This window comes from bacterium (assembly GCA_021372535.1).
GTDB lineage: Bacteria > Latescibacterota > Latescibacteria > Latescibacterales > Latescibacteraceae > JAFGMP01.
In genome coordinates, this window is sequence record JAJFUH010000107.1 from 1 (window position 1) to 57671 (window position 57671).

Annotated in this window: 39 protein-coding genes, 2 tRNA genes and 1 pseudogene (1 of these 42 running past the window's edge); 31 read left to right on the plus strand and 11 right to left on the minus strand. The window is 46.0% G+C overall.

From position 1 onward, the window contains the following. The 5 genes and pseudogenes from LLG96_09700 to LLG96_09720 all read left to right on the plus strand — a co-directional run. The coding region (locus tag LLG96_09700) for a type II toxin-antitoxin system HicB family antitoxin (protein MCE5250479.1) at window positions 1–177 on the plus strand (177 nt) is incomplete at its 5' end. Continuing rightward, window positions 174–346: pseudogene (locus tag LLG96_09705) on the plus strand (addiction module toxin, HicA family). The gene LLG96_09700 and the pseudogene LLG96_09705, both read left to right, overlap by 4 nt. 65 nt (window positions 347–411) lie before the next feature. Then, a complete protein-coding gene (locus LLG96_09710; protein ID MCE5250480.1) occupies window positions 412–714 on the plus strand; it encodes a HigA family addiction module antitoxin in 303 nt (100 codons plus the stop codon). 247 nt (window positions 715–961) lie between these two features. Then, window positions 962–1177 carry a hypothetical protein gene (locus LLG96_09715; GenBank protein ID MCE5250481.1) on the plus strand — a complete coding sequence of 72 codons (216 nt, stop codon included), beginning with the start codon at window positions 962–964 and terminating at the stop codon, window positions 1175–1177. Window positions 1178–1260: 83 nt separating this feature from the next. After that, entirely contained in the window at window positions 1261–2571 is a 1311-nt protein-coding gene (locus LLG96_09720) for a CHASE2 domain-containing protein (GenBank protein ID MCE5250482.1), read from the plus strand. A 196-nt stretch (window positions 2572–2767) separates the two neighbouring features. Here the strand turns inward: LLG96_09720 and LLG96_09725 are convergent, their stop codons facing one another. From LLG96_09725 to ilvE, 4 genes are all read right to left on the minus strand, one after another. Beyond that, the gene (locus LLG96_09725; protein ID MCE5250483.1) at window positions 2768–3793 is read right to left on the minus strand and encodes an AI-2E family transporter; all 1026 of its coding nucleotides are present in this window, start codon (window positions 3791–3793) and stop codon (window positions 2768–2770) included. 240 nt (window positions 3794–4033) lie between these two features. Continuing rightward, window positions 4034–5533, minus strand: coding sequence for a hypothetical protein (locus LLG96_09730; GenBank protein MCE5250484.1), 1500 nt, complete (start codon window positions 5531–5533; stop codon window positions 4034–4036). A gap of 102 nt (window positions 5534–5635) precedes the next feature. Next, window positions 5636–7141: a hypothetical protein gene (locus tag LLG96_09735; GenBank protein MCE5250485.1), complete on the minus strand. Its 1506-nt coding sequence runs from the start codon at window positions 7139–7141 to the stop codon at window positions 5636–5638. 48 nt (window positions 7142–7189) lie between these two features. Beyond that, window positions 7190–8092: a branched-chain-amino-acid transaminase gene (gene ilvE, locus LLG96_09740; protein MCE5250486.1), complete on the minus strand. Its 903-nt coding sequence runs from the start codon at window positions 8090–8092 to the stop codon at window positions 7190–7192. A 252-nt stretch (window positions 8093–8344) separates the two neighbouring features. Here ilvE and LLG96_09745 point away from each other — a divergent pair, with 252 nt between their 5' ends. The 18 genes from LLG96_09745 (at window position 8345) to LLG96_09830 (ending at window position 32483) form a co-directional block, all read left to right on the plus strand. Further along, window positions 8345–9904 carry a CehA/McbA family metallohydrolase gene (locus tag LLG96_09745; protein MCE5250487.1) on the plus strand — a complete coding sequence of 520 codons (1560 nt, stop codon included), beginning with the start codon at window positions 8345–8347 and terminating at the stop codon, window positions 9902–9904. A 381-nt stretch (window positions 9905–10285) separates the two neighbouring features. Further along, window positions 10286–12094 carry a hypothetical protein gene (locus LLG96_09750; GenBank protein MCE5250488.1) on the plus strand — a complete coding sequence of 603 codons (1809 nt, stop codon included), beginning with the start codon at window positions 10286–10288 and terminating at the stop codon, window positions 12092–12094. Between the two features lie 92 nt (window positions 12095–12186). Next, a tRNA-Gln gene (locus LLG96_09755) sits at window positions 12187–12260 on the plus strand. A 546-nt stretch (window positions 12261–12806) separates the two neighbouring features. Then, window positions 12807–13202: a BlaI/MecI/CopY family transcriptional regulator gene (locus LLG96_09760; protein MCE5250489.1), complete on the plus strand. Its 396-nt coding sequence runs from the start codon at window positions 12807–12809 to the stop codon at window positions 13200–13202. Next, entirely contained in the window at window positions 13199–16078 is a 2880-nt protein-coding gene (locus tag LLG96_09765; GenBank protein ID MCE5250490.1) for a M56 family metallopeptidase, read from the plus strand. Before LLG96_09760 ends, LLG96_09765 begins: the two co-directional genes overlap by 4 nt. Before the next feature lie 811 nt (window positions 16079–16889). After that, window positions 16890–17732, plus strand: coding sequence for an Omp28-related outer membrane protein (locus LLG96_09770; GenBank protein ID MCE5250491.1), 843 nt, complete (start codon window positions 16890–16892; stop codon window positions 17730–17732). Beyond that, window positions 17729–20005, plus strand: a complete 2277-nt coding sequence (locus LLG96_09775; protein MCE5250492.1) for a T9SS type A sorting domain-containing protein — start codon at window positions 17729–17731, stop codon at window positions 20003–20005. The genes LLG96_09770 and LLG96_09775 overlap by 4 nt, the downstream gene beginning before the upstream one ends. Before the next feature lie 84 nt (window positions 20006–20089). Then, the gene (locus LLG96_09780; protein ID MCE5250493.1) at window positions 20090–21841 is read left to right on the plus strand and encodes an Omp28-related outer membrane protein; all 1752 of its coding nucleotides are present in this window, start codon (window positions 20090–20092) and stop codon (window positions 21839–21841) included. Between the two features lie 18 nt (window positions 21842–21859). After that, window positions 21860–22378: a TlpA family protein disulfide reductase gene (locus LLG96_09785; GenBank protein ID MCE5250494.1), complete on the plus strand. Its 519-nt coding sequence runs from the start codon at window positions 21860–21862 to the stop codon at window positions 22376–22378. Continuing rightward, window positions 22375–23982 (plus strand): DUF6029 family protein, encoded by a 1608-nt coding sequence (locus LLG96_09790; protein ID MCE5250495.1) that lies wholly within the window; start codon window positions 22375–22377, stop codon window positions 23980–23982. The genes LLG96_09785 and LLG96_09790 overlap by 4 nt, the downstream gene beginning before the upstream one ends. Before the next feature lie 730 nt (window positions 23983–24712). Then, on the plus strand, window positions 24713–25387 hold the full coding sequence (locus LLG96_09795) for a T9SS type A sorting domain-containing protein (protein MCE5250496.1): 675 nt from the start codon (window positions 24713–24715) through the stop codon (window positions 25385–25387). 16 nt (window positions 25388–25403) lie between these two features. Then, complete coding sequence (locus LLG96_09800) at window positions 25404–26876, plus strand: CBM9 family sugar-binding protein (protein MCE5250497.1); 1473 nt, start codon at window positions 25404–25406, stop codon at window positions 26874–26876. A gap of 42 nt (window positions 26877–26918) precedes the next feature. Next, the gene (locus LLG96_09805) at window positions 26919–28328 is read left to right on the plus strand and encodes a DUF1573 domain-containing protein (protein MCE5250498.1); all 1410 of its coding nucleotides are present in this window, start codon (window positions 26919–26921) and stop codon (window positions 28326–28328) included. A gap of 273 nt (window positions 28329–28601) precedes the next feature. Further along, window positions 28602–28982, plus strand: a complete 381-nt coding sequence (locus tag LLG96_09810) for a BlaI/MecI/CopY family transcriptional regulator (GenBank protein ID MCE5250499.1) — start codon at window positions 28602–28604, stop codon at window positions 28980–28982. A 51-nt stretch (window positions 28983–29033) separates the two neighbouring features. After that, the gene (locus tag LLG96_09815) at window positions 29034–30368 is read left to right on the plus strand and encodes a M56 family metallopeptidase (GenBank protein MCE5250500.1); all 1335 of its coding nucleotides are present in this window, start codon (window positions 29034–29036) and stop codon (window positions 30366–30368) included. A 3-nt stretch (window positions 30369–30371) separates the two neighbouring features. Next, a complete protein-coding gene (locus LLG96_09820) occupies window positions 30372–30725 on the plus strand; it encodes a hypothetical protein (protein ID MCE5250501.1) in 354 nt (117 codons plus the stop codon). Window positions 30726–30760: 35 nt separating this feature from the next. Further along, a complete protein-coding gene (locus LLG96_09825) occupies window positions 30761–31726 on the plus strand; it encodes a hypothetical protein (GenBank protein MCE5250502.1) in 966 nt (321 codons plus the stop codon). A gap of 34 nt (window positions 31727–31760) precedes the next feature. Next, the gene (locus LLG96_09830; GenBank protein ID MCE5250503.1) at window positions 31761–32483 is read left to right on the plus strand and encodes a HAMP domain-containing histidine kinase; all 723 of its coding nucleotides are present in this window, start codon (window positions 31761–31763) and stop codon (window positions 32481–32483) included. A 337-nt stretch (window positions 32484–32820) separates the two neighbouring features. Here the strand turns inward: LLG96_09830 and LLG96_09835 are convergent, their stop codons facing one another. From LLG96_09835 to LLG96_09865, 7 genes are all read right to left on the minus strand, one after another. Continuing rightward, window positions 32821–34290 (minus strand): SH3 domain-containing protein, encoded by a 1470-nt coding sequence (locus LLG96_09835; protein ID MCE5250504.1) that lies wholly within the window; start codon window positions 34288–34290, stop codon window positions 32821–32823. A 265-nt stretch (window positions 34291–34555) separates the two neighbouring features. After that, window positions 34556–35173 (minus strand): GNAT family N-acetyltransferase, encoded by a 618-nt coding sequence (locus tag LLG96_09840; GenBank protein MCE5250505.1) that lies wholly within the window; start codon window positions 35171–35173, stop codon window positions 34556–34558. 69 nt (window positions 35174–35242) lie between these two features. Then, window positions 35243–36763 carry a sialate O-acetylesterase gene (locus LLG96_09845; GenBank protein ID MCE5250506.1) on the minus strand — a complete coding sequence of 507 codons (1521 nt, stop codon included), beginning with the start codon at window positions 36761–36763 and terminating at the stop codon, window positions 35243–35245. A gap of 102 nt (window positions 36764–36865) precedes the next feature. Continuing rightward, a complete protein-coding gene (locus LLG96_09850) occupies window positions 36866–38233 on the minus strand; it encodes an MFS transporter (protein MCE5250507.1) in 1368 nt (455 codons plus the stop codon). 100 nt (window positions 38234–38333) lie between these two features. After that, window positions 38334–40442: a hypothetical protein gene (locus tag LLG96_09855; GenBank protein ID MCE5250508.1), complete on the minus strand. Its 2109-nt coding sequence runs from the start codon at window positions 40440–40442 to the stop codon at window positions 38334–38336. A gap of 16 nt (window positions 40443–40458) precedes the next feature. Further along, window positions 40459–41181 (minus strand): RraA family protein, encoded by a 723-nt coding sequence (locus LLG96_09860; GenBank protein MCE5250509.1) that lies wholly within the window; start codon window positions 41179–41181, stop codon window positions 40459–40461. A gap of 110 nt (window positions 41182–41291) precedes the next feature. Next, window positions 41292–42113 carry a cupin domain-containing protein gene (locus LLG96_09865; GenBank protein MCE5250510.1) on the minus strand — a complete coding sequence of 274 codons (822 nt, stop codon included), beginning with the start codon at window positions 42111–42113 and terminating at the stop codon, window positions 41292–41294. A 260-nt stretch (window positions 42114–42373) separates the two neighbouring features. On the opposite strand from LLG96_09865, the gene LLG96_09870 reads away from it, so the two are divergent. From LLG96_09870 to LLG96_09905, 8 genes are all read left to right on the plus strand, one after another. After that, a complete protein-coding gene (locus LLG96_09870) occupies window positions 42374–43696 on the plus strand; it encodes a Gfo/Idh/MocA family oxidoreductase (protein ID MCE5250511.1) in 1323 nt (440 codons plus the stop codon). A gap of 330 nt (window positions 43697–44026) precedes the next feature. Continuing rightward, window positions 44027–45325: a Gfo/Idh/MocA family oxidoreductase gene (locus LLG96_09875; GenBank protein ID MCE5250512.1), complete on the plus strand. Its 1299-nt coding sequence runs from the start codon at window positions 44027–44029 to the stop codon at window positions 45323–45325. Window positions 45326–45740: 415 nt separating this feature from the next. Next, window positions 45741–48200, plus strand: a complete 2460-nt coding sequence (locus LLG96_09880) for a PAS domain S-box protein (protein ID MCE5250513.1) — start codon at window positions 45741–45743, stop codon at window positions 48198–48200. Window positions 48201–48406: 206 nt separating this feature from the next. Further along, complete coding sequence (locus LLG96_09885) at window positions 48407–51262, plus strand: VCBS repeat-containing protein (protein ID MCE5250514.1); 2856 nt, start codon at window positions 48407–48409, stop codon at window positions 51260–51262. A gap of 75 nt (window positions 51263–51337) precedes the next feature. Continuing rightward, window positions 51338–51414, plus strand: a tRNA-Ala gene (locus LLG96_09890). Window positions 51415–52289: 875 nt separating this feature from the next. Then, on the plus strand, window positions 52290–53879 hold the full coding sequence (locus LLG96_09895) for a carbohydrate porin (GenBank protein ID MCE5250515.1): 1590 nt from the start codon (window positions 52290–52292) through the stop codon (window positions 53877–53879). Between the two features lie 66 nt (window positions 53880–53945). Further along, on the plus strand, window positions 53946–55595 hold the full coding sequence (locus LLG96_09900) for a methyl-accepting chemotaxis protein (protein ID MCE5250516.1): 1650 nt from the start codon (window positions 53946–53948) through the stop codon (window positions 55593–55595). A 477-nt stretch (window positions 55596–56072) separates the two neighbouring features. After that, window positions 56073–57671 carry the start of a PAS domain S-box protein gene (locus LLG96_09905; protein ID MCE5250517.1) on the plus strand. It continues 5223 nt past the right edge of the window, so 1599 of the gene's 6822 nt are visible here — the first part of the coding sequence; its start codon is at window positions 56073–56075; its stop codon lies beyond the right edge, outside the window.

A 57671-nucleotide genomic window follows, 5' to 3' on the forward strand; every position in this document is an offset into this window, starting at 1 on the left:
GTTTACTGGAAAGGCGAGAAGTTCTGGGTTGGCAAGCTCATCGACCACCCGGAAGTTATGACCCAGGGGAAAACGAAGAAGGAGTTGGAAGAGAACATTATCGACGCCTATAAACTCCTGGTTCTGGATGAAGTTCCTGAAGACCACGAAAGCAAAGAGATCGTGGTTGGTGTATGAAAAGAAAGGAACTCCTCAGGCGATTAGCCGATGCCGGGTGTATATCTGTCCGGCCTGGAACGCGGCATGACCTGTAAATGAATCCAAAGACAGGGAAAAGCAGGCTGTTCCGAGGCACAGGGAGATAGATGAGAGCCATGCAAAGCATATTCTGAAGATATTGATCTGACAAATCAATCCGGCGGATGCATTAATACGTCCCGCTGATTTCGGGCATTAGTGGGTACATTGAAAATGACTGTGAAAAAAATGGAACCAATTCACCCTGGCGAAATTCTCCTCGAAGAATTTTTGAAGCCAATGGGGCTTAGCCAGAATCGAATCGCGCTCGATATGAGAGTTCCGGCTCGACGAATTAACGAAATTGTTCTTGGCAAACGGCGGATTACTACGGATACCGCATTAAGATTAGCCAAATACTTTACCATGTCGCCCCAGTTCTGGCTTGGCTTGCAACTGGATTATGACCTGGATGTCGCTCTGGATGAAATGGAAGACAGGATTGATAAAGAAGTTCAGCCGTTAGAGATTCCATAAAAAAGCGGCAAGGCGATCATTCGCGACTCAAGAGTAGAATGAATCCGGATTATTCATGGGAATATTTTACCACGAAGACACAAAGACCCAAATAGATATAACAGATTATTTATACTATCTTCAGTAATTGTTAATCGTTCACATCTAAAAAAGATACAAATAATTAATCCGCGAAAATCCGTCCGATCCGCGAAAATCCGCGTTCTATTAAATTTTTGTGAATAGATCGGGATAAGAGGTTCACCTTATGAACATATGGCAGAAGATTTTTTTGGCGTTCGGGGTGATAGCGCTGGTTTTTGTCTGCGTGTTTCCGCCCCAGATCGTGGCGCATCAGTCGATCATGTTTCTGCCGGTGACATACGGGTATCCGATTGACTGGCTCCGGCTGTTTCTCTGGATCGTTGTGATCGTTTTCGTAACCGGTCTCGGAATCGCCGCGAACAAGACCGAGCATACCTGACGGCTGTGAACGGAAACGCATATTGATTCTGATGACACATTATATTATATATCCTCCTTGAAAAAATCATATCGGGGAATATGATGAATCGAGTGAGGGAGATCATTTCAGCGGTTTTATTCGGTATCTTTGTCGCGCTTCTGGTTTATGCCGCTTCACAGACGGTTGTGTACCGTCCTTTTCTACGGCTGCAGAATGCCGTCGACGACAGCCATTTTGTACGCCGCTTCAAAATCCATGGGACAGAGGGCCTCGAAACCGAACGGATTGTCATCATCGATATCGACAACCGTTCCATACAGGCCCTGGGCAGATTCGAGCTGTGGCCGAGAAGGCTTTTCGGAACGGTTATCGCCAATCTGAAGCAGGAAGGCGCCGAGCTCGTGTTCCTCGATGTTATTCTCAAGGAAGGCGGATTCCGTCACGATAATGATGTCCTTGCGGAATCAGTACGGAATGCAGGCAATGTAATTTCCGGATACTATTTCAATCTCGATGTTCCGAGCATACGGCAGATGCCGCTCGATCCCGTGCTCAACCAGCAGTTTTCCTCGAGCGTTCTCGAACCCGGGCCGCTTACAAAAAACCAGTTCATCAAGGCCGAGCAATTCTTCCTGCCTTACCGCGAGCTCATGAATTCTGTCAAGGGCATGGGATTTACCAATTATGTGCCCGATCCCGATGGTGTTCTCAGGCACATTCCCCTCTATATCAAATACGGGCGGAGACTGTATCCGTCGGCTTCTCTCCAGATGTGGATGTATCTTAAAGGCATTTATCCCTCGCAGGTCGCTATCAGACCGGATGGACTCATTTTCGGAAAGAATCGTATACCCACCGACAGACACTGCTTCATGCGGCTCAATTACAGCGGAACGAGATCGTCTTTTACCACCGTTTCGTTTCTTGATGTGCTCAATAATGATTTCACCCCCGGGATGTTTACCGGGAAGATAGTCCTGATCGGATCGGGTGCGGAAAAACTCCGTGACCTCAAGCAGATACCCGGTTTCAGATCGGTTCCGGGAGTCGAGGTTCATGCGACTGCCCTTTCGACACTGCTCAGCGGGCATTTTCTGCATGTTACCACGGGGAATGTTATTTTTATAATTACCCTTCTGAGCGGTATTGTATCGAGCATGGTTTTTTTATTCGCTCCGACGATGAAGGTCGGGCTGCCGGTTGTACTGGGCCTTCCCCTCGGATTGTATCTCGTTTCGGTATATAGCTTTGTCTATCACTCCCGCCTCGTCAATATCACTCTCCCATCGTTTGTCATTGCTCTGCTTTTCATTGTCATCACGATTTACCGTGTCATCGAGGATCATGGGAACGGGAACGGCAGCGATGAAAACAGTATCCCGCAAGCCGACCATTCCCTCACGGACTCCTGAAAAAGCCGTCTCAACCGTGCTCATGCTCTCATTTCCGGCCATTCTCCCCTGTATGGGAGCAGAAAGGAATCTTACTGTTCCTGTGGTTCACCTCTCCTGTTTACGGGAAAGGGGGCAGGGGGTGAGAGTAAACACCTGTTTATTGAATATCATCAGGGAAATTGGAGAATACATCGTTACCGGTGATTCGAAGAGATTATTCGGAAAGGTATTCTTCGCGGAACATTTTGATGAGGATGATGAGCACCGAGATAAACAGCGGCCCGATAACCAGTCCGATGAATCCCCATTCCTTTATGCCGATGAACACGCCTAAAAGAACGGTAACAGGGTGGATCTTGCCAAGCGCGCTGGTCAATTTGGGACGTATAAGATTGTCGGATGTTCCGACGATGAGCATACCCCAGAGGAAAAGGCCGATGCATTTAAAAAACTCTTCCTTGACAAGGAGGACAACACATGCAGGCAGCCAGACCACAACAGACCCGAGAAACGGTATAAAGGACGTGATCATCATGGCGAATCCCCATAGAAATGCACCCGGAACACCGAATACGAGGAACCCTATAGCCCCGAGTGAACCCTGCATGACGGCGATAAGAAGCTGCCCCAGAATGAGTGTCTTGGTCGCTTTACCCATTTCCTTGAGAAGAATATCGCAATTTCTGTAGCTTAAGGGGAAATAATCGCGAAAACTGTTGACAACTGCTGTGGAGTTTTTAAGCAGATAAAACATAAGGAAAAATGTTACGAACACATATAACACAAGTCTGGTGATGCTCACTATCATTTTCGGGCCGAACGCAGTGACCGTCTCCTGGAAACCGGTCACGAGCCGTGACGATATATTCGTAATGGATTTATAGGAAAGATGAATACCGTAATTGAGATACAGCGTGTCATAAAAGTTCTGGAGGGCGTACTGGAGTTGTTCGATTGCTTCCTGGGACAGGAGATACTGAACCTGCTTCTGAATGGCAAAAGCAAGAAAAATAAGAGGAACCAGCACCACCAGAAAAATAATGCTCAGAACAAACGAAGCGGAGATCGATCTCTTCCGGGTTATTTTCAAAAAATAGAGGTAAATGGGGTTCAACAGATGCGCAAGGACACAGGCGGTTGCAATCGCCGGTATGAAACCGGATATCGAGGAATAGAATTTGAATGCAAGCGCCAGAATAATACCCAGCAGAAAGAAGAAACCAAACTTTTTTATTTCCATGGCTCACCGTGTTGGTTTTTTTGTTTATCGTGTAAAACCTGAACGCCGTCATGCTGAACTTGCTTCAGCATCTGTTAGAATCACTACGTTTAACTATGTAACCTGTCCGAACGCAACTTGGTATATGATGACGGCGAAAAGCATTTTTCATTCGCGCCCCTCATATCTGAAATATTACAGCATTCACATTAAAAGTAAAGTAAAATACAGGAGAATATCCGGGCATAATAATACCGGTATTTATTTTTTATCCACTTTTTTCACCGCTGTAAGCTTCTCGAGCATGCCCGTTGAGAGATGATATTGAAAAACGTTGTCTCGCTCGGGTTTTGCAGTCCCAAGGTCACGGCGGGTGGGGTACCGGATGACGGTGATATCGGTCCTTCCGTACCGGTATTTGAGCGCCTCTGCAAGCCCGATGCCGAAAATGTATGTATATTCATCGGTATTGCGGGGAATATCGATAAAAATGAGACGGCTACCCGGCAGTGGATCGGGCGCGAGCGCGATGGTCTGTGATATGATACTGTCTGCTATGAGTCCGCCTTTTCTCCATGCCTGTATCTGGATATCGGACCTCCATGCTCCCGCAATTCCCATGAAAACGATGATGACGAGCAGAGCCCTGTGCATGAGTCGGGTCCTTACGAACGCCTGTACAAAAAGGCCGGAAAGGAGCGCCAGTCCCACAATAGGAATGAGGACGAATCTCGATTCGGCATGCCCCAGAATCTGATCAACGGTCATTCCTACATGAGGGGCGGTTGTTGCAAGCCCGGTGGCAAAAATGGTGAAAGCGATGACCGGATACAGAAGAGGCATACGGTGTTTATCCTCCGGTACGGTTTTCCACAACAATGCCGCCGCAGCCGTCAGCACCACTGCCGACGCTCCGAATGTCCACGATAACGTCCATCCGGGCATGATGTTGAGGAACGGAAACAATACCACGGACAGGAAATAAAAGGGGATTGTGAAACTGAGACCGTGACGGGCGGTCAGGTACCCTCCGAGTCCACTGAAAATGAATAGCCGGTATATCGTATACAACGCGACAAGCAGAATCAGAGCAGCAAGACCGGAATAATTCCTGCGGGGCTTCTTTTCACGGACAAAACCGAAAAGACTGACAATAAAACACGCCATGATAAAGACAATTCCCTGTTCTTTCGATAAGAGAGCGGCTACAAGGACAAGCAGAGCGGCGACGGTGTGTTTCTTTCCGGATAATTCCGTTTCCCGCCGGAGCCAGAGCAGAAGTCCGAGAAGCCCGAATGTGACGCTCATGACATCGAACCGTGCACCGACCCATGTTACGGATCCTACGGAAAGCGGATGCAGCCCATACACCAGACATGCGACCAGAGCCGGAGTTCCTCCGATCACGGTTTTACTTCCATTGAAGGTACCGGATTTCATAAACCGCATGATCGACCAGATTAGATACACATTCACGACATGGATGAGCACGTTAGTCAGATGAGGACCCCACGCCGTACCCGGCCAGAGCTTGCTGTCGAGCCAGAATAACAGCATGGGTACCGGTCGCAGCCAGAGCGATTGCCATTCCGGCGGAATGATCGATTTGAAGAAATATGCAAGCGTCTGGGCAAACGTGTGAGGGTAGACAAATACCCAGTCGTCCGCGACCAGGAGATTCCTGAGGGATGCAAGGTAAACAAGGCCGACAGCCGTCACAGCCCCGGCCAGGGCGAATCTGTCTCTCTGCAGAGGGGTCATTTTCATACTATTAAAGGATTGGTTTGTAGTTTATGGTTTATGGTTTTACATACTGTAAAAGTACCGATAACTTAGATAAATTTTAACGAGAATCGCGAAACATTATTGTCTTATAGGTATCTTTCCCATGTCGAGTTTTTCAAGCCTCCCGGTCGGCGGGTGATATTGGAAAATATAGTCCCGTTCCGGTTGTGCGGTTCTCACATCGCGATTTTTAGGATAACGGACAACGGTGATATCTGTACGGCCGTATTTGTATTTGAGCGCTTCTTCGAGCCCGATACCGAAAACGTACGCATACTCATCGGTGATTCTCGGGATGTCGACGAAAATAAGATGACTGTCCGGTGGGGGATCGGGAGCGATGTCGAGAGTCTGACGAATGATGTTGTCGGCAATAAGTCCCGCTTTCTTCCATGCCTGTATCTGGACATCCGATCTCCATGCTCCCGCTGTACCCAGCATGAAAATCAGTGCAAGCACGGCTCTGTGCATGAGTGGTGTCCGGACGGCTGCCTGTATGAAAAGACCGGAAAAAAGAGCAAGTCCCACGATCGGTATCAGAGCGTATCTCGCTTCGAGGTGCCTCATGACCTTTTCGAGTGGCATCCATGCATTCGGAGCCGTGGTAGCGAGACCTGCGATAAAAATTGCCGCCGCGATGAAGAAGTACAGGCGGGATATCCGGTTTTTTTCATCGCCCGCGTCATTCCACATGATAACGATCGCAATCACCATGACCATCACGGATACCACTAAAGTCCATGAGATGACCGATCCGGGCATGCTGTTGAGAAAAGGGAACATGACCGCACAGAAGTAATAAACCGGAATCTTGAAACTCGGTCCGTACTTTGCGTACAGGTATCCTCCCATGCTGCCGAAAATGCAGTACCGGTATATGGCATATAAACCTGTCATGATTAACAACACAAGGAGACCGGAGAAATAGCGGCCACGCTTTCTTACCCGGATAAGTCCTGCCACTCCTGCAAGCGCGCATGCGATGATAAAAACGATTCCCTGTTCCTTTGAAAGAAGCCCGATCAGCATCATAAAAAGTGCGCCCGCAAGACCTTTACGGCCATAAAGCCCGGCATCCCACCGGAGCCATATCAGGAGTCCGTAAAGCCCGAACGTCACACTCATCACATCAAACCGCGCCGCTATCCACGACACGGAACCCACGGCGAGCGGATGCAGCCCGTAAACTAAACATGCGGTAAACGCGGGAAGCCCCCCTGTCGCATCTTTCCCGGCGGCAACCGTCCCTGTTTTCATAAACCGGACGAGTGCCCAGATGAGATATACATTGATCACGTGAAAGGCAACGTTGGTCAGGTGTGGACCCCATGCGGTTCCGGACCAGAGCATATTGTCGAGCCAGAACGAGAACATGGGAACCGGTCGCAGCCAAAGGGATTGCCATTCCGGCGGAATTATCGATTTGAAAAGATATGCAAGCGTCTGGGCAAACGTATGAGGATAGACAAACACCCAGTCGTCCGCGACCGGAAGATTCCCGAACTCCGCGCTGTGAAGGAGTCCTGTGGCAATCATCGCTCCTGCCAGCGCGATTCTGTCTCGCTGTCGGGGGTTCAGTTTCATGATACTGATGATGTTGCTGCTGACGTTTTGAGGTGGTCGGTTCTCTTTTCACACATAGGTGAGCCATTTCTCGAATTCGGGAACTGATCCCCGGATGATCTCACGGTAGAGTGTACGAAGCCTGATGGTGATCTTTCCCGCTTTTCCGCCGCCGATAATATTGTCATCAACCTGTATAATCGGAGTGATTTCTTTTCCCGAGCTGCAGAGAATGACCTCATCCGCTTTTTTCAGCCTGTCGGCATCGAATTTTTCCTGAATGATGGGAATATCGAGGTTTTCAGAGATTCTGAGTATAGTATCACGGGTAATACCAAGAAGAATGGTGTCTTCAGGAGCAGTGACAAGGGAGCCGTCCTCCACGATGAATATATTCGAGGTGGTCCCTTCCGCAACGAAACCCTCGCGGTCGAGCAGGAGGGCATCATCGTAGCCGGCCTGCCTGGCCTCCGATTTTGCGATCATGGGATTGACATAATTACCCGAGACTTTTGCTTTAACCGGCATGCAGGAAGCATCTATTTTCCGTAAACGGCCGATAGTCACTTTCAGAGAGTCCGGAGGATCGTGGGCCTCGCCCAGACCGATTGCCACGGTCACGGAGGAATCACCGGGATACACATCCATGACCGGATCGGCATAAAACGCCAGCGGTCTGATCGTGCAGGTTTTCTCTCCGCTGTGACGCACCGTATCGATCACCGCCTGCTGCAGTTCGCCGAGGCTGTAACCGAGCGGAATACCGATGATCCGGGCTGAATTTTCAAAGCGGTTCATATGTTCGACGAGCCTGAATATCGCTCCTCTGCCATTCACCGCCTCATTGCAGTCGATGCTTTCGAAGAGTACGGAGCCGCGCTGGAGACCATGACAGAAAGGATGCACACAGGCTCTGTCCCATTCGACAAACCTGCCATTCATCCAGACATCGGGATTCTTTGTCTCATTCATGTCCTGTATATCCTGAAATAAGTTTACACCGTGTTAGCAGTTAAAGGTGCTGTATTTTTATAATACATGACAAAATAGCATATTCTTTATTCGACCGCAAGTATCCACTCGCCCGGAAAGTGTTTTTTCGAGACCGGTTGCTTTATGACAGTACTTGTACCATATTACAAACAATAATTAACCGAATGAGAGCCCATTTCTGTAATAATGGTGTTCGTGATGATTACCCTTGTCTGGTAACGGGTGTACGAAGTGCTGACCTATGCCGAGATTCATTATCGACCGCGATTTGTTCCGAGCCTGATTTTCAGAAAATGGCCGGAGATACTGTGCGATGCACCGGCCCGTATCGACCGTGGCCGCCCTGTTCCGGTATTCATCATTATCAGGGATGCCCACAAATACCCTGTCCGTATCGAAATGGTGACCGTCCATCTGGTTTATGAGAGCGGTATGGAACGTGTCGCCCAATTCCCCTATGGCGGTATCACGGTCAATGAACAGATATGGTGGGACTCTATTAACATCATGCCCGAATACCAGGGGAATGTCAGTATTTCCGTAACTGTTCATGCCGTACGGGGTAAAAGCCATTCCTATGTGAATGTCGATAATTACAGCGGCACCACACACAGCCCGCTGACCGTGTATGTATCGCCGTATCCGCTGCCGGGCGATACCGGCTGGTTTCATGGCGATATTCACTGTCACACCTTTTATACCGCCGATCAGGTGGAATTCGGGGCGCCGCTCGAAGTGATGGCATTCGCCGCATACTGCATGGGACTTCACTGGTTGGCCGCAACCGACCATTCATATGATCTCGATGACCGGTATGATGATTATGCAACCGAAGACCCCGATTTGATTAAATGGCAGTTGATGAAAAAGCAGACACAGCTTCTTTCGCCCACCTTGACGGTGATTCCCGGCGAGGAAGTCACCTGCCGGACATATGCGGGGCTGAACTGCCATATGCTGGCGCTTGTTTCCGAGCGGTTCATCCGGGGATCGGGTGACAGTGGGGAACGCGGGCTCCATAATGAGACGGAACTGGCGGTTTCGGAAGCTGTCCGGGAGTGCAGCGAATGGAACGGGATCGCATGCGCCGCCCATCCCCTGGAACATAACTCTCTCCTCGAGCGTCTTATACTCTCGCGGGGTGTGTGGACACAGTCCGATCTTGAACTGCCCGGTCTGACAGCGCTCCAGATTCATAACGGTATCCGTGACAAGGGTTTTTATGAGGGCATGAAAGCTTGGATCAGGCTTCTGCTCATGGGCAGGAAAGTGTATGCCTTCGGCGGAAGCGATGCCCATGGCGATATGAACCGGCGGCGCCGTACGACTCTGCCTCTTTGTGCGGTCGGTGAGGACGGCTTTCATACTTTTGGTGCGGTGCGAACCGTTCTGTATGCCCCCTCGAGCCAGCAGGATCATATTATCGAAGCCCTCCGTAACGGCAGGGCACAGGTTACCGAGGGTCCCTTTATCCATCTTACCGTTTCATCCGGCGGTACCGTTGCCGGTATCGGCGATTGTTTTTCCGGGTCGGAGGGAATGATACAGGCAGTTTTCAGGTCTTCTCCCGAATTCGGGTATTTGAAATCGGGATGTCTGATGGCAGGAACTGTTGGCGAATCCTGCGAACGAATACTGGCTCTTCCCGATTTATCCTCACCGGGACTCGATGCCCGGATTGAAAAAAATGAGAGTTTAAAGGGATTCAGGTATATCCGAGCCGAGTGTGAGACAGTATCGGGGAAATACTGCTTTACCAATCCTGTGTGGATAGAAAATAGCTCAGGATAACCGCCGGTATCGTGGTGTACTTTTTTTTGCTATCAATTCCGATAAAAAAATATTATAATTGTAGATTCGATAATTATTTTCGGGATTTATCACGACCTGTTCATAAAACTTTAATGAAACGCGGATTTCCAAGGGTCTGACGGATTTCCGCGGATATATTTTTGTGTCTTTGTGGTTTTCTCATGAATAATCCTCATGACCATACATGAACATAACAAAGGATGAAAAAGTATTTACAGATAAATCCGGGTAACAACATTATTATCGGCATTGCCATGTCAGTGAATATCGTGATGAGTTTACGATAACAGGTGATGTCTTGGTTTTTTCCGGTCGGGAGGTATTATGGGTTTTTCAGCCGGAATAAAGGGGAGGAAACGAGTGACTGCTCAAAAAAGTCTGTTATGCTGGGTAATTGTACTTCTGGGAATGTTTATGCTTTCGTGTTCGGAGGTTAAACCACCGGTGAAAATTACCCAGTATACCGATCCGTCCAATATTGCAGGGCTTGCCGTTGATGGTAATATGGTTTATTGCGCTACTAAAGGCGGTCTTGTCAAATGGGATAAATCCGCGGGTGAATATACCCTTTTAACAACCGCCGATGGTCTGCCATCCAATATTCTTTCCGATGTGATAATCGACAAAGGGAAGAAGCTGTGGGTCAGCTCTATCCAGGGAGTTGGTGTATTTGACGGAAAAACATGGAAATGCTATGGAACATCGGAAGGACTTCCTTCCGGCGAAGTCAATGCCTTGAGCCTCGATAATAAAGGCGGAATATGGGCAGCAACGACAAAAGGCATGGCGAGCTTTGAGCGGGGACGTTTCAGGGTCTTCAAAGACAATGAAGGCCCTGTGGGGCTCGATATCCAGTGTATTTTCTTCGATAAAGGCGGCAACATCTGGGTCGGCACCGCTGAAAAAGGTGTATACACGAAAACCGACAAGGGCTGGCGCAGAACCGGCTCGAAAAATGGCCTCACAACCGATGCGGCAAGCACCATCGCTCAGTCATGGGACAACAGTATCTGGGCTGCATCATGGGCCGGGATGTGTCGGTGGGACGGTTTTGGCTGGCAGGGCTTCAAGCCCATGTTGTGGCTCGGCACGTTCAAAGCCCGTAAACTTCAGGGTACACAGGAACGTTTATGGTATTTTACGGCCAATGGGATTCATGCGGCCAAAGGAAGTGAGTGGCTGCATTATAACGAGGCGGACGGCCTGATTTCCAATGATGTTCTGAGCGGGATTGCGGTAACGGATGATCTGGTTTATGCCGGTACTTCATATGGCATGAGTGTCATCGAGAATTCTGCCATCGAAAATTATGTAATCCCGAATACCCCGTTCGGATATAACTGTATTTCTGTTACGGCCGATGACAAAGGTAGAATCTGGCTCGGAACATGGGAAACCGGTCTGAATGTCTATAATTCCGGTTCCTGGAGTCAGATAATGGGTGATAAACCCGAAACGCTGGCATCTGTACGGAGTATTATATTCGGCCCGGATGGCTCCATGGTGTTCAATACGACAAACGGCGTGGTTTTCAAGGATAAACAGGGATGGAACATCCAGACCCGCAACGAGGGTCTGGCGGGTGATGATATACGGTGCGGGATTTATGATTCCGAGGGCAGATACTGGTGTGGAACATCGACCGGCATAAGCTGTTTATCGCATGGAAACTGGGATCGGTATCGTGCCATTCACGGTCTGCCGTCCGAGGATATCTGGTCGTGCGCTCTAGATACGGAGGGTACGATCTGGTTCGGCACCACTGCCGGCATTGTCTCGCTCAAGGATAATGTGATAACCGACAGAACCCCGGAGATCGGTATGGATAGGCCTGATGTACGGTCGATTGCGGTGATAGGGGACACGGTTTATTTCGGTACGGAGAGCGGGAAAATCGTTACATACTCTAAGGGAATATGGGATGTGTACGGTAACAGGTTTTTGAATACCGATAAGGGCATTTACTCCATTGCTTCGGATCCTTCCGGCAGGTTATGGCTCGGTACCAACGGTGATGGTGTCATACGCATCGAAAACGATAAGGCATACAAATACACTCGTGAAGATGGCCTGCCGTCCAATTATGTCCGGTCGGTGATCTTTTCGGACGGCATTCTCTGGACAGCATGTCTCGGTGGAGCCGGAACAATCGAGCCGGTTGCACATTGATGAAAAAACAGAAATTTACCGGGAGTACTGATAGAAATACTTGACTTCGGTAAGATGATTTAATTATTTTACCCGCGATTAAAATTGAAGGTTGCCCCGTCGTCCAATGGCAAGACAGCTGACTCTGGATCAGCCTATCGAGGTTCAAATCCTTGCGGGGCAGCCATAATAAAACGAGTATTACCAGCCACTTACAGGATATTATGTGAGTGGTTTTTTGTTTTTATATGCGTCTGGTACTACTTATAATACTACTCGGAAATAGGGGTATTTGTCAATTCTGAAGCTCGTTACATAGGTTACCCAGGATGATCGTTTACGGAAAGGACGTCAACGGACGTTCGTGTGACGTTTGACTGATATATCGATGGTTCACTTTGACCTTTTTTCACAATAATTTATTATTAATGAATTTATCTAAAATATCAAATGCCAACTTACTACACAAAATACCTATAATAAAGAAAAACTGAATTTATTTCAACATAATCCGCAGGATATCGATTTTGTGATGAAACAATGCAAAAACTTTAAGTAATAAGCGAATAAGATGGGATTTTATAACATTGAAGAAATGACTATAAGGTATTGATTCTATAAGCTGTTTATCAATTGATCAATTTTGAGCAGATTTTCCTTGACTTTTAGCAATCAAGAAAGTAATATACACTCAATTGATCAAATATGATCAGTTCATTCGGAGAAAATAATTATGAATAATAAAAACTTTCAACATTTTACAAAAGTAGAAATGGAATTCATGCAGATACTGTGGGATCACGGCGAACAATCACCTGAGGATATCAGGAGAATCTTAAAAGAGAATGGACGTGTACTGACTAACGGAGGAACAAGGAGAATTCTTTCAATTCTTTGCCGTAAAGGCCACATAACCCGAAGGAAAGAAGGAAGAAGTTACGTTTATAATCCAAACGTAAAGAAACAACAGGCATTCAAAGATATTCTTATTGATCTCAGAAAACGGGTATTTGGTGATTCCGGTATAATAATGATTGCTGCGTTTCTTGACAGTTTCCATGCAAGTGATGATGAATTCAAAGAAATAAAACGTCTACTTGAGAATTATAAGAAGGATCGGGACAAGTGACTTTATTTGAGATAGTGAATACTTTTAACAGGCTTGGTTTTTTAATATTCCGATATCTGGTGTCGTTTTTTTGGCAGTCTACTCTGTTTTTTGGAGCCGTACTTCTTGTTTTTATATTGTTTCGGAGGTTAAGCTCTTCAATAAAGCAGAGAATACTGTTTGTATCTCTGTGCGCGATACCCCTTATTCCTTTAGTTTCGAAAACCGTCATAGATATAGGGGTGCCATATATAAGAATACCCGTGATACCCACATATTTTCCCCAGTCTGTGGTTTTTGACCGGATTATTCAGCCAACAGTAACTGAAAACCCTCTTGTTATCGGCGAATCAACCCGCCAGATCAATCCTGTTTACAAAAATACCACTCTATCGAAATCAAACAGCCTCACATATGGCAGAATTATACTGTCTCACCCATGGATGTTCGTACTGTTAATATATATGGCAGTTCTGATATTGTTTCTTAAAAGAATAACGGCCAAATGGGTGGCTTTAAGGGCCTTGGCAGATTCCAGTACATATGATCTTGATCCGGAAACCAATCATATAGTACAGGAGGCATCTTCAAAAATAAAATGCAACCAGTCTTTCAGGGTTGTTGAGAACGAAGACATCGTATCTCCCATGGTTTTTGGCATTATAAAACCTGTTATCGTTATACCAAAAAGTGAAAAGTGGAATTTCTCAAGGTCTGATATGTATTTGATGTTTCTCCATGAGATTACTCATATAAAGAGAAAGGATCAACTTGTTTTCCTGATTGTCTCGATAATCAGAGCATTCTTCTTTTTCCATCCAGTCATCTGGATTGTTGCATGGCAACTTTTATTGTTGGCAGAGAAGTCTTGCGATGATTCGGTTCTCGATATACAGGAAAACCCCATCTCATACGCGTCGTTGTTGATTAAAATCATGGAAAATGCCAGAAATCAATCATTTAGTTTAAATGTCGCAGCAAATCTTGGTTTCCCGAAAAGTATGTTTTATAAAAGGATTATTTCTCTGCTCCTTGAGCACAAACACCATCAAAGAAAATATTCAATATTTGCAATAACTGCCTTTTTCGCCCTGCTGATCTCATCATATATCGTCACTGCCGCAATCCCACTGTCAGAATCGTTAAAAACATTGATCAACTCTAACAATTTAATGTCGAGATTTCTGATTTCGGAAAACATTGGTGTGAGAAATCAAATCCAGTATAATGCAACGGCTTATGCTGTCCCCCTTTATGGAATAACAATTGACGGTCGACTTGAAGATTGGCCCCCAAACATGACACGGTATCCGATTCTGAATTATGGCAAAACATATGGCCCTACTGATATTGATTACGAAGATTTGAGTAAAAGCAGTGACCTGAGCCCACATTTCATGGTTGGCTACAATCCCGATAAAAACCTGCTCTACCTGGCTGTCATCGTTCGAGACGATATCATGTTTTCATTCAGTGAACATGCCACCCTTTCGTTATTCGACTATCCCGATGCATGTGAAATCTATCTTTCGGGTAAGAAAAAGAACTCGATAATATCCATGAATGAAACCTTGACTGCAAATGAATTGCCTGTTTTACAGTATGTAATGACCGCTTCAGGAATAATCTATAATAAAAATGTACCGAATACCGACATATCGAGGAACCCGATTCTTGTTATGGGTGATATTACAAAGACAAAAACGCACGCGGTCAGCTCCAGGACTGGCGATGTCACCGTATATGAGTGGGAACTGGAGGTCTTTGATAAATACCCGGATAACAAAACACAGCTTATACCGGGTAAAACCATCGGCTTCGATGTTGCCGTTGTCGACAGGGATCATGAAGATGAATTCTCGGCATGGGGATGTTGGGGACCCTCCGGATATTTGAAAGTTGCAAATACATATCTGATAGGAGATATAGTCCTTTTAAGAGACAACAACAATTTTGGTTCTGTCACCGGCACCGTGGTCAATTCTCAAACCGGTCAGGGGATTTTCAAACAGATTATCGATGTTTACCGGCAGGGGAAACCAATTACCTGGACCATGAGTGATTCTGATGGAAAGTTTGGGATGCAGTTACCGGAAGGTCAATATGTCTTGAAACCACGCTATCATGATAAAGGGCATGAAATTGCCTTAACGGTAAAATCCGGCGAGTCGACGACAACGGACGTCATGCTGGATATTACGAAAATTCCCGAAAAACTGCTGGAAACCATTAAACTGTATTCAAATCTATCCAGTTATTCCGATGTCACAGAAGTTAACGCTGTTATGGGAATCCAGAATACAAAGATTGAATTCGCATTTAAAAATCCAAATTTTATGTATCAGAGTTATACAAGGATTGAAAACGGAGATAAATGTATAATATCATGTGATGGAAGTAAAATGAGGGTAAATCGCGAGAATTCAGAAGAGTTCCTGGAAAAGAAAGCTCCCGGCGAACTCAGCGTATTTACAATCAGCTCGCTGACAAACCAGCCTAGTGGCGGTTTTGTGCACCAGCTGATGCTATGCAGGGAACCGCTCAAACAACTGAATGAAGATCTCATCAGTGTTCGGTACCTCAGTTCCGACAGAATCGATGGTGTTGAATCTGACATTTTTGAGATAAACATGCGGGCGGGGACATTCACTACCTCGACTCGCTGGACACCGGATTATACAATCGTGTACCGTCTCTGGATAGGGAAACGGGATAAGGTAATCCGCAAAGTTGTGACAGAAATGGAGGAACGGCTGGATATTGCAAAAGCATCGGAAGATAATATGGTAACGAAAGTGAGACACTACTCCGTAACACATCGTCACCGCAAAATCAAACTCAATCCGAAGCTTATGGATACGTTATTCAAAGATAATCACAACCGTGTGGCAATATAGTCATAAAAAACAAATATATATTGTTTTTTATGTTCTTATGGCAGTCTTGCTGTTTGCATGCAATAATATCATGATTTTATAATTCGGCAGAAAACAGGCTTCATACATCATTCTCAGGATTCGATGTAACAAATCGCTGTAATGTTTCATCAAAGTGGTGAAATTGTATGTAATCGGTATTAAATACGCCCCAAAGTGATCAATATTGATCATTTCAAAAGAAACTATTATAAGGATTAAAAAAGTTCCATTCAATCATCTTTAAAGAGGCTTTATCACCTCATGAAAGAATGGAGAGTCAGCTTGTTCCGTATGAACGTACATAGTGAAAAATCATTCTTTAGCAATCTTGTTGAATTCTGGAGACACGTATTTCGAGATTCAGATTCGTTGACGGGCGACAATTACTTGGTCAGCAAAGACGAATACGAAGAAATTGAACTGTTGTTTCGCAGCCCCGGTAAAGAACGTACGAGTGGTATAGAGAATGAATAACCTGGATTTAAACATTGAAAAGAATTCCGGGCCATAAAATGTATAATGAAAAAAGGAGGTATCTGCCGTGAAAAAAAATCTGAAAATGGAATTTCTGCTCTTATTAGTTATTCTCCTCGTTTTTGCGTGTCTGTCCTTGCCGGTTTCCGGCGAAAATCATGATTATCAGAACGGTGTAAATCCTCAACGTAACGTACTTGTGGAAGCATTCACGGGTTCATGGTGTAGAAATTGCACAGTAGATATATTGACTGTTGAAAGGTATGTAAGAACGCATAGTAATATCTTTATGCTGGCGTATCATTTCAATGATCAGATGGCCACAGAAGATATCGAGGTGGTTATTTTCAGATTTACTGACGCATTTCCAGGTTTTGCTGTGGACAGGACTGTTTATAAAGACCTTAATTCCCTTGTTGCGAGAATGAACAACTGTGCTCAAAAAATTGAGGAGAGGTTATTGATTCCGCCCCGAATGACAATCGATCTGAGTTATACGTATTCTCCTGAATCAAGACTGATCGATCTCGATGTCGCTCTTCATACCCTTGAGACAATCGATGCGAATTGTTATCTCCATATCGTTGTTGCTGAGGACAGCCTTAAATATCCGCAGCAAGGGGGAGCCGATCCATTCTACCACATGCATACCGTGCGCGACTTTATAACGGGAACAGACGGCGAACGGCTTAACGATTCTGTACTCGCGGAGGGAACCGATATTCACAGGAATTATGCATACACACTGCAAAGCAAATTCAAACCTGAGAAAATCCGCATCGTTGTATTTGTCAGCGAAGGAATCGTGGGACCGGTGTGCCAGGCCGAGGAGCTGGTTCTCGTCGAGAACATCGTGACCAGGGTCGATGAATTGACCCCGGATACGTTCCGGGTGCACGCACCCTATCCTAATCCTTTCAATCCCGTAACAACGATCGAGTTTACTCTTCCCTCGGAATCGCATGTCAGCCTTGTAATGTATGATGTGCTGGGAAGAGTCGTCGATATTCCCGTTGATCGAACCTTGAGTACCGGGACACACCGGATCGTATGGGACGGCCGCGACAGAAAGGGTATCACGCTTGCTGATGGACTGTATCTGTTCCGGCTTACTGCCGGAAATCATATAGCTCATGGGAAAGTGACACTTCTCAGATGATTGGTAAAAAAAACTTTTCGATTATGGTTTATGAATACCATGAGATATTCCGGAATAAATCCATCAATCGGCATAGACAATTTCCACCAAAGGAGAGAGAGATGAGAACTTCAAGGCTGATTTTTATGGCGATCATGATTATAACTGTATCACAAGCTCTGGCGCAGGGAACGTGGACGCAATACCCGATAAGAATTGAAAAAATACAAGATATTGTGGTAAAAGACGGCGAATTATGGTGTTCTTCGGAACGTAGAGTTTTTACGGTAAATCCATCGACAATGGAGTATAATGAGATTTTTAATGCTGGTTCTGATTATACAGGTGAAATTGAAAAGAGCACTACAGGTGATGTTTTAGTTGGCCTTGCCACAAAACAGTTCGTGTTTAAAAACGGTACATGGAAAAAAATCCAATATTCAGAACCCAATTCCGATATCAGATATCCTGGAGCAGAATACTATGTACCATTTTGTTATGACCCTGACGGGATATGCTGGATGGCGGGCCATGGGATCGGGTTGATTCGTTTTGACGGAGAGAAATATTCCAAAGTACCGGATGTTGAGTTTCTCCCGGATGATCGGGTAAAATCAATATTTGCCGGAAGTGATGGCAGAATATGGATCGGTACTAAAATAGGATTATATTGCTACGACAGAGAATCCGTGGAAAAACTGAGTTATAGCAAGGATAATCCTGAATATCGTGTTAAATGCATAGCGGAGGGATCGGATGGTTCAATCTGGATAGGTACTCTGGATGATGGTATATTTAATTACAAAGACGGCTCGTGGAGCCACTATATTCCGGAGAGCAACGGAATTAAATATTTTGGCACCGGCTCATTACTCGTGGATGATACAGGGAACCTCTGGGCTTCATTAGTTCCTGTGAACTTTGAATGTAATAATCCTAATTCAACGCTTTTTAAGTTCGACGGTGAAACCTGGTATTCCTACCCCGATCCTGTTACCGCTAAATTAGTGGTGAAGTCATTAACACTCGCTCCTGACGGCACTATATGGGCAGGGACGTACAATCAGATTTCTGATAAAGATGCCGGTATACTGCAATTTGACGGCAAAAAGTGGACAAATCACTTCTACAGTGAATTCATACCTCGTAACTTATATATATATGGTCTCTTATACCACGATGGTTCATTACTACTGGCAACTGAAAACGAAGGATTATACCAGTATGATGGTACATCGTGGTCACACATCGTAAGCCCGTTTACCGATGCCAGGTCTGTCGCTGTTTCATCCGATAACAAAATATGGGTAGCAACAAAAGAAAAGCTTTACCGAAATGATGATTCATCATGGAAACCTTTTACTTCAAACATGCTGACCGATAATAATATAATAAATCAAATCGCTGTCGGTTCCGATGGAATCGTATGGTGTATGACAAAGAACGGCCTTGTGCGTTTTGATGGTTCCGTCTGGAAATTGCAGGGTGAGAGCGACGGTATTCCCGATGGGGTCCTTTCAACTATTGCGGCTGATCCTTCCGGCCATATCTGGTTAGCCTGGTATACTTTTATATCCGATGAATTAATAAGTGGTATTACTGTTTATGATGGTGAAAAATGGACGGAAACGGGAATACCGGATAATTCGAAAGCGTCCACGGCTATCAATAAAATCATTTTCGGTCCCGAAGGTGAACCCTGGGCCGTCAGCTATAATGAACTTTTCAGATATGACGGTGCAAAATGGGTGAAAGAACCGTATGAGTACCGGCAAATAATGGATATCACCTGTGATTCGGAAGGATATCTCTATATAAGAAATGAGATGGGAGTTGACTGTTATAATGGTGAAAGTAGAATGACCTATATCACTGGCATAGATGTCCCGAATTTGTCCTTTCTGGCAGCAGGTGATAAAGGTATGGTTTTTGGCGTGATGAGAGACGGTGTTTTCGCGCGGTTCGATCCTTACCGGATTCCAACGGTCGTCGATGAACCATATATAACAACTCCCGGTACATTCCCGATTGTTGGCAATTATCCGAATCCGTTCAATATGTCGACAACCGTCTATTTCGAGCTGCCGTCGGAAACGCTGGTCGATCTTGCGATATTCTCAGTTACGGGACAGAAGATACGGACGCTGGTTTCCGAACGGAAGAATCCCGGCAGGCATGTAATCGTATGGGACGGTCGCGATGATTTTGGCCGGAACGTATCTTCCGGCATCTATATAAGCCGTCTGCTCGGGGGAGAACTTACCGCATCATCACGCATGATGTTGTTAAAGTAGATTGATACGTATGAAATAACAACCGTTCGTCTTTGCAGGATGGACGGTTGTTGATTTTCAGCCGCGAAGTGACCGTAAAGAGATATGAACCTTATCGAAAAGGCATCTGTCGTGAAATCAGAGTCGTATACCATGTTTTTCATATATACGCTGGTGTTTTTAATAGCTTTGTTTCATGCCGGGACAGCGGTTTCGGGCGATAACTACGAACCGAATGATTCGAGAGAAACGGCATACGAAATATCTTTTTCCGATGGTGTATGGAAATCCGAAACGGCAACGATCGACACCCGGGAAGATGCCGACTGGTATTCGTTTTACGGGGAAAGCGATAGTTTCATTTCTATTTCATCCGATCCCATTACAAAGTTCGACATTGCTTTTTCTCTCTATTACGGCGATTCAAGACTCACCTGCGCCGACAATTATTTCAGCGGTATGGCTGAAAAAATCGTAAAATATCCGCTTGGTAAGGACGGGATATACTATATATGTGTCGGAACTCCCGAATCGACAAAAAAGAGAACCACTACCGATACGGATTCGTTCGGCTCGTATTCACTCGAAATAACACTGTATAAAAGTCATACCATTTCCGGAAAAGTAACTGATTCACAAACGGGAAACGCGATATCGTCGGCACGGATCACTGTCGAACATGATACCTCATATACAGCCGAGACAGATGTCGATGGAATGTTTGAAGTTATCCTGAAAGGAGCCCTCTCAGGCGAACCATTTGCCATACAGGTTCAAAAAACCGGCTATATTGCCGAGATTGCCAAAGGGATTGTATCAAATGCAAAGGAAACTGCCGTATCGATAGAACTCGCCCCACTTCCGGACAATTCCCGCAATGTCCTCCTTGAAGAATTCACCGCAACCTGGTGCACGTGGTGCCCGTATGCTACCGATATACTTGAAGAGATAATCCGCAGCCAGGGCAATGTTATCTCCATTGCGTACCACATTGAAGATGAAATGAGCACACCCGAAGGAGATCAGCTTGACGATATGTTAAGTCCGGCGCTTCCTCAGGCATTGATCGACAGGACACAATTCACTGGAAGCAGTTCCATCCTGGTCAATCGTCAGGAATGGACAAAGCGATGCATCGAACGCTCACAGGTGCCGGCTCCTCTTTCGATCCATATTTCATGCGATTATACAGGCTCGTCACGAAATGCTGATGTGACCGTTGACATGCTTTCCCTTTCCGATATGAAGGGAGCGTACAGGATCAATGTGGTTGTCTGCGAAGACAGCCTTGATTATGAGCAGCATATCACCGGAAAAGACTATAAAACGATTTCTCCTTACTACCATATGCATGTCGTTCGCCGGATGATTACGGGAACATATGGCGAACGGTTAAATACCGATCCGATTCAGGCGCAGACAAATATCCGGAAATACTATTCGTTCACGCTCGATGATTCGATTAATGAAAACTACGCTCGTCTTGTGGTATTCGTCAATGAAGATTTAAAAAACGGCCTGGGACCAGTGCAGCAGGCTGCACAGTGTACTATTATGGAAGACACGATAACGGAAGTCGAAATCGACGAGCGAATCGCCTTTCAGATTCATCCGGCATTCCCGAATCCATTCAATACTACAACGATGATTCCATTCACTCTGACACAGGATAAACACATAGTGCTGACTGTTTATAACATTGTTGGAGAAAAAGTAACGACACTGACCGACCGTATCTGGCCACCGGGTAAGCATTCCATAATTTGGGATGCTCATGGATTTTCCAGCGGAATATATTTTTACCGGCTACAGGCGGGTGCGTCGATAGGCACGGGGAAAATGCTGCTGATCAAGTGAAAGCATGGAGAAACAGTGATGAACAAGTATAAATCGTTTGCAACGGTATTCGTTATCTCGTTTTGTTTTTTTGTTCTGCCATATTCTCGATCGTATGCCCGGTCACCTGTCATACCTTTCTCATTCAAAACGTTGACAAACGAAATCATGCCTGTTGATTCCCTTCTTCAGAAAGGACCGGTACTGATAACATTCTGGGCAATGTGGTGCAAACCGTGCAAGGAAGAACTGCATGCGCTCAGCAAGGTACATTCCGAGTATCCTTTTGATTCCATTACGATAGTATCCGTGACAATCGATACTCCGCGAAGCATAGACCGTGTCAAATCCTATGTTAAAACTCACAATTTCCCTTTTATATGCAGTACCGATCCCGGTAAAGAAATACTGAGAATCTTCAACGTTTCAGGGATTCCCTTTACGGTGATTCTCAATAAAAAGCGGGAAGTGATCATGATGCATTCCGGATATGTCCCCGGTGATCTGGACGAATATGGAAAAAAAATCGAAAGCTGTCTGAAAACAGGAAAAGAATGAACAATATCGAGAAATACATAATAACGCTTCTTCTTTTTACAATCATACCGGTTCGTGCGTTCGCTTCACTGCCTTCCGTATCCGTCTCGAACTATTTCCGCTACGGTTTTGGCAACGAGATCATGAATTATAGAAATGAGGACAAGAAATATCTTGAAGAAAAAATCGCTGTTAATATTCACTGGAACCGTTTTCTGCTCGGCGGACGATATGATTATGACAATCCACCGGAATTTGGTTTTGAACATAGAAAACTGAGAAAATGGTATCTTGAATACAGGAAGGGACAATGGAAACTCAGGGGAGGCACGTTCGCGGCCCTTTTTTCAAGGGGTCTGGTTTTAAACGCATACGAAGAGGAAATGATCGGTCATGACAGCGAAATTACCGGCGTAAACGCGCTGTATGAAAACGAACGCACAACGGTAAATATACTTGCCGGAAGCATGGATTATGAGATGATTCCGGATTTCAGGGATATCGTAACCTATAACCTGCGCGGCGGTTCGATACGGAAAAAACTCATCGATTGGTACGCTGTCGGAGGCAGTTTCATACGGAGCGACCTGACCCAGAAAATCGGATATTATAAGGTTAAGGACAAATTTTACGTAAATACAGCGGAGTTATGGTCGGAGATTGAAACAGACAATTTCAAGTTGTATGGCGGTATGGCATCAAACTCCCATGAAAACAGAGGTCTTTTCACAGAGGGTGAAAACAGCGTATATGTTTCGCTCAACATGAATCTGCCCTCCACAAATGTCAACATTGAGTTCAAAAACTATAAATTCGGATTGACAACTCCTGAATATTGGGATTACACCCTGTATCGTCACCGGATGCTCGCATTTCAGAATCCTCCCACAGTAGTAAGAGAACACAGCTGGGTGCTGCTTTCACGACGCACACACAGTGTCAGTTTCAATGATGAGGTCGGTATGCAGTTCGACCTCTATCACAGACTATACCCTGAAACTACGCTCAACCTTAACGGATCCGTTGCCGGAAAGCATTACCGGTATGATATGAATGAGTTCGGGGATTTTTCACGCAGAAAAAAGAATTTATCGTGGATACCGTCGCTCGATCCCGAATATTCTCCGTTCTGGCAGGTATATGGTGAAGTTGAACACTACTTCCCGAATGGCAGTTCCATTACTGGTGGATTAGCCTATACGTTTGAGAGGATTTACAACTACTATATACCGGATGTCAGGGAGGAAAACAGGTCGTGTATCATACCCGTCCGGTTTATCTTTCAGCTGCCCGACTTGTATTCGTTACAGGGCACGGTAGAATATCAGAAATTTAAGGAAACCCTTCACGGCGACCAGTATTTTACCAACAGTTACTTTTCGTTTGGGATAGGCAAATCGCCTTACCTGACAGCGGCAGTCGATGCTGAATATGTCACGAAAGGGTACGAGTATGATGATAAAACGCTGTGGTTGATTGGTACAATTCGTTATTGTTTCCGTTCGAGCCAGATTTTTGAAATAGGATATGGCGAGACACGAGGTGGACTTGTCTGCACGAACGGACGGTGCCGTTATGTTCCGGAATACAAGGGTTGGCGCTTTTCCGCCGAGATTCACTTCTGAACCGAAATGAATTCGAATAAGAGAATAAATAGTTATCTTTATTATTGTGTCAGTTTGTGTTAGAAATGGTAGAATATAAAGGCAATGGTGTGAATAGTAAACTTAGATATAATTTTTATAAGTGCAGAGGCCATGTAGCATTAGATTGTTTATTAATGATTTACGATTATTTATTGAATCCCCTTAAAATGTGACTCTGGATCAGCCTATCGAGGTTCAAATCCTTGCGGGGCAGCCATAATAAAACAAATATTATCTGCCGCTTGCAGGGTGTTTTGCAAGTGGTTTTTTTATACTATTCCTTATTTCTTTTTATTAATTTCAGTAGTACTATCTGATTGTACATTAATTAGTAGAATCAAAAAGAATAAAAGCATACATCTGGCCTGAACTGTTTATACCTTTTTAGGTCCTTAAAGTCCGCTGCATTTGTATCTCTGTGTTCCCCGAAAAGATTCCCTTCATGAATCTGATAGAATGTCCTTCATAATCTCATGGTAGATATCTGTTTATCTTTTTTGCTGCCGCCGGAACATCCCATTTAAATTTTTTATTTTTTCCTCAATATTTTAAACGATAAATAATAAAAATGCTTGACAATATATATTAAAGTGGTAGATTTGTTACCAATGTGGTGATGTAGCTACTTATATGGTATTCAACTAATAAAATTTGTAGAATTTCTGATATTAATAAATTAAATTCAACATTTATAAGGAGTTGAAAAGATATGAATTCATGTGTGCGAGTTTTTTTATTTCTGACCATCATGTGTAGTGTATTGATTGTATCTGTCCATGCAGATGATCAACCTATTATAAATTTACAAGAAGGTAGAAATGAGATTTCCTTTTCAATCAAGAACGGATGGGATTATGATCTCAGTGGCCTTAAATTGGAGGTTAATGAGGAAAAGATTCCTTCATGGCTGAAGATAACAGTGTTGAAAAATGAAATAAATATTCCGCAGAAAATGAGTGGGAATATAACATTGAACTTCAACATCAGTCATGCTCCGGATGGTTCCATAGCTGAGATTCCTTTTATTATAGTCGATAGTAATAATAACCAATGGAGTTATTACCTTAAAATTGGTGTAAGTTCAAATGAAAATTCAGCGCCTCACCCCATAGATATTCTCTATGGTAACTTTCCCAATCCATTTAATCCATCTACGACTATCACGTATTCGCTTGCAGAAACAAGATTGACGAAGCTTGTAATCTATAATTCACTCGGCCAAAAAGTTAAAACGTTACTTAATGAATCACAGGAAGCAGGAATACATACCATTCAATGGGACGGACGGAATGAGTTCGGGCAGAAAGTTTCGAGCGGTATCTACCTCTATCAATTAATATCGGGTTCATTTATTGAAAGCAATCGCATGATTCTATTGGAATAACAATAAGAGGGAGAACATGAAAAAGATTATAGGTTTTATGTGTCTGGCATGTATTTGTTTTATGCCCCGAGCCGGGTATGGTATAGATTTTTATAATACCGTATTTGTTGATGGCAAGGCTTCGATTAACGTGGATGGGGATTTATCCGACTGGGATGTTGTGAGTTTGCAACTGATACCGTTAGGCTATTATGAAAACTTGTCACAATCCCTTCCTCTGCCACAAAAAGATGATCTTTCGGCTTCTTTTAAATGCTTTGCAGATGAAGATTATGTATATGTTGGAGTAATTGTTAATGATGATAAAGTATTTCTTGGTAATCACCCGTTTGGTGAAGGTTGGAATGATGACTCAGTAGAAATCTGTTTTGACAGTGATTTGAGCAATGTTTCAAAACCATATTTTGATAATAATGACGGACAGGTTCGGGTTATTGGCAATTATGATGGAAGTTCATACCTGGAAGGCGTTGTACCATATCTTTACATTTCACAGCTGCCATACTATTGGGAAGCCCGAGGTATTCGAGGGGGCTTTAAACTCAACGACAGGGGCTATTCAGTTGAAGTGGCAATTCCACTTGAAGTTCTGGAGTTGAACAAGATTACGCCACAACGTGGTCTCGGGGTAAATATCAGAGTGCTTGAAGATGATCATGAAGAAAACAATGATGAGAATGAGGGTGTTCTTTCATGGTCTTTTGATCCTGACAAAACGAGCTGGTGGAAGACAGATCGCTACAACAGAGTTGTTTTTGTTAAGGCTGTGACTTTGCCCGGTGTTGTACAGGAAAAATCACAAGCTTCAGTAAAAGGTATTAAAAATAATGCGTGGGAAGTCGAGTTAGGACTCAATGCCCCCGATAAGATAGGTTTTAACAACATTCTGATATCCGCCTTTTCGGACATCGCAAACAGCAACTGGAAAATGGCTGAAGAAAAACTCAAACCCTTGCAAGACAGGCTATGGGCACAACTTATAGTGGGTGTAGTTCAGTTTCATGATGAAAGGTATGCGGAAGCTATTACTCAGTTGAATGATTTTGCAAAGAAGTGTCCTGATGATTATGCAGCGACATGGGCATATGATTTTTCATACAATTTTGCGAGAGAATTGATGTTGTCGAAAGAACTGTTTGAACGTTTTCAAAAAAGGGAAAATGGCAAAGGAGCCCTCATACTCCATGAATATTTAAAACAAAATCCGGGCGATCCAAAATCGTGTGAGCTTCTTTCATTTGCATTGAGCAAAACAAAGGGAAGTGATGTTGACTTCATAGCGATTCAAAAGGTCATTAGCGAGCCGGTCAACCAGGAAATCACTAAACAAGCTCAGATAGCTCTTGCCCGTTACTATTTTATAAATAACAAATTTGACAATGCTCAGGCTATTTGTACAAATTTACTGAGCTCTGAGCTCAATTCGACGGAAGCGCTGAATACAAAAATGATTCTCCTTTCGATCGAGAGAAAATTAAGCCAAAAATAGCTGGAATAAATTTAATTTTCGAAAACATAAAGGATTTCACCTTTGCAGGTATTTAATTTTATAAGAATATTATGGTTTATTATTGTCCTGATGGCAGTTGACGCGTATGCTGCTGATAAAGTAGTTGATCCGCTCTGCGGGCCGAAAAGTCTCCTGAAAATCTGTGAAATGAAAAATATTACGAGCGATCTCAAGAAAATCTGTGATTTATCAAGCTACAATGAAAATTCAGGAACAACAATGCTCGGACTTTATAACGCTGCATGTAAATTAGGACTTCCTGTCGTACCGGTACGCATTAATATTGAAGAGCTTTCGAATATTAATGAGCCATCAATTGCTTTTGTGGACGGGAACCATTTTCTTGTTCTTCATGCACTCAAAGGGAACAAGGTATTAATTCAGAATCCTCCGGCCCCGGCATATATGCAATCAAAAGAAGTTTTTAAATCTCGATGGAATGGAGAAGTTCTCGTTTTTTCGGATAAACTGAAGAAGCAGATGAAATCCCAGTTGAAATCATTGTCAGTGCCTCTCAAAGAACCATGTGTAAAATTTTCCCAAACAAGCCATAATTTTAGTACGGTGAACGAAGGTGAGAAACTTTCGAATATTTTTTCTTTTACAAATATCGGTTCTGAACCTTTGGAAGTGTATGCCCGTTCAACGTGTACATGTGCTGTTGCTGTTACATCGAAAAATAGAATTCTTTCGGGCGACAAGGGGGAAATTAAAGTAGAGTTTGACACAAACGGTAAAAAAGGACAGGTAAAGCAAACAGTATTTGTAAAAACCAACGATCCTAATAACAAGTATGTTACTTTAACAATTTCAGCTGATGTTAAGCAAAGTATAAAAGTTGTGCCTGACAGAATTCTGGTTGAGGAAATGACAGTTGGCGAGGTTATCGAACGTGAAATCCAGATAATAGATTCAGGTAATGGTACCTTAAAGGTAATGAGTGTAGATACACCCGAAGGTGTCAGGGTAAAGAATCTTCCTGAAGAAAATATGAGTACAAAAACAATTCCGATGCAGTTGATAATTGAAAGTGGTAAAGTTCTTGGTGATTTTGAGAAAAAAATCATAATTCATACAAATGATTCAAAACGGTCTATAATTACCGTTCCCGTTACAGGTAAAGTAATCGGGAATGTTAAAGCATTTCCTGCTGCTTTTTATTTTGGAGAGATAAAACCGGATACAACAATTATTAAAGAGATAACATTATCATCAGATAAGCATGCTATTAAACAACTTTCAGCAAAATCGAAATCTTCGTTTGTGAAAATTGAAGTTGTATCAATTGATGGGGGGCATAAGTATCAGTTAAAAGCCGTTTTAACCTCCCCGCACAAAGAGTCTTTGATTCGAGATACAATAGCTGTTTATCTGACAGATAAAGACGATCCGGTTTTGGAAATTCCTTTATATGCCTTGGTTACTAAATAATTTGGAATGATATATTCATGGTACAGATGAATAATGATTTTTTCCCGCTAAACTTCGAAGATCGATCATTTGAAACGCAAAACCTTAGAAATAGAGTTATGGAAATTGTTAAAGATCTTTCTGAAGAAGATTTATACTATCTTATGGAAATACTTAAACTTACAATAAGAACTGAATAAGTTTGAAAGTTGGATTGTAAGCGGATGCATAATAGTGTTAATTTAATATGGTATTTTGTATAATATAACTTAAAACATAAATATAGGAGCAATCATGAAAGTAGGTGTCGGTTTACTTGGCGAACTTGAATGGGCAGTTATGAAAACGTGTTGGGATAAAGGCAAAACAACCGCGCGAATAATCTTCGAGGAAATAAAAAAAACAAGAAATATACAATACCAAACGATAAAGACAACCCTCGACAGATTAGTCCAAAAAGGGTATCTCGTACGAGAGAAGTTTGGTCCTATTTGGCTTTATTCTTCCACGGTTACTGAAACGACATTGACATCAAAAGCAATTGAAAGCTTTGCTCAGACTGTTTTTGGTAATGCTATTGCGCCGGTTTTTATTCACCTTTTAAAGAAAAAAAAGTATACCCATGAAATCGAAGAACTGAAAAAGATTATCAATGAAATTGAAGAGGAGGACTGAGCCATAGAATCAATCATTTCGACAATAGTTTCGGCCAGCCGGATTGTATGGATGTTGAGTTGGCAGGTTTCTGTCCTTATAATGGCAATCTGGATATTTTCTGTGGTTTTCAGAAAAATTCAGCCAATTTTTCACTATTGGCTATGGAGTATTGTCGTTTTGCGGTTAATTCTTCCATTCAATATATCAATGCCAACTGGTGTCAGCCAATATTTACGCTCCCCCATGGAGATGAAAATCACCGAAATCACCAGAAACAATCGTTTTTCAGAAGTCATAAATAAAACTACCATGCCTTTTAAATCATCAATGGTACAAAAAATCGAAAAGCTGGACTTTGATAAAAATAAACCTGTCTCATTGAATGTAAATGACATTGTTGTTTTCACATGGCTTGGGATAATGCTGCTTCTTGGCTCAGGGACAATTATCTGGACATTGCATGTTCGTAAACTTGTAAAAAGTTTTCCGGTTGTCAGCCGACGTGATATACGGGAACTCTTTCTGAGAAAATGCAGGGAATTGGGAATAAAGCAGAACTGTGAAATCTATACCATGCACAGCACCATGCCAATGGGACCAACAGTGACCGGTGTCTTTTATCCTAAAATTCTTCTGCCATATAGAGTCATTGAGGACTGGTCGATTAAAGAGATTGAACCTCTAGTGATTCACGAGCTTGTTCATATACAACGTCATGATCTGATCATGAACTGGATTCAAATTGCGGCCCAGATTGTGTATTTCTTTCATCCGCTGGTATGGTTTGCGAACTGGAAGATCCGTGAAACACGTGAAGAGATATGCGATGACCTCACAATAAGAAGTATTGAAAATAAGCGTAAACGATATTCACAAAGTATTCTCAATGTTATAGAGGGGATAGTGTATGAACCGATCTGGGGAGTTGTTGATATTGGCTTTTCAGAACGGAAGAGTTCTCTGGCGAAAAGAATTATCAGAATCGCGAATAAACGGTATAAATTTTATAAACCTCTCGATATCATTACCACCGGAATATTGATAATCGTTTCATTGATCAGCATATCGTTGTCATGTGATTATTCGCCTAGGAAAATTATTGGTAATGAAGTCTATAATGAAGAACAAAGCACAGTTATAGATATTGCTTTAGAGAATTCGAATACTATCGCAATAAAAATTGATTCCAGTGGTGAGTATGAAGTTGATGGGATCAGAGTGGCTCCTGAAAATCTGGAGGGATTTTTAAAGAAACTCTCGGAGGAAAGCGGCAAAAAAAATATCACAATATTTCCTGATCCGAAATCTTCTCAAGTACTTTTTATCAATGCAGTAAATGTTTCACAAAATATCGTTGGAATGAAAAAAATAAAAATTAAAAAAACTGATTTTCAAAAGGAGTGAACTATGAGGGTATCAAAACTAATACTTTTGCCTTTAATTTTTCTTTTCATGACATTATTATCCGAAAATAACATTGTTTATTTGTCGAAGGGAAATGCAAACTATCAAAAAGAGTTTTCATATATTGAAAACACTTTGAATACAGAGAATATACAAGTGATCTCCATGGAAGATATGTCCATGACTATTGGAGGTTGCAGTGGTGGTACATGCAGCAATAATTCACATTCATGTCCATCAGGATGCACACATTATGATGCCGATAAATGTAGCGGAATCATTGGAAGCTGCGTAAATGATTGTTGGTCAATTCTATGCAGCTGCCCAGGTTACTATACAATGGATAATGGATGTTAATAATTATATTAATAAATTACAGGAGGTTATATTCTATGACAATATATATAAGACGAGTATTTTTACCTTTAATATTTTTGTTATGCGGTTTTAATCCTGTTTTCGCTCAAGAGTCTTTGGAATTGAAGGCAATAATCGATGGAGCTGATATTGGCGATATGATGATTACGAGTGGAAACGGGAATCTTGTATATGAATATACCCGTGTGGATTCAATGAGCTCAAGAGCCCTTGAACTTGACCAGGAGCATATTGCTTCGGCAGATACGGATACTAAAACAATTATTCGCAATTACGAAAAATTAAACATTACATTTTCTTTCAGCGGTTCAAAAGTGCGATGCAATGAAAGCTCATATAATCGTCTGCCCAACGGAAAATGGTACCCTCAGGACTGGCAGTGGGCATATAATGGCGAGAAACTTGACCTTCTCCGTCTTGACGGATTAGATGAGAATGGGCTTATAGTTCCCAGAGGTTCTGTAAGAACCGAATATGTATCACGACTTAACAGGTTTGACCCAAGATACAACGGTATGAAAATAATGGGTACATCGGTAGGTACTTTCCTCAGGGGATCAATAGGTGACAAGAATGTTGAAAATATAAAACTGATGCCAGAAGAAACCATTGACAGTATCCCTTGTAAAGTTGTTCGTGGCTATGTCCCAAACACAACAGAAACAATTACAGTCTGGCTTGCTCCCGGTATCATGAATCACCCCAAACGTATCGAATATCTTTCCGGTGATGAATTAACTGTTGTCAACAATAATTTCAAAGAGTTCAAGGGAGGCATCTGGTTCCCGGAGTCTGTTGCGAAAGAATTGTTCTATCGTGGTCCTGCCGGCAAATGGATTCTCTATGTAAAAGAAAAAATCACGATTCAGAATGATTTTGATATCAATATTGATTTGCCCGCCTCTCTTTTTGAAATACAATTCCCGGCCGGTCTCTGGGTATACGATTACCGTCTTGGTGAAAAGATTGAAAGTAAATAAATTCTTAAATATGGGTAATATTATGTGTAATCTGATGATTGAAAAAAAAATTGATGAGAAAAATTATCTTATTAATAAGATAAATTCAAATAATATTCTGTCACAAGGTATTGTCCATGACCTGAATAATGTTTTAACAATGCTGCAGGGTAATCTTACCCTGGCAAAAATGGAGATAAACAGGAGTGATAAAGCTATTGAAATACTGAACAATGCTCAGCAAGTATGTGAACGATCAAAAGGTCTTATACGTCAATTGTCGGTTTTATATGATGATAACTCGAACAAAAAAGTGAAATTATCTGTTTCTGAAATAATCAGATATACTGCAAAATTTTGTGTTATGAGCACCAAAATATATTGTGAGTTTTCATTACCCAAAAACTTATGGTTCATTAATGCCAATGAAGGACAAATTAATCAGGTTTTTACAAATTTAATTCTCAATTCAATCCAGGCGATGCCGAAAAGCGGAGTTATTAAGATTAAAGCTAAAAATACTATTGTTGATAATAATAACGATATACCGCTTAACGGTAACTTTGTGAAAGTTACCGTTAAAGATAATGGGTATGGTATATCTGAAGATATTCTGCCAAAAATCTTTGATCCGTACTATACCACAAAGAAAAATGGTAAAGGATTGGGGCTGTCGATAGTTAATTTCATTATTCAAAAACATAATGGCTATATCAGCGTAGACTCGAAAGTTGGTGAAGGTACGTCGTTTGATGTATATTTACCGGCAATTATTTAAGGGTAACGCTTTTCAAGGATGTTTACGCTATAAATCAAAATTTCTTTTCGAAAACTTATTTATGAATAGTAGTATCTTGTTATGCTGTAATAATAAAGAACAAAAAATCTTGTATATAGGACTTAACAGGCGTTATAATTTTATCCCTTTTCTTTACCCTGACTCACCCCTCGATTCCCTCTATATGACATAGTAACTCTTGACCAAAGAGAGAGGAGAAGCGCCCGATAAAATATTTTTATCAAGGTATTATGCGCGAAGTGAGTTTCCACGGTTAACGTCGGAAATTATTATATTCTTCTGCTAATAAATGATGCGCACTACTTTTTCCCCCCTCTTACTTCAGTTCGAGGAACGTTACATCCTTGTCCAGGAAATACCGCGGCAGGCGCAGGTCGCCGATGTTGCAGCGCCGGACCTCCCACCACACGTCCTTTTCATCGGGATATCCATACCCGTGCTGGTCAAACACGATGGGTCTGCCCTCGTACTCGCCGATGTAGAGCTGGCAGTGTCCCCCGCAGCTCTGGATAGTGACGAACGGTTCCCTTTCCATGACATTTTTGTAATACACATCCTTTCCCATGGAGGGATGGAGCACCGTGGTGACGTTACTATTGAAAAAGGTGAACAGCGAGCCGTGATAGGGCAGATCGAATCCGAAACACGCGAAGATATCGCGGTAGATCGTCTCGTGCTGACGGCCGAACCAGGCGCCGCTCCAGTCATAGGGGGTGCCGAGGAGCTTGAATGCCGTGAGGACGATGTTACGGCGCGTGTAGGGGAGATATCCCGCGTGGACGTCGTCGTTCCGGGCAACCCAAGCCGTTTCGGTGGCGAACTGCCCGTTCATCCTCCGGACGGGCACTTTAATCTGACGGGGGTTCGCTTTCGATGCGAGAGGGAGCCGTGTCCCCAGCCCGAACCACCCCGAGGCGCAGGTGCAGCTCTCATCGGTATAGAACTGCACGCGGTCGTTGGTTGCCACGAGAAAATCCGGAGCGTTGACGAAATCTCCGATCTCTTTCGCTGTGCCGAACGCCACATCCTCGCACCTGACCCATCCGTACCCGACCTCGCACAGCACGAACATGTACTCCCCTGACCGTGAGAAATGGAGCACCTGTACGGGAATCCCGATTTTCATCACGCCGATGTTCCACAAATCCCAGCGGGTTTTTCTCGACTGCGTCAACCCGAGCTGCTGGGGGAAAAACGAGGGAACATTACGCAGGCGCGCGGGACGGACAGCGATGCCGTCACGGACAGTCACTGTCTTACCCACTCGGTCGAGCGCCATCTCGTTTTCAAAGGCGTCGATTTCCTTCACGGAGTAGGTAATCGCGAGCGCGTTGCCGTAGTCCTGTTTATGGAGGTAGGCTATCTCGGCTTTTATCCTGTCCCTGACCGTATCGGCCGCAGCCGCGGCAGGCATGGTTTTGAGGTCGGGTACCCTCATTGCCCAGCCGGGCCACCACTGAACGAGAAACGGTTTCCGTTCCTCGGGGACATCCTTCAATGGATCGGGGGCGCTGATCCACCGCCTGTAGGCTTCGTTCATCCGGCTGATAGCGACCGGGGTGAGAATGATTTCGTCGGGATTTTTCATCCGCGCAATCCAGAAGCCGGGATCGAGCAGTTCGGCAGGAATCCATGGCAGGGGTTCAGGCGCCCTGATATAGAGGACATCGTCCGGCTCGGGAAGGACATCGTGTGTCACGGGATCGATTTTTTCGGATAAAACTCCCGTGGAAAACAGGAAAAACAGAGCGGCAAAAAACAAGACAATCGAAACAGGATATTTCATGATGCACCTCCCGGAGATGTAATGCTATTACATGAGATTTACACAGATTTCAATCGTTTATAAAATAGCTGAATACTCAATCACAATAATATTTTGTATCGTATTTCATTGTGCTTCTTTCCGGAAAAAGATGCCAAAACGAGTTCGGCATGACCGTCACCCTGAACTTGTTTCAGAGTCATATTCCGTATACCATATGCAATTACGGAAGCGCCATGTATATCCGGCCGCATATGAACCCGGTATAAGAACTGCACTCTATATGTTACCGAGGCTCACGGATCATTGCCCAGAAGGGCGGCACACCATCGGGTATGAACACCTTTTCTGATACGGTGAAGCCATGCTTTTCGTAAAAACGGACGGATCGCTCGGTCAGGGTTTCGAGATAGCATGGCTGGCCGGCCGCATCGGCGCGTTCCAGCACAGGCTCGATCAGCCGTCCGCCGATTCCTCTGCCCTGACACGCCGGTTCCACCGCAAGCTCGATGAGGTACCAGTGGTCACCCGTCACCGACTCCGCATGTTTCCTGACCGCGTACTTCATGAATTCGTTGAACCGGCCGAACGCTTTCCTGCCCATACGCATGACTTTCAGGAACACGCCGGTTCTCACCATACCCCACAGTTTCATATCCGGGTGCTCGGGAACGAGCCAGACAGCCACACCATCGGTTTCCGTCGTCGTATACACCTCTCCGAAGGCAAGGCTGTACTGAAAGCCTATATCGAAAAAGTGTATGATCTTCCGCGCCCGTTCGTTTTCGTCGGGGTATATATACCGGCTGAGCGGGTCATCCCATAGTGCCCGGACGATTATGTCGAGCGCCTGTATTTTCTGCGCATGTTCGAGGCGGATCACCCGGCTGTCACCATCAGTCATGGCGCGGTCCTTCTTTGTTCCGTTTACGGCGATGACCGATATCGGGCGTACAGCCGCATCACAGAGTCTTTACTTTTTCCCCACAGTGATTCCCGGCCAGTCATCCGTCCTGAAGGGTGCAATGGGAAGATTATCCCTGTTGTACAGGTTGACCTCGGGATTCCAGCCCCAGGCATACCTGACCGCGACCGGCTCGGGGACGGCATCACTCCGCACGACAACCTCTTCGCCCTCGATACGGGCTTCAGCCCAGACGAATACACGATCGGTGCCCGCAATGGAGAATCCCTTGGGCGGTGCGCCGTCTTTTGTGACGAGTCCTCCGGCAGTAAAGTCGAATCGGAGACGGATTTCGCCGTTCTCGCTGCTCATCGACCGGTAAACCGGGCCGGAGTAAGCGACATTGTTGTAGTCATAGGCTGCCTTGAGCGCAGACAGGGCGAGCCGTCTGCCCGCCTCCTGCTTGTTACGGTAATGGACATCCTCCTCGCCCAGATCGATGGTGACCGCCATACCGGTATTCGGGAGGCTCATGGCCATGGATTGCGCCTCACGGAGCTCCGCCGCAGTGCTGTCACCCGGCTTCTCCTCACGTTTATTCCAGTTGGCGAGCTGCACGACAAGGAAGGGAATATCGCCGCGCCCCCAGCGCTTTCTCCAGTCCTCGATCAGAAGTGTGAGCTGCCTGCGGTAGAGGAAGGCATTTCCGCAGTCCGATTCTCCCTGATACCATGTCCAGCCTTTGATGGGATACCATGAAAGCGGCGCAATCATGCCGTTGTAGAGCCATGATGGCGTTCCTCCCATGTTTTTCCATTCCTCCGGCGGCTGCGGTATGGGATTGTACGACCATTTGAGGTGCATCTGGACGAAACAGTATTCAAACCATCCTCCGAGGCCGTCATAATAGTCCTCCATCGCCCGCGGTTTCTGGTCGAGCACCAGCCGGAACGGTTCAAGGATGGAGCTGACTTCCGGATCAGACTCCAAAGCATCGAGGCTCGTCCACTGCCTGATCGCCGTCCCGCCCCATGCGCTCTGGATGAGCCCTATCGGCACATCGAGCCGCTCCGTGAGCTCACGGCAGAAGAAGTACCCGACACCGGTTATGTCGCCGACCGTGTGGGGAGTGCATTCCTGCCAGTGTCCCTCGAGGTCCTCCTGCGGGCTGCCTCTGCCTGTCTTTTTGACCTCGAAAAGACGGAGCTTCGGGTGGGTTCCCGCGGTAATTTCTTTTTCCGCATCGGTGCAGTATTTCACCGGCCATTCCATGTTCGACTGACCGGAACATACCCACACATCACCGATAAGGATATTGTAGAGCACGATAGTATTAGCGCCCGATATGGTCATTTCAAACGGGCCGCCCGCATTCATCGGTTCGAGCCCGACTCTCCAGCGCCCGTCGCTCCCGGTGACAGCGAAAGAGCTTTTCCCGTGGAAGCTCACCTTAACACGCTCGCCGGGTTCGGCCCATCCCCATATCGGTATGTTCGCGCCGCGCTGGAGCACCATGTGGTGGTCTATGAGCGCCGGAAGCCGGACATCGCCCCAAACAGGCCCGGAATTACAGTAGAGAAGAACAATCATTATACATAATGATTTTCTATACATTGACAGCAGGTTTCCCTTCTTTTTTAGGTATACTCGGTTTTACATATCCGTTCCGTTCAATACTCGCTTGCCTCATTTTCATGATGCCTGGCTTTCCTTCATCTTCTTGTATTCGATCGGATTATCGACAAATATCAGGAAGTACAGCGCCGTGATGACCATGAGTACCATTGACAGCTTGAACGCCAATGTAAAGGACATGATGTTGCGCCCGATGAGAGCCCCCACGATCATGGGAACAACCACGGCGAACGGGAATACCGCAAAATTCACAAGCCCGATGTAGGACGATTTATCCTGTATGGTGCAACTCAGGAGCGTCATGTTCGAGTACCCGATGTTGTTGCATATCTGGGCGAATCCGGCAAAAACCCATACGGCATAAAACGCATAGATGTTATGGGCGATAAGGGCGAGCAGCACTCCGATAAACGCCACGACCTGGAAGACAATGAGCGTGTGCTTGGGCCCGAAACGGTCGGCAATCCAGCCGGCGCTGAAAATATTGGGAGCGACCTTGAGCTCCGAGCCGAAAAGCTTCATGAGCAGGCCCAGCGGATATAGAATCACGAAAATCGGCCCGAGGCTCGCCAGTATCCAGCCGAGGAAATTCATGGTGACAAACAGACCTGTCTGTGCCTTGTCGATACCGAATTCGCCGGTTGTCATGTAAGTCGAATAGAAGGTAAGGGCTATGTAGTGTCCGACGGCTATCCACATGCCGATAAAGAACCGGACGAGATTTTTATCTTCACGGATGATGGTGATGATATGCTTTATGTACACCCCGAAATTTTCCATGCGGGGAGCAAGTTCGCCCTCCGGCTCATCGACAAGCCAGACCGCTACCGCCATGGCGATTGAAAAACCGAACGCACAGGCGAAGAGAATTTCGAACGCCACAGGATATCCGTATTCGAGGATTCGCTTGACAACACCACCGCCGAGGAGACCGCCGATAGAAGCGAGCATGAAATAGATACCAAGCCAGCTTCCCAGTTTGTTCTGGGGGATAATCTTGAAAAGAAAAGTGAAAACGAGCGGTGCCGATGCTCCCCATGTGATGGTCGTCCCGGCATAACATATAATAAAAAGGACAAGCATGAGTGTGAAGTTTCCACCGCCGGTGAACATGAGCACCATGCAGTAAACAAGCAGAAATAAACCGGAACAGATAAAAATAATCCCCATCGCCCACTTTTTAATACGCAGGCGCTCTGAAAAATACGCGGCGGGAACCTGGGTGAGGATGAATCCCAGCCAGAACAGAGCATTCACCACACCGTTATAAAACGACGAAGCCTGAAGAAATCCGAGCAGCGCCATCAAGGGACCATAATAGGCGGCAAAGGCTCCCCATACCGGTCCGCCGAATCCGTTGAGGAAATTGTAGATATTCGCCTTTGCGAAGTTGATCTCGGGACTGACCCGCTTGTGTTCGTTCATCGTTCCCCTCTTCGTTGATGGTGGTTATTGAACCGGTACTCTATACAGGCAACAGTAAAGAACAGGAAACTATGTTCATCAAGCAGAATGTACAAAAACATTACAATAAATCAACAACATTATCTGGATTAACAGACGAACGGAACAAAAGATTGCGGTCGCAGCCGATTCCTCCGGCCTGTGCCCGGTACCATGCACTGTCGAATGTCGGTCCCGGATTGAACAGGATGAGCGGCTTGTTCACGAGCAGAAGCGTCGCAGTCCGAAAATCCCCGACACGCTTGATTGCGCCGTACGGCATGAGCCTGGCCAGCTCGCCGTCATATGCCGGATCGCTCCCGTTCATGTCGGCCAGAATCTTGTCGGTACCGCCGTGCGTCGCGCATGCGAACATGGCCGGTATACCGCACGATCCGAATCCGAGCACAGTCAGCCGGTCTTTTTTCCAAGTGTCCTTGCAGTACTGCATGGCAGTGATGATGTCCTGAATGCCGTTGAGGCCGTTGTCACGGTTGTAGGCGGAAGGCCACATGAACGTATCCCATGTCTTCAGCGGAATCGCAAGCTGTCCCGATGCATACCCCCTGACACGGGCGATGCGATATCCTTTCGACAGGATATTCGCGATCCACGGCTGTATCGTGCCGGTGTCGAGCGAGATGAAATCTCCCCATGAATCGGGGCAGATAACGAGGATGGTTCCCGATGCGGTCGTTTTCGCGGATATGATTTCACACTCGAAGCAGTCGCCTTTTCCTTTTCTGCCGAGGAAGTGTGTCTGGCTGGTATATGCTCCGATAGTTTTTACATCACCCTTTTGTGCGGTGAGGTCATCGGGATCGGGAACAACGGCTGCAAGGACATCGCCGAGTTTTCGGTGAAATGTGATGCGAAATTCATTGTACTGGTCGGCGGAGTGCGGGAGAAGCGCGGAGAACGTCTGTTCCGAAGATGTTTTCCAGTTTTTGATGACATCCCATCCCGACACGGCGTTTTCTGGCAGAACTCTGTCAGGGAACACCCGCAGGTCGCCAAGCGCCTTCAGCTCGGGCGAGACCGGAGCCGGATTCTTTATGGCGGGGAACTGGCTCTTGAGGTGCATACAGAACCAGTCATATACGGCAGCCCGCGTCTCGGCGTTGTAATTATGGCCCGCGCTGATGTGAACGTTTTTGATCTTGTCATTGGCCCCGTAAAACGCGTAGTACTTCTGTATCATCGGGTATTCACGGGTCGGGGTGCTGTTTGTCCAGGGGTCCTCGGTCGCCGACATGAGGAGCAGCGGACGTGGCGCAAAAGCCGCTGCCATCTCCACGGTCGAAGTATCGAGCCACAGGCCCGGTATATTCTCGCACAGGCATCCCGGATGTTTTTTCGCTCCGATGATGTTCACCGGCGCCGCGACCTTGACACGGTCATCGGCAATCATGAGAAACAGAGTCTGCGTCGCTCCGCCCGATGCGCCGGTCACTCCGATTCTCGAAGGATCGACATCGGGGAGACTGCAAAGGAAATCCACTGCGCGGATGCCGTTCCAGAGCTGAACTCCGCCGAGGTTGAATCCGTACAGGTCCGCCCCGGAGAAACTGAAATCGGGCCGCATTTCGCGGGATTCATACGGCAGGGGCTCGTCAGCCTTGAGCTGTGCGCGGCTCTTGAACGGGTCATGGGGAAGCTGGAACGAATCGTTGTATCCTACCATGTCGATGCTGAACACCACGAATCCCATACGGGCGAAGTCGATACACCGACCCGGTATGGAGCCGGCTTCCGAGTTCTGGAGCCGCCCATACTGCCAGTGCCCGTGGGGGCAGACAACTGCCGGATAGGGCGGTTTCCCTTTTGCGGGACGGTACAGGTTCCCCGTGGCAAAAAACCCCGGCAGACTCTCGAAATACACCTTAGCAACCGTGAAGCCGTCGCCCTTCTTCTCATCGAAGATGCGCGCATTCAGCGGTGTCCGCTCGGGTTCCGGCCAGAGGCCCGCCCGCAGGAGAAGCAGGTCGCGGATTTCCGCTCTCCGCTTTTCCCACTCGGCGCGGTTCTTCACATCCGCCATCCGTATCTCGAAATGGTCTGCATCCCGGAGCGTTTTGTCACGGGTATCGGTATTTGGTGCCTGTGAATATACCGGTATAACGTTAAAAGTGACTTGAAGCACGAGAAATACAATAATCATCGTTTTTAAAGCATGAGCACGGCGATTCATCTCACTACCTCCCGTATCACAGATTCCCGTATTTCCGGTACATATCGTCCACCGACATTCCGCTCTCTATCTCCTTGCGCTGTGCTATTTCCTTGTCGAGTATCTCCTCGCAGCGGAGCATGACCTCGTCCGTCACTTCCTTCGGTATCACCTGTACACCGTCCGTATCGCCGAAAAGGAAATCACCCGGATATACCTTCACCGAATGCTTGAGATGGCCGGGCATGTAAATGATTTCGTTTATTTCGTTGACAATCCAGCCCGTACGGGCGTTTGCGGTAGTTCCCATGGTGAATATTGGAAAGTCGTTCATCTGGAGGATGATGCGGGTATCGCGGGCGTTTCCCGCCAGAACAATCCCGGTCGCGCCCTTGTTCTGTGCGAGGTGACAGCTCATCTCTCCCCACTGGGCGCAGAGGGAATTGGGGCCGGTGTCGATGCAGATGACACAGCCGGGAGTGACCGCCTCCATGACCAGCCGCTGCCTCGGCCCGCCGCCCCAGCCACGGTTTCCACGCTCGCGGATAACCTCTTCGTCCTCGGCATGGGAATGCATCTTCACCGTGAGCGCATGACCGGCAAGCACCATGTCGGTGCGAAGCGGATGAATCGCGGGCGAAAGCATGGTCTCGCGGATTCCGAGCGCCCAGAGCGCATCGAATACGAGTCCGCCATAAAACCGCTTGTAGCGTCTCACTCGCTCCAAGGGGTCAATATCGAGGTGTCGGTACTGTGTCATGATTATTCCCTCCGGAAGGCATATATGAAATTGAGTTTCGATGCCGTATTCACATCATGGCGGTACATTTACATGACATCGATAGAAAAATCCTCATATATACGACAGGCTTATTGCGGTTCATGCCAGCGCGCCAGAAACAGGAACAACGCAAGCCGGTCCGATGTATTGATGGTTGCATGAGGAGTCTGCCCGTCCGGCGGGGTCATGAACGCCGTTCCCGCCGGCTGATGAAAGAGCCGTATACCGAGCTGCAGGTACGCGTCGCCGGAAACCAGGAACCAGATTTCCTCAGTACCCTCAACGTGCGGATGCGGTTCGGCAATATTCATACCGTCCACTCCGACCAGCGCGAAACCCTCTTCCTGATAGAGCCCGTCGCTCCGGCCGATACTGCCGTAACCGACATGGTTCCAGTGCGCGCCGGGAGAAGCGTTTCCTTCAAGCAGGTTGCGGACGAGGATGTCGGTGCGGGCCTTGAAATTCTTCGGAACCGGTTCGGCTGCAATCACCATGAGGAGCGGCTCCTCGGTCTCGTTGGTGATGACGTGTTCAAGCGATGGTGGAATGAGAATCGCATCACCCTGTCTCAGGGGTAACTTTTTCCCTCCCCCTTCGATCCGTCCTTTTCCGGACATGATGTAAATCATCTCGTTTTCACCGTCATGCTTGACCGGCTTCGTTGAAACCATGCCGTTCAGCTCCCCGCGCGACAACCGTGAGAGATATTTCAGCACAGCACCCTGGGCGGGAGGATTCAGGGGGTCTCCCGGAGTGAGAATTGCGCGTTCCACGATGTTTCCGTGCGATGAGGTGGTAGGTGATGTCTCCCAGCTTTTTATCCAGCGGGACAGGTCACGTTCGGGTGGGGCGGCAAGCGAAGTAAAAGCGGCGAACAGGAACAGGACACATGCTAACGATAAGGACTTCATAAGAACCTCCCCGATTGTTGATCAAACATGTGGCAAAAAGAGATGAACTCGTGTACAAGAGGAAATGCATTGTTGTCTATAATAGCCAAAAAATGAGTTACATGGCAAGTTGTATTCCATATTCTTGACAAAGTGGTTACAGGCGTATATTTTCAGAATTACCCATGAAAGGGTAATTGTTAGAGTACGTATATAGTAGATGTATTCTTAATATTTTGATATTTCATAATTTATTACGGGTCAATGAAAGGAGTATCACCATGAATTTCAGTCAACAATCCCGCCGGTCGTTTTTAAAATCCGCATCGGTTGTGACCGCAGCCGCAGCGTTCGGAAGCTTTATCCCCTCGACAGCGCTCGGCGCCAACGACCGTGTCCGGTTCGGCGTTATCGGAAACGGCGGCATGGGAAGAGGCCATCTGACCAACCTGACGAAGAACAGCGCCGACTGGAACATCGAGGTACCCGCGGTGTGCGATGTGTATCGCCGGAGGCTCGTTATGGCGCAGAAAATCTGCGAGGACAAGGGTTACAAGGCGGAAGGATATCTCGATTACCGCAAAGTGCTCGAGCGGAAGGACATCGACGCCGTTCTCATCGCGACACCCGACCACTGGCATTCGAAGATAGCGATAGACGCTATGGATGCGGGAAAGCATGTCTATGTGGAAAAACCCATGACCCTGACAGCCGAACAGGCCATCGAGGTCCGCAACGCGGTGAAAAAATACAACAAGGTACTCCAGGTGGGACCGCAATATACCTCCCAGGACCAGTTCTGGAGCGCGCAGAAGGCGATACGTGAAAACCGCCTCGGTAAGGTTACCTGGGCGCACGGCAGTTTCAACCGAAACATCCGCGGCTGCGGATTCAACACCTGGTTCAAGATCGACGAGACCGCGGGGCCCAAAATGGAAGGCGAGGATTTCGTCGACTGGGATATGTGGCTTGGCTGGCAGTGGGGGCTTGCTCCGAGAATTCCCTGGAATCCGGAGCACTTCTTCCGTTTCCGCAAATATTTCCAGTATAACGGCGGTGTGGCGACCGACCTTCTCTACCATGTTCTCGCGCCGCTGCTTCTCGCCATCGCGGGCGAAAACGGCGAATATCCCCGCCGTGTCAACGCGAACGGCGGCCTTTACATCGAAAAGGACGGCAGGGATATACCCGATGTATTCATGATGGCGGTGGATTACCCGAGCGAGTTCACCGTATACCTCGAAAGCGTGCTCACCAATGACACCTCGCTCCCGACCAAAATCTACGGGCGGTACGGCACCATGGAAGTTCCCATCGCGGCGCAGGGTAACGATGTCATGACCGGCAACGGGGATTTCGTCAAGGAATTCAGGGACATGAACAACGGCTACGACAAGGTGGAGCTCCACGCCGAGAACACCGGCGGCAACCACGAGGCGATGGAGAAGAACTTCATCGATGTCATCCGTCAGGGCGGAAAGCTCTTCTGCAATGTCGATCTCGGCTGCGCCACCATGGTGGCCATCAAGATGGGCGTCGAATCCTACCGTCAGAGCAAAACCATGGTGTGGGACGCGAAGAACGAGAAGGTAGTGGTGTCGTAGGTGAAAATTATTGACATTACACAATCTACAGTTTCAATAAATCAATCGTTGTATCCGGGGAAGGGCTTTATTTATTATATGTGATGAAACACGAAGCCCTTCTCTCGACGGTGTTATGAACAGAATGGTACCCGTAAAGCCTCTCAGGATATTGTTCTGAGAATGAGTCCGCACTTGACTTTTCCATTCGTATTTCCCTATCTTTAAAAGTCCTCAACTATGCACTATGATCGTCGGCTCAAGTGATCAGAATACCAATGTCTGAAATCCAAGCCTATTGATATTCTCAGCGACATACATGTTATTTTCGATTAACGAAAGGAGCTTTCCATGGAATCGAAAAAACCCTCGCGCCGTACATTCATCAAAACCGGGGCCGCCGTAACCGGTGCGTTGTCCCTCGGAGGTATGACACCGTCCACGGTGCTCGGGGCGAACGACCGTGTCACATTCGGCGTTATCGGTGTGGGCGGCATGGGTTCCGGTCATCTGCGGAGCCTCGTCGACCACGGCGAGGAGAGGAACACCAAGGTGCTTGCGGTATGCGATGTCTACCAGCGCAGGCTCAACAAGGCAAAGGCTGTGTGCAACGGCGATGCATATCTCGACTATCGCAAACTTCTCGAACGTAAGGACATCGATGCGGTGCTCATCGCCACACCCGATCACTGGCATTCGAAGATATCGATCGAAGCGCTCGAAGCGGGCAAGCATGTCTATTGCGAAAAACCGATGACACTGACAGCGGAGCAGGCTATCGAAGTCCGTAACGCGGTCAGACGGTATAACAAGAAATTCCAGGTCGGTCCCCAGCGCACTTCGGAGGATCAGTACTGGAACGCCCAGAAAGCGATCAAGGATAACAGGGTGGGTAAAGTGACCTGGGCACAGGGAAGCTATAACCGTAACGTCCGCGGCTGCGCCTTCAATGTTTGGTTCAAGATCGATGAAACCGCAGGCCCCAAAATGCCCGGCGATGACTACATCGACTGGGATATGTGGCTCGGCTGGCAGTGGGGGCTTGCACCGAAAATCCCCTGGAATCCCGAACATTTCTTCCGGTTCCGCAAGTACTTCCAGTATAACGGCGGAGTGGCGACCGATCTGCTCTATCATTTCCTTGCACCGCTTCTCCTCGCGATTGTCGGCGAAAACGGCGAGTTTCCCACACGGGTCAATGGCGGCGGCGGTCTCTACCTTTTGAAGGACGGCCGTGATATCCCCGATGTATTCCTGATGACTGTCGACTACCCGAGCGAATTCACCGTTCTTCTGGGAAGCGTGCTCAATAATGATACGCAGATGCCGACCCGTATTTACGGGCAGTACGGCACCATCGAAATGACCGGGAACGCCGATATGAGCGCCAACGGTGATTTCAAAAAGGAGTTCAGGGATAAAAACGAGGGATACGATGAGGTTTCGCTCCATTCCGAATCCATTACGAGCGGTTCCCCGACCGACATGGAAGGCAATCTGATCGATGCCATCCGTAAGGATACTAAATTGTTCTGCAATGTCGATCTCGGCTGCTCCACAATGGTAGCGATCAAGATGGGTGAGGAATCGTACCGTCAGAATAAAACCATGCTCTGGGACGCGAAAAACGAAAAGGTCGTAACAGGCTGAAACGGAACTGTTTTGTTCTATTGACGCAATTGAGTTTTCAAACAGCAGGCGCGTCCGGTAATCACAGAAAACCCGGGTCATCGGTTTTGGTTTATTTGTACGAACCGGTAAGCCCGGGTTTTTTTATGTGCGCTGAATCTCCTTGCTTATATAAGCACAGGTTTTTTTCAGGTAAATTTACCTGATAAAATGATAGAACAAATAGCACTGTTTATAGTTCAAGAAATCTTTTGGACAATGTTAATCATGCTATTGTCAATGAACTGATACATTTTTAACTTATAGAATAAACATATATACACCAATAACTTAAATAAATATTTTTCTGGCTTTTTGGCGGGGGATGTCATATTATTTTCTATATAAAAAAGTACGGTTTACCATCTCTTAACAAGAAATCTTTAATACAGCTGCCATGAAAAAAAATGGTAAAACAAAACAGCAGCTCTCAGAGGAAATTGAATATCTGCGGCGCAGAATTATAGAACTCGAAACCGGAAAAATCCACACTGAAAGCACCGGTCAACCGCTTCCGGAAGGCAGGAAGCTTTCCGGTGACTCCCAGGATGGCGTTCGAACACATCCGGGTGACCATAAAGATATTCATGCCGGAATCACGCTTGATTCTGCCTGTAATGGCATCCCCGAAGGCGAAGGGATTTCCGGATTACGGGAAATCATTGCCCGCCCTCAGGAATTCCATAAAAAAAACAGAAATCCTGATACATCACGCGGTATTGAATCCCCTCAATATTATTCTCCGTACAGCCTGAATTCAGAGAACGAAGGATTGAAATGGTTTCTCCCTGATGGTGTAGTTACGGAGCGCGATAATAACGGTAATCCCGTCCGTGTCAGGGGCATCATGGATATTTCGAAGCTCTCGGAAGCCGAAGAAGTACTCCGTGAGAGCGAGGAACAATACCGGATTTTATTTGAAACGTCTCTTGATCCGATCGGTATTACAACACAGGGAACAACCGTACGCGATGTTAATCAGGCATGGCTCGATCTTTTTGGATATACACGGGAAGATGTCAGAGAGATGAATCTGGGCTGTTTATATCTCCGCGACAAAGACCGTCAGAAATATCTTGATGAAATTGACAGAAATGGGAAAGTCCGTGATTATGAAATCAAACTCCTGCGAAAAGACGGCATGGTGCTGGACTGTCTTGTTTCGACGACTTTACGCTCTGCGGCCAATGGAGACGGGAAAATATACCAGACCATAATTCGTGATATCACCGAAAGGAAACGGCTCCTCGATCGTCTTTCCGTTCTCAACGACTGCTTTCTGAAATTCGGGACCGATCCTCTTGATAATATAAATCAGCTCGTGGAGACATGCGGGAGGCTGCTAGGTGCCGAATGCGCTTTTTATCATCGCATTTACGATCGGAATCTGTGTGCATGGAACTCATGGCATACTCCTCCCGAGCTGGAAAATATCAAAAAACCGCTTGGTCACGTGCTCCATGACGCTATCATGAATTCTGAACGCGGTCTCTTTGTCATCCGGGATGTACCGGAATCGGAATATCATTTCGATGACCCTGAGCTGAAGAAGTTCGGGTTTAAAACTTATATTGCCAGGATTCTGAAAATCGGGAATGGCCAGATAGGGGCTCTCTGCGTTTTATATAAAAAAGATTATAAGCCCACGAATGATGACGAATGGTTGATGGGAGTCATCGCTTCGGCAATTGTTGCCGAAGAGAAACGAAAACTGGCGGAGGATGCCCTCCGTAAAAGTGAAGAACGTCTGCGTCAGGTTATCGATCTTGTTCCCCACTATATATTCGCGCGGGACACAAAAGGTAAAATTGTCCTTGCAAACAAGGCTTTCTCGCAAGTGTTCGGAAAAAGCGTCGAACAGGTGACAGGTTCTCATTATTATAATTTGTCCCCTGATAATAATGGTGGAGAAGAAATGTTCAAAACCGACCAGGAAACCATTCGGAGTGGCAAACCGAAATACTATCCCATTCAATCGATTACCTTTCCCGATGGCGCAGTTCATATCCTTCAAACGACAAAAATTCCGTTTACTATCGCTGACTCCGGTGAACCGGCAATACTCTTCATTTCAGCGGATATAACAGAACAAAAAAAGGCGGAAGAAGCGCTCCGGACATCAGAAGCTCACTATCGAGAGCTGATCGAGAGCATTAATGATGTTATTTTTGTCATCGATACAACCGGGATATTAACCTATATAAACATGCTTGTTGAGCCGGTCTTTGGATATTTGCCTTCCGAGGTAATCGGCCAGCATTATACCCGTTTTTTCCTGAAGGAAGACCTCCAGAAGGCATGCAGGTTTTTCCGGAAAAATCTTCTCGGCCAGCATGACACTGAAGAATTCAGAATTCTCGATAAATCCGGAAAACCCAGGTATATCCGTGCTTCAGCCAGAATATTGAAAAATAATAAAGGGACAATCATAGGATTACGAGGTCTTATGATTGATATCACCGAACGAAAAAAAATTGAAAAGAAAATAAGGAAAAGCGGATATCTGGATTCCAGTATATTTGATATACCGTTAAATCCTTTTACGGTAACCACCCATGAAGGCAAAATATTGGATATAAGCCAGTCATGTCTTGACCTTTTCGGCTATACCCGACAGGAGATAATGAACATCGATCTGAAAAAAACATATGTCAATCCCGATGACTCTAAAAAGTTATTGCATATGCTGAAAATGAACGGATATGTGAAGGATTTTCCGGTAAATTTCCGTAAAAAAGACGGCTCTGTCATCTCCTGTCTTCTGACCGCAAATATGCTGTATATCAACGGAGACTCGCTCCTGGGATACCTTTCATTTATCCGTGAAGTCCCCGCCCGGAAATCATTCCTTATATAATTCCCCCGATAGTCTCTTGTAAAAATAGTATGGCTGAAACCCGATAAAGCATGTAAATAGACCGGCTGAACGTCTGTGGTTAATCAGGGAGAATCACCGTTTTTCTCAATCGTTAAAACCCGTTTTATTTTCACCGTGATTTGTCATATCTTACATTTCACTTATAAAGACAACCATTCAGTGTGAGAACATACTTGGAGGTAATTATGTGTAAAAAAAGATCCTGCAGCTCCTTGATACTGTCTTTTACAGCGTTTACAATGCTGCTTGTTTTTCCATTTACCGCATCACCGGAAAACAGAACGGTTATACGGCATCATGGTTTCGAAGACTTCAGTAAGGGCACTTTCGGAGACAGTGGCGCGAATATCTATGTGTCTAAAGCAGGCGGGATTCAACTGATCAACCGATGGGATTTAAACAATGACGGCTTTCTCGATCTGCTCATCAACCAGGATCATAATTCATTTGAAACAGTCGATGCATTCATTTATCATGGCACAAAGAACGGCTTCCATTCCCTTTTCCCGTCCGCATGGAAACAACTTCCCGCCTACAAACTTTTCACCAAGGTCAACGAAACGAAGCAATACATGGATTTTTTACCGACATTCGGAGGCGGGCCATGCAAAGTCGGGGATTTCAATCATGACGGCTATACTGACATCGTGTTTGTCAATATCATCCATAATTATACCTATAACACGTCAGCTTATCTTTACCTGGGCAGCCCGGAAGGTTTTTCCGTTGTACACCGTCAGGAGATTCCCACGTATTATGCCCAGGATGTTGAAGCTGCCGACCTGAATCGCGACGGATATCCTGATCTCGTTTTTGCCAATTATGGCTATGAATGGGGGAAACAGCGGGGATACCGTCATCATCTCGAGTCGTACGTTTACTGGGGCAGCCCCGAGCTGTATTCGAAAGATCGCCGTATCTCACTGCCCACGGTGAGTGCAACGAGCTGCACTGCGGGGGATTTCGACGGCGACGGATGGACCGACCTTGCATTTGCCAATGCCGATCCGCAGCCCGGTGTGTATGTTTATTTGAACAAAAACGGCAGTTTTTCCGCCGATAATCGTCTGGAAATTCAGGGAGACAGACCTTTGGTGGTCCGTTCCGGAGATGTGAACGCAGACGGCATCGATGATCTTATGGTCTGTTCGTCCGGAAAGGGGATCGATCTTTATCCCGGGTGTTCCCCGTTCCGCCTGGAAAAAGCTTATACTGTTCCGGCGCAGCGTGTCCGTGATATCAAGGTGAAGGATGTGAACCGTGACGGGAATGTTGATCTCATCTGTGCAAGCAGCATAACCGTATCGGATACCCTCATGTTCGGGCACAGCGAAAACAGCTATGCGGTTTCATCTTCCGCCTCTCAGGTCACTCCGACCGTATCCGAGATATTCTGGGGTTCGAAGAAAGGCTTTTCCCCTGACCGGTGCCTCCTGCTGCCCTCGAACTATCCACAGGCGGTGGATGTCGCCGATCTCAACGGCGACTCGTACGACGATATTGTTTTTGCCAATTTCGGCTTTGGGAACAATAATGATGTTCCTTCCTTCATATACTGGGGATCGGAGGATGGTTACGATCCTTCCTGCCGCACTCATATTCAGGGTTTCGGCGCCGATGGAGTGGCATCCGCCGATTTTGACCGTGACGGTATGACAGATGTTCTTCTCATGAATCAGATCAGCCAGACCAGCCCCGTACCCTCAGTTGTATACTGGGGGAATCCCGCTCATTACTATTCCGAGGCTGCCTCCACGTTTATCCCCTGTAACGATCCCTATTATTCGAAGGTGGCCGATCTCAACGATGACGGATACGTCGACATCGTATTCGGCGGATTTCTCTCGATCGCGTGGGGCAGCGCGTCGGGTTTCCGAGAACATACCGATTTTAATTTCCATACGCTCGGTGTGACAGTGCAGGATTTCAACAGGGACGGATTTCTCGACATCGGAGTCAACGCATACGAGAACGGCGCGAAAGGGTATATTATATGGGGATCACCGCAGGGATACTCTCTCGACAAAAAGACCCTCGTAACGGATAAAAACACCGCGAATCCCTGGGGCGTAACCACTGCCGATCTCAACAGGGACGGCTGCCTGGATATTGTGTATGCATCGGGAGACAACCCAAAACGTTCTACGGAGATCGTATGGGGCACCCCGCAAGGTTATGAAAATACGACATCAACGTTTCTGAATACCAACAGGGTGGAAAGCCCGGCTATTGCCGACCTTGACGGGAACGGCTGGCTCGATCTGATATTCCCGGGCGGAGTCAATCTCGATACCCTCGATTATCACAGCCCGAGCCTCATATACTGGGGCAGCGCGACAGGGTATTCCGAAGACCGGAGAAGCGAGCTGGAAGCCTATGCATCGTTCGAAGTCAGCGTTGACGATCTCAACCGTGACGGTTTCCTCGACATCGTTGCCAGCAATTATCAGGCGGAATCGACGAGACATGTGCCCATCTATATCTACTGGGGAAATGCTCAACACACCTACGGTAACCAGAACAGGACTGAGCTCCCGGGGCAGTCTTCGGCCGGTATCGAGCTGCTCGATCTCAATTCCGACGATTTTCCTGATATTATTGTGACCAATCATATTGAGCACGGCGATCACAGCATCGAATCGTATATTTACTGGGGAAGTCCCGATGGTTATTCGGTCGGACGCAGAACCTCGCTTCCGACAATCGGTCCCCATTTTCTTAAAAATATCGATAAGGGCAACATATATAACCGCAGTCCTTTTTTCGATTATATCTCTCCCCCGATAATCCTTCCCGACAAGGTGAAACGGGTAACGGTGGAGTGGACAGGGGAAACACCCCATAATACGGATATCCGTTTCGAATACCGTAGCGCTGCAGACGAAGCGGGGCTCGCAAAGGCCAAATGGTTGACCGTTACGTCCGGCAAACCCTTTTCTCCGGGACGGGGGGCACAGTTCATTCAATACAGGGCAGTATTCATATCGCCTGATGGTGGCAGCAGTCCGGTTCTGAAGGAAGTGGTATTGACATGTGAGTGATGTGGTTTTCGGCGGGTTCGGACAAAGAACGCATCTTGACAATGATGAACGAATAATGTATATTTGCAATTCGGTGGGGCTATAGCTCAGCTGGGATGAGCGCCTGACTGGCAGTCAGGAGGTCGTCGGTTCAATCCCGACTAGCTCCACCAATATTTTCGATTTGTTTATTTTAAATTGGAGACATATCCCCACGAGGTTCCTTTTAGTCCGGAATTCCCTATATCAAAATCATAAGCAGTAAAATTTCTTTTCATATTCTTATTTTAAACGATTACTATCCTATTAATAATCTTATGCAAGTATTTTCTTCACGTTGATTTGGATGTAGCCCTCCGGTTTTCTCACTGGCAGATAAATGAATTTTTCCTCGAATCAATCCCGTCTGATGCAGTAGAAAGAGAGAATAAAAACTTCTCATAGAGAAACATATAATGAAAACGAAAGCAGCCATAATAACAATCGGATTTGTCTGGTCAACAACCGTGTATGTCATGCTTTTCGCATCAGTTTGAAGTCTGCTGATAACCATCGTCTGAATTTATCCTTTTCCTTCAAATTAATAAGGCGCCTTTAATGGGTGCCTTTTTTGTTGGGGAAAGTGATGGCCTGGTAAATGGTAATTACATATAAGGCGAAAAAAGCGTGTATCAAACCGTATGAGAAAAACAGAGGACTTATTATGTGATAAGTATAAAAATATAGGGGAAGTGGGTGTTTTACCATGATACTATCGTCGAGAAATTCTTTTATTCAAGCTTCCACAAAATAGCAATACACCCTCTAAAAAACTTCACTAACACACCGACTGTTCCAGATTACGAACATTGTTCGGATTTCGGAACATTCCGTTGAGCCGATGAATGATATCGAATCGGAATCGACGTTTCTCATTCCGTTATTTAATAAAATAAAAATCAATTAACATCAATAATAACAAATAAATGAATTCTGCACAGTTTTTAAAATGTATGAATGGTATTGTTTTTGCTCTTCTCATGGAATAAAAAAACGAAAGGAGAATTACATGAAAAGAGCAGTTATGATTTCTTGTTTTTCGTTTCTGTCTGTACTTGTCTGTACATATTCGGTTCCGGCTCAGACGTTGAATACTATTCTGGCCAAGCTCCAGACGGTAGAAGAACGTCTCAACGAGCACGAAAAAAACTCCGGAGCTGAAATATCGAAGCAGATCGATAAAGCTCTTGCAGTCAGACTCGCATCAATCGAGTCTGACCGAAAAAGCGAGCAGGTGCAGGTGAAGTCGAATTTTGCGAAGGTGGACAGCCTTGCCATCAATACCCAGATCGATTCTACGATAGCCTCTCTCAGGTCTCAAATCGACCTCCTGCAGGAAAGCGTTAAGGAAATGAAAAATACCATAGAAAATCAGGCTGATGACGAGAGCAAAGCTGTCGCAATGGCACCACAAAATAATCCTCTCATGACGGCTGCAGGCATGATAAACCACGGAGATCAGGCAATTACAACTACCAGTTCTATCGAATCGGTTACACCAGTAAACAATTCGACAATGGTCGAAATTGATTATACCCGGTCTCCTTTGGAAATCGAGCATGTTTATTCCGGTGAGTATTTTTCCAAAATTCACGGGGGTATGGAAAAAAAGAACCGGGGAGATTATCGGGGTAACTTTGATCTGACTGTTTCGGCAAGCAGCGAAGCGCTGGGACTTTGGAAAGGTACAACATTCAGCGTTGACTTTCAGAACGGCAATGGCAGAGGTATAAGCGAATCGTATGTTGGTGACTACCAGGTTCTCAGTAATATCGATGCGGGTAACTTTACCCAGATAAGCGAATACACTCTCTGTCATTCTTTTGCCGGTAACCGGTTCATGATAAAACTCGGCAAACAGGATGCGAATGAGGATTTCAATGTCGCTGACAACGCGGGCGATTTTATCAATTCTTCATTTGGTATCATGCCGAATGTCCCCCTTCCGACTTTCCCCGATCCCGGGCTTGGAATATCGGTATTCTACACTCTTTCTGACAACATACAAATTAAAGCGGGACTCTTCGACGGCCTTAGTCATGGAGGTTCGTGGGGATTTAACACCGCTTTCAGTTCCCACGGGGAAAGCAGTTCGGTCATGGAATTATCATATGGTTCGAGCCTTCTGCCGTTCTTTAAAAAACGGGGCACATTCAAAATTGGACTCTGGCGTCACGGCGGTCTGTATGCACCTGTTGCAGGAACTGGAAGCAAATCGGAGAACCTTGGCGGATATTGTATCTATGAACAGGGGATTTTGGGTTATGCTGAATCTGATCATCACCATGTAGATATGTTTTTGCAGTATGGATATGCTGACAGGGAAATAAGCGCCATACCAAATTATGCAGGAATCGGATTCAAAGCAGACGGTCTCATTACGGGACGTCCTGATGACAGTATGGGTATCGGAGCAGCATGTGCGCTTGTTAACCCTGAAATGAAAGACATGAAAGGAGAAACAGCATTTGAATACTATTACCAGACAACCATAATGGGTAAACTGACATTACAGCCCGATGTACAATATATTATTAATCCCGGAGGTATGTATGACAATGCACTCGTAACCGGTATGCGGGTATATATTAATTTTTAAACAGATGAAGTAACGTTAGCTTCATGTATCATTTAATCACTCACTCTTGGAAAAGGAAATGTCTCGATGTTCACAAACATGAAACTTTCAGCGAAAATGACCCTGATGGGCGCAGGCATTGTCTTTGCTCTCGGGATACTCGGATTTATCGTGTACCATTCCAATTCGACCATCAAGGCAACAATGGAAATCAGCGACGAGATGACCAGTGAAAACAATATCGTCCAGGATACCAGAGAAAGCGAACTCCGTATGATCAGCCTTGTGAGAGCGGCGCTTCTTGACAGGGAAGATGGTGAAATTGAATCAGGAAGAATGAATACTATTACCCAGTCCGTGGAAACGATAAAAAAGAATCTCGCCGAAATAGAAAAATTAGCGGATAATGACGTGGAAAAAGTAAATCTTAAAATAGCCAGCGATAATCTCGATCTCCTGACGAAGATAATTCAGGAAGATTTGGTTAAACTTATTGCACTCTACAAAAACAAGGATACCGACCTTGCGAAACTTGAACAGCAGGTGCAGGTTCTCGATTCCCAAATTGAGGAATATGGCAATAAAACAGAAGAGAGTCTTGGTAAAATCGAAGAATACACGTCCGGGGAGATGAATAAGGCCTCCACAGGTCTTGACAATGCGATTGCGACATCCTCCACGCTGGCACTCATCACGTTCGTGCTCTCTGTCGTCGGCATTATCCTCGTATTCACCCTCTTTGCGCGTGGTATTATTAAATCACTCAACAACGTTATCGAGGGTTTGACGGCGGGAGCAGAACAAGTTGCATCAGCATCACGTCAGGTTTCCGCATCAAGCCAGCAGCTTGCCGAGGGCGCCAGCGAACAGGCGTCGAGTCTCGAAGAAACCTCATCGTCCATTGAGGAAATAGCCTCCATGGGCCGTCAGAATGCGGAGAATTCCAACCAGGCCAAGACTATGATGAATGAGGCGCGGAAGATAGTTGAGAAGGTGGATAACCAGATACGCGGCCTGGTCGAAGCTACTGAAAAGATCGAAAAGTCGAGTGTGGAAACCGGTAAAATCATTAAAACCATTGATGAAATTGCCTTCCAGACTAACCTGCTGGCGCTTAATGCTGCGGTCGAGGCCGCACGCGCTGGAGAGGCCGGTGCCGGATTCGCAGTTGTTGCTGACGAGGTGAGGAACCTGGCTATGAGAGCCTCAGAAGCGGCAAAAAACACCTCCGTCCTGATCGAAAACACCATCAACGCTGTCAAGACCGGAAGCGAGCTCACCAGCTCGACCATGGAAGCGTTTAAAGAAAACTCAGAGATATCGGAGAAGATAGGGAAACTAGTCGACGAAATCGCAGCCGCTTCAAACGAACAGGCGCAGGGGCTTGTACAGATTAACACGGCTATTTCACAGATGGACCAGGTGACGCAAACAACCGCTGCCAATTCCGAGGAATCGGCTTCTGCCAGCGAAGAGCTCACTTCTCAGGCCTCAGAGCTCAATTCCATGGTCGAGATGCTTGTTGTTATTGTCGGAGGGAGCAACGGTAACGGTAACGGGCGTGGAGCCATTGCACGGGACGATCATCCGAAAAAGCACTCAGCCGTAAGTACCAAACTGAATACGCATAATCCGGCTCCGCGGGCGTTGCTTAAAACGAAGTTGAAAACCCATGCGAAGGTTGTCAAGGCCAATGATGTAATTCCGTTGGATGAAGAAGAGTTTGAAGCGTTCTAATAACGGGAGTTAATTCACGTAAGATAACCTGATGCAATGAAGCGGGGGGTACATTGTGCCCCCCGTTATTTAGTCGGTTTGAAAGACTAATTAAACCATATACTTTATTCTTTACAGATATTAAATATCATATAATTGGTATTATATAAGAATTTCACTCTATCTGTTGCGCGGGGATAACTCTGTCAAGTTAAATTCTTCCAATTCCACTCTCACACTGACTCGCTCTAATGTGCAGAATAATAACGAGTCATCGACAAGGCCTTTCGTGAGTCCCGCTATGAGATCAAACGAAGGGAAATCCACAGGTTGACAATCAGTATTGAAGCTATCAGCATACAAAGTCTTGTACACCTCGGGCGTGTCACCGTAATAGTATGCGTTTTAAATAGCAATTGCTTTGGGCGATACTACTATGCAACATTTTCTCAGGCGATTAGTTTAAAGGGATAATATGAGCTTATAGAGGAATAAATCATGACTGCAAAAAAACAAGGCAAAGCGAAAAAATTCGAAACTGCGCTCGCTTCCATGTTCACCGACATCACCGATGGCAGGCTGGCCAAAGAAACACTGCGGGAGAGCGTGGAAATCTATCGATCCATTCTCAAAGCCTCTCCCGATGCCATAACGACCACCGATCTTGATGGTCACATCCTCATGGTTTCGCCCGCGGCATTGACTATGTTCGGTTACGAACGAGAGGATGAGCTGGCAGGGCATTTGGTTACCGATTTTATCTTCCCCGAGGATCGGGATAAAGCATTATCAAATATTGCCCTTATGTTACAGGGTATCATGACGGGGCCGGGTGAATACCGTGGATTGCGTGCTGATGGAAGCACCTTTGAAATAGAGGCAAACGGAGAGTTAATCCGGGGCGCTGACGGGCAACCTACCAACATAATTTTCGTTATCCGTGACATCACCGGCCGTAAACGTGCAGAAAAGGAGTTGCGGAAGAGCGAGGAATTGTTTAAGTCGATGGTGCACAATAGTGATGACTTGACGATTCTGACTGACGATAAAGGCATCGTGATCTATCTCAGTCCTCAGTGTGAAAGCATTCTCGGATACCCGAGCGACAAATTCATTGGGCAAACCATGCCGGACATTATTTATCCTGACGATTTCGCCAAATGTCAACTTGCATGGGAACAAGTTTTCCACCACGGGCAAGAACTGCGCGATTTTGAATATCGTATTATTGATGGTAAACAAGAAGTGCGGTGGATTTCTCATTCAGCAAGACTGGTCAAGGTGGATGGCAAGGTTTTGGGCATGCAGAACACCATCCGCAACATCACCAAACGTAAACAGGGGATGAGAGCGCTCAGGGAAAGTGAGGAGCGGCACCGGACCATACTCCAGACGGCCATGGACGGTTTCTGGCTGGTAGACATGCAGGGACGCCTGCTGGAAGTTAATGATGCCTATTGCCGGATGAGCGGCTATAGCGAGCAGGAACTGCTGGCCATGAGCATTCCCGATCTTGAAGTCACTGAATCGGCCGCCGACACAGCCGCCCACATCCAAAAGATCATAGCACAGGGCGAGGATCGTTTTGAGTCCCGGCACCGCCGCAAGGACAGGAGCATTTTTACCGTCGAGATAAGCGTCAAGTACCGACCTGTCAAAGGGGGGTTGTTTGCGGGTTTTATGCGCGACATCACCGAGCGCAAGCGCTTAGAGGATGTGCTGCGGATGAGCGAGGAGAAATACCGCAGCCTGGTAGACAACTCCAACGAATCCATACTGGTGGCTCAGGACGGTCTGCTCAAATTTGTCAATAACAGAACTTCAGAGCTGACCGGCTATTCGGAGCAAGAACTAACTGCTATGCCGTTTTCTGAATTCATCCACCCGGATGATCGGGACATGGTGGTTGGAAATTACTTAAGTAGAATCAAAGGAGAAGCCCTTCAGCCCAAGTATGAGTTCAGAATTACTACTCGTGATGGTGTTGTCAAATGGGTAGAGATCAACGCCGTCATGATTGAGTGGGAAAGTAAACCGGCTACACTGAATTTTATCAGCGATGTCTCCGAACGCAAACGAACCGAGGAGGCGCTGCGT

What these genes read in the sequence shown, in the direction of transcription:
- LLG96_09710 (MCE5250480.1), top strand. Translation starts at nt 412, where the DNA reads ATGACTGTGAAAAAAATGGAACCAATTCACCCTGGCGAAATTCTCCTC.
- LLG96_09715 (MCE5250481.1), top strand. Translation starts at nt 962, where the DNA reads ATGAACATATGGCAGAAGATTTTTTTGGCGTTCGGGGTGATAGCGCTG.
- LLG96_09720 (MCE5250482.1), top strand. Translation starts at nt 1,261, where the DNA reads ATGAATCGAGTGAGGGAGATCATTTCAGCGGTTTTATTCGGTATCTTT.
- LLG96_09725 (MCE5250483.1), bottom strand. Translation starts at nt 3,793, where the DNA reads ATGGAAATAAAAAAGTTTGGTTTCTTCTTTCTGCTGGGTATTATTCTG.
- LLG96_09730 (MCE5250484.1), bottom strand. Translation starts at nt 5,533, where the DNA reads ATGACCCCTCTGCAGAGAGACAGATTCGCCCTGGCCGGGGCTGTGACG.
- LLG96_09735 (MCE5250485.1), bottom strand. Translation starts at nt 7,141, where the DNA reads ATGAAACTGAACCCCCGACAGCGAGACAGAATCGCGCTGGCAGGAGCG.
- ilvE (MCE5250486.1), bottom strand. Translation starts at nt 8,092, where the DNA reads ATGAATGAGACAAAGAATCCCGATGTCTGGATGAATGGCAGGTTTGTC.
- LLG96_09760 (MCE5250489.1), top strand. Translation starts at nt 12,807, where the DNA reads ATGAATAATAAAAACTTTCAACATTTTACAAAAGTAGAAATGGAATTC.
- LLG96_09770 (MCE5250491.1), top strand. Translation starts at nt 16,890, where the DNA reads ATGGCCACAGAAGATATCGAGGTGGTTATTTTCAGATTTACTGACGCA.
- LLG96_09775 (MCE5250492.1), top strand. Translation starts at nt 17,729, where the DNA reads ATGATTGGTAAAAAAAACTTTTCGATTATGGTTTATGAATACCATGAG.
- LLG96_09780 (MCE5250493.1), top strand. Translation starts at nt 20,090, where the DNA reads ATGAACCTTATCGAAAAGGCATCTGTCGTGAAATCAGAGTCGTATACC.
- LLG96_09785 (MCE5250494.1), top strand. Translation starts at nt 21,860, where the DNA reads ATGAACAAGTATAAATCGTTTGCAACGGTATTCGTTATCTCGTTTTGT.
- LLG96_09790 (MCE5250495.1), top strand. Translation starts at nt 22,375, where the DNA reads ATGAACAATATCGAGAAATACATAATAACGCTTCTTCTTTTTACAATC.
- LLG96_09795 (MCE5250496.1), top strand. Translation starts at nt 24,713, where the DNA reads ATGAATTCATGTGTGCGAGTTTTTTTATTTCTGACCATCATGTGTAGT.
- LLG96_09800 (MCE5250497.1), top strand. Translation starts at nt 25,404, where the DNA reads ATGAAAAAGATTATAGGTTTTATGTGTCTGGCATGTATTTGTTTTATG.
- LLG96_09810 (MCE5250499.1), top strand. Translation starts at nt 28,602, where the DNA reads ATGAAAGTAGGTGTCGGTTTACTTGGCGAACTTGAATGGGCAGTTATG.
- LLG96_09815 (MCE5250500.1), top strand. Translation starts at nt 29,034, where the DNA reads ATGTTGAGTTGGCAGGTTTCTGTCCTTATAATGGCAATCTGGATATTT.
- LLG96_09820 (MCE5250501.1), top strand. Translation starts at nt 30,372, where the DNA reads ATGAGGGTATCAAAACTAATACTTTTGCCTTTAATTTTTCTTTTCATG.
- LLG96_09825 (MCE5250502.1), top strand. Translation starts at nt 30,761, where the DNA reads ATGACAATATATATAAGACGAGTATTTTTACCTTTAATATTTTTGTTA.
- LLG96_09830 (MCE5250503.1), top strand. Translation starts at nt 31,761, where the DNA reads ATGATTGAAAAAAAAATTGATGAGAAAAATTATCTTATTAATAAGATA.
- LLG96_09835 (MCE5250504.1), bottom strand. Translation starts at nt 34,290, where the DNA reads ATGAAATATCCTGTTTCGATTGTCTTGTTTTTTGCCGCTCTGTTTTTC.
- LLG96_09840 (MCE5250505.1), bottom strand. Translation starts at nt 35,173, where the DNA reads ATGACTGATGGTGACAGCCGGGTGATCCGCCTCGAACATGCGCAGAAA.
- LLG96_09845 (MCE5250506.1), bottom strand. Translation starts at nt 36,763, where the DNA reads ATGATTGTTCTTCTCTACTGTAATTCCGGGCCTGTTTGGGGCGATGTC.
- LLG96_09850 (MCE5250507.1), bottom strand. Translation starts at nt 38,233, where the DNA reads ATGAACGAACACAAGCGGGTCAGTCCCGAGATCAACTTCGCAAAGGCG.
- LLG96_09855 (MCE5250508.1), bottom strand. Translation starts at nt 40,442, where the DNA reads ATGAATCGCCGTGCTCATGCTTTAAAAACGATGATTATTGTATTTCTC.
- LLG96_09860 (MCE5250509.1), bottom strand. Translation starts at nt 41,181, where the DNA reads ATGACACAGTACCGACACCTCGATATTGACCCCTTGGAGCGAGTGAGA.
- LLG96_09865 (MCE5250510.1), bottom strand. Translation starts at nt 42,113, where the DNA reads ATGAAGTCCTTATCGTTAGCATGTGTCCTGTTCCTGTTCGCCGCTTTT.
- LLG96_09870 (MCE5250511.1), top strand. Translation starts at nt 42,374, where the DNA reads ATGAATTTCAGTCAACAATCCCGCCGGTCGTTTTTAAAATCCGCATCG.
- LLG96_09875 (MCE5250512.1), top strand. Translation starts at nt 44,027, where the DNA reads ATGGAATCGAAAAAACCCTCGCGCCGTACATTCATCAAAACCGGGGCC.
- LLG96_09880 (MCE5250513.1), top strand. Translation starts at nt 45,741, where the DNA reads ATGAAAAAAAATGGTAAAACAAAACAGCAGCTCTCAGAGGAAATTGAA.
- LLG96_09885 (MCE5250514.1), top strand. Translation starts at nt 48,407, where the DNA reads ATGTGTAAAAAAAGATCCTGCAGCTCCTTGATACTGTCTTTTACAGCG.
- LLG96_09895 (MCE5250515.1), top strand. Translation starts at nt 52,290, where the DNA reads ATGAAAAGAGCAGTTATGATTTCTTGTTTTTCGTTTCTGTCTGTACTT.
- LLG96_09900 (MCE5250516.1), top strand. Translation starts at nt 53,946, where the DNA reads ATGTTCACAAACATGAAACTTTCAGCGAAAATGACCCTGATGGGCGCA.